The following is a 56,076-nucleotide window of genomic DNA, read 5'->3' on the forward strand; positions in this document are numbered from 1 at the left end:
TGGTAGGCTCGATTGGACTCGAACCAACGACCCCCACCATGTCAAGGTGGTGCTCTAACCAGCTGAGCTACGAGCCTACTGCCACACTACTGCCCTACTTCTTTTTCTGCTGCACCGTCGTGCCGCACCATGTCGTGCTTCACGCCAGCGCACTACCAGAATTGCTTACCACTGCGAATTCGTTGGTAGGCTCGATTGGACTCGAACCAACGACCCCCACCATGTCAAGGTGGTGCTCTAACCAGCTGAGCTACGAGCCTAGCGAAAGCGCGAGTATAGCATCACTTTCGTTTCGCCTGCAAGACCCCTGCCACGTCCTCGATCAGCCCGAGCGCGCGCTGCAATTGCGTCGCCTCGGACACCTCGGCGGTGAACTGCATGCGCGCCACGCCCTTGCTCGACAGCGTCTTCACGCCGGTGACGTTGATCTTCTCGCGCGACAGCACTTCGGAGATGTCGCGCAGCAGGCCCTGCCGGTCGACCGCCTCGACGTGGATGTCCACCGGGTAGACCGCGTCGCTCTTCTTGCCCCACTCGGTCTGGATCACGCGCTCCGGCGCGCGCGCCGACAACTGGCCGAAGGTCGGGCAGCTGCGCCGGTGGATCGACACGCCGCGCCCGCGCGTGACGAAGCCGACGATGTCGTCCGGCGGCGCCGGCTTGCAGCACCGGGACATCTGCGTCATCAGCGAGTCCACGCCCACCACCAGCACGCCGCTCTTGGCGCCGCGCGCCACGCTGGTGGCGCGGCTCTTCTTGGTGACGGCCTCTTCCTCGCTGACCGGCGCGGCGGCCTCGCCCTCCGGGTGGCGCAGCGCCTGCTCCACGTGGCGCAGGCTGAACTCTTCCTTGCCCACCGCCGAGAACAGCTCGTCCGGCGTCTTGAAGCCGAGCCGCGCGGCGAGGTCGTCCAGGCTGACCGCGGTCTTGCCCTCGCGCTGCAGCGTCTTGTCGATCAGCGCGCGGCCCTGCGCGATGGTTTCCTGCGAGTCGAGCGCGTTGAACCAGGCCCGCACCTTGGCGCGCGCGCGCGGCGCGGCGAGGTAGCCCAGCTCGGTGTTGAGCCAGTCGCGCGACGGGCCGCCCTGCTTGACGGCGATGATCTCCACCGTCTGCCCGTTCTTGAGCGGCGTGTTCAGCGGCACCATCGTGCCGTCCACGCGCGCGCCGCGGCAGCGGTGGCCCAGGTCGGTATGCAGGTAGTAGGCGAAGTCGACCGGCGTGGCGCCCTGCGGCAGCGCCACCACGCGCGCCTGCGGCGTGAGCACGTAGATGTGGTCGTCGATGGCGGCGTGCTTGAGCTGCTCCCACGACTCGTCGTGCGCCACCGAATGGTCGGCGTCGTCCTTCCACGCCAGCAGCTGGCGCAGCCACGCGATCTTCTCGTCGTAGCGCTCGCTGGCCGAGAACTGGCCGCTGTAGCCCTTGCTGCCGGCTTCCTTGTAGCGCCAGTGCGCGGCCACGCCGTACTCGGCGAAGTGATGCATTTCCTGGGTGCGGATCTGCACCTCGAAGGCGCGCCCGTCGTCGCCGATCACCACCGTGTGCAGCGACTTGTAGCCGTTGGCCTTGGGCCGCGAGATGTAGTCGTCGAACTCGCGCGGGATCGGCTGCCAGATATGGTGCACGATGCCCAGCACCGTGTAGCAGTCCTTGATGTCGTCCACGATCACGCGGAACGCGCGCACGTCGTAGAGGTCGGCAAAGTCCAGCTCCTTGCCGCGCATCTTCTTCCAGATGCTGTAGATATGCTTGGGCCGGCCCGTCACCTCGGCGCGGATGCCGGCGGTCTCGAGCTCGGACTGCAGCCGCGCGATGGCGCTGGCGATGTAGCCTTCGCGCTCGATGCGCTTCTCGTCGAGCAGCCTGGCGATGCGCTTGTAGGTATCGGGCTGCTCGAAGCGGAACGCCAGGTCCTCCAGCTCCCACTTCATCTGCCAGATGCCGAGCCGGTTGGCCAGCGGCGCGTAGATGTCCAGCGTCTCGCGCGCCACGCCGGGCAGCGGCTGCGCCTTGACCTGCGCCAGCCAGCGCAGCGTCTGCAGGCGCGAGGCCAGCCGCACCAGCACCACGCGGATGTCCTGCGCGAACGCCAGCAGCATCTTGCGCAGCGCCTCCACCTGCTCCTGGCGCGCGGCGATCTCGTCCTTGGTGGTTTCCGGCGCGCCGCTGTGGCCGACCGCGATCGCGCCGATGCGCAGCAGCTGCCGCACGCCCCTGACCAGCCGGGCGACCTCCTCGCCGAAGCGCGGCTCGATATCTTCCTCGCAGCCCGGCACGAACGCCGCCACCGCGAACAGGCAGGCCGCCGCGCGCGCGGCATCGTCGACGCGCAGGCCGTCGAGAATGCGCAGCATGCCCTCGGCATGCGTGAGCACCGGCTCGCCGGTAGGCAGCTGCGCGGCGCCGCCGCGCTCGCGCACGTAGGCCAGCGCGCGCTCCACCAGCCCGGCGTCGGGCGTGCCGGCAACCTGCCCGGCCAGGTCAGTCGACGTCACCATCTCGCTGCACCCGCCTCACTTGAGCGCGGCGGTCACCACCACTTCGATGCGGTACCCGGGATTGGCCAGGCGCGCCTCCACGGTGGCGCGCGGCGGCGTGGCGCCGGGCACCACCCAGGCGTCCCACACCTCGTTCATGATGCCGATCTCGTCCACGTTGGTGAGGAAGATCTGGCACGACAGGATGCGGCTCTTGTCGCTGCCGGCTTCCGCCAGCAGGCGCTCGACGTGGCCCAGCACCTCGCCGGTCTGGCCGCGCAGGTCGGCGGCGGGATCGGTTTCCGCCACCTGGCCGGCGAGGTAGACCACGCCGTTGTAGATCGCGTATTCGGACAGGCGCTTGCCCACGTGGGCGCGCTTCAGTTCACTGGTGCTCATGGCAAAAAACTCTGTTGCTCCGGTTCGCCCGGTTGGTCTGTTGGAAAAACTGCCGCCGCGCGTCAGGCCGCGCCCAGGAAAAACTGGCGGGCGATGGCGATCTGCGCCGGGTCGATGAAGGTCGGCGCATGCCCCACGTCCTGCACTTCCACCGCGCTGACATTGCGCCCGCGCGACACCATCTCGGCCACGGTCTCGCGCGTGAGCAGGTCGGACTGGGCGCCGCGCACCACCAGCGTGGGCGCCTGGATGGCCTCGAACATGTGCCACAGCGCGGCCTCGCCGGCGCTTATCTGCTCGGGCGTGGTCTCGCGGAACGGCAGCGCCATCGCCGGATCGTAATGCAAGCCCCATTCCAGGCCCTCGGCGCCCTGCATCGGCTTGAGGATGGCGCCGTTGAGCTCGCGCCACTGCTCGGGCGTGTGGCGGCCGAACGAGGCGCTGATGGTCTGCAGGTAGGCTAGGCCTTCCTCGAAGGTCTTGAAACGCACCGGCAGGCCGAGGTAGGCGCCGATGCGCTCCACCGCCGAGGCGGCCAGGCGCGGGCCCACGTCGTTGAGCAGCAGCTTGCGCACCGGCGCCTTGGGCAGGCCGGCCAGGCCCATGCCGATCAGGCCGCCCATCGAGGTGCCGAACCAGTCGACCTGCTCGACGTTGAGCCGCGCGATCAGCGTGACCATGTCGGACACGTACTGCGGCACGACGTAGCGGCGCGGGTCGGCCAGCCAGTCCGAGCGGCCGCGCCCGACCACGTCGGGGCAGACCACGCGGTACTCGCCGCACAGCGCGGCCGCCACGGTATCGAAATCGCGGCCGGTGCGCGTCAGGCCATGCACGCACATCAGGACACGGGGATTGGCGGGGTCGCCCCACTCGTGATACGCCATGCGGTGGAGCCCCGCCGGGCTGATGCACTGGACGAAGCCGAGGCGCGGACTGACTGACATCTGAACTCCCTGGCAAAGCGTTATCGAAGCGGCGCCGCCGGCTGGGCGGCACGCGGCTGGGCAAAGCTGGATTGTACGCCGCAGCAGTTACAATGCCACAGCATCCGGCCGCCACCGCCACACGCGCGCCATATGCGCGCCATACGCGCGCCGCGCACCCGCCACGCACGCGCCGCCAGGCGCGCGATCGCACAAGCCCGCGCGGGCACAGGCGGCCGCGCCACGAAGACCCGAACGCAAGGAACCGGTCATGCAAAGACGCATCTTCATCCAGACCCTGGCGGCCGGCGCCGCCGCCGCGCTCGCGCTCGGGCGCGCGCAGGCCGCGCCGGCGCCGGCCATCGAAGTCTTCAAGACGCCAACCTGCGGCTGCTGCGAAGGCTGGGTCGAGCACCTGCGCGCCAACGGCTTCGCCGTGACGGTGCGCAATGTGGACGATACGGGGCCGTACCGGGCGCGCGCCGGCATTCCGGAGCGCTTCGGCTCCTGCCACACCGGCATGATCGCGGGCTACGGCATCGAGGGACACGTGCCGGCCGCCGACATCAGGCGGCTGCTGGCCACCAGGCCCGCCGCCGCGGGGCTGGCGATGCCGGGCATGACGGTCGGCTCGCCGGGCATGGAGCAGGGTTCGCGCAAGGACCCGTTCGACGTCTTCCTGATCCGCCGGGACGGCGCGGCCTCGGTCTTCGCCAGCTACAACAAGCGCGGCGCATGAAGCGGAAATGGCCGCGATGCGGCCATTTCGGGTAGCGGGCGATCCTGGAACGGCGACGGCTGCCGATCTCCCCCGGCCCTCTCCCGCGTGGAAGAGGAGAGGCGACCGGCGGCATTGCCGCCGCCCGCAGTCCGGGCGGTCAGGCGGTCAGGCGGTCACAGCAGCGGCGCGCCGGTCTTGCTCTGGACCTCTTCGCGGCTCACGCCGGGCGCGGTCTCGACCAGCTTGAGGCCGGCCTCGGTCACGTCGAGCACGCCGAGGTCGGTGATGATGCGGTTGACCACGCCCACGCCGGTCAGCGGCAGGTTGCAGGCCTTGAGGATCTTGATGTCCTCGCTGCCGTCCTTCTTCTTGGCGGTGTGTTCCATCAGCACCACCACGCGGCCGACGCCGGCGACGAGGTCCATCGCGCCGCCCATGCCCTTGACCATCTTGCCCGGGATCATCCAGTTGGCCAGGTCGCCGCGCTCGCTGACCTGCATCGCGCCCAGGATGGCCAGGTTGATGTGGCCGCCGCGGATCATCGCGAACGAGTCCGCCGACGAGAAGATCGACGAGCCCGGCAGCGTGGTCACGGTCTGCTTGCCAGCGTTGATCATGTCGGGGTCGATTTCGTCCTCGGTCGGGAACGGGCCGATGCCGAGCAGGCCGTTCTCGGATTGCAGCCACACTTCCATGCCCGCCGGGACGTGGTTGGCCACCAGGGTCGGCAGGCCGATGCCCAGGTTGACGTAGAAGCCGTCCTGCAGCTCGGTCGCGGCGCGCGCCGCCATTTCCTCACGTGTCCATGCCATGATGTCGCTCCTTAGCTGGCCTGATTTTCTGAAACCCGCACGGTGCGCTGCTCGATGCGTTTCTCGGGGGTGGCGTTCACCACGATGCGCTGCACGAAGATGCCCGGCGTATGGATCTCGTCCGGGTCCAGCGTGCCGGTATCGACCAGGTGCTCGACCTCCACCACCGTGATCTTGCCCGCCATCGCGCACACCGGGTTGAAGTTGCGCGCGGTGCGGCGGAACACGAGGTTGCCCGCGCGGTCGGCCTTGTAGGCCTTGACCAGCGCCACGTCGGCGGTCAGCGCGCGTTCCATCACGTACTGGTGGCCGTCGAACTCGCGGATTTCCTTGCCCTCGGCGACGATGGTGCCCACGCCGGTCTTGGTGAAGAAAGCCGGGATGCCCGAGCCGCCGGCGCGCAGCTTCTCGGCCAGCGTGCCCTGCGGCGTGAATTCCAGCTCCAGCTCGCCGGCCAGGTACTGGCGCTCGAACTCCTTGTTCTCGCCCACGTAGGACGAGATCATCTTGCTGATCTGGCGCGTGGCCAGCAGCAGGCCGAGGCCGAAGCCGTCGACGCCGGCATTGTTGGAGATGCAGGTAAGCTGCTTGGCGCCGCTGTCGCGCAGCGCCGCGATCAGTGCCTCGGGAATGCCGCACAGACCGAATCCGCCGACCGCGATCGTCTGGCCGTCGCGGACGACGCCCGCGAGCGCCTCCGCGGCGCTGGCGTAGACCTTGTTCATCTTTATCTCCTTGCCTCGGTGATTTTCCTGTCGCTGTACGCGCCGTGCGGTGTGCCGCCGGCGAGCCACGCAGTGAAATTGTAACGGTACAATCGGGCGGACATCGCCCCGCTGCCGAACGTCCGACAGCATACGCATGTGCGGTATGCCGCGCCAATACGTAAAACTACATAAGCCAATGCCCGCCATCGACTACCAGACCGCCTTCCAGCTTGCTCCGGTCGGCCTCGTGCTGTCGCGCGAGCGCATGATCGAGGACTGCAACGACGAGGTGTGCCGCATCTTCGGCACCACGCGGCAGGCGCTGCTCGGCGAATCGTTCCAGGTACTCTACCCCACCGCCGACGAGTTCGAGCGCACCGGCGCGCGCATCGTGCCGATCATGAATGCCAGGGGGACCTATTCGGACGAGCGCATCATGAAGCGCGCCGGCGGCGAACTGTTCTGGTGCCATGTCACGGGACGCTCGCTGGACCGCTCGCAGCCGCTCGGCGCGGGCATCTGGACCTTCGAGGATCTGTCGCAGAAGCGCCCGGTCACGGCCGAGCTGACCGCGCGCGAGCGCGACATCGCCGCGCAACTGGTGGAAGGCAGGACCAGCAAGCAGATCGGCAAGCTGCTGTCGATCAGCCCGCGCACGGTGGACATCTACCGCGCGCGGCTGATGAAGAAATACGGCGCCCACACCGCGGTGGACCTGGTGCAGCGCCTGGTCAATCACTGAGCGGCACGGCCGCCGCCGGCGTCTACCCGATCAGCGCGCGGATCGCGTCCGGCACCGGCACCGATTTCTCCGCCTCGTAGTCGCACCACACCACCTTGGCGCCGCCCTCGGCGTAGACCACCTCGGGCTGGTCGGTGCGGCGGATCTCCAGGCGGGTCTCGAAGCTGGTGCGGCCCAGCCCGCCGGCGGACATGCGGCATTCGATGTCGCCGGGATAGCGCAGCTGCCGGATGAAGGTCATGTGCGCGTTGATGATGACCGGGCCGTGGCCGGCGGCGTCCTTGCCGCCGTGCCCGAGCGACTCGAACCAGGCGATGCGCGCCTGCTCCAGGTAGCGGAAATAGACCGTGTTGTTGACATGGCCCATCGCGTCCATGTCGCCCCACCGGATGGGCATGCGCAGAGTGAATACGGGTTTCATGGGCGCTAGCCTATCATTCGCCGCGCGCTCGTTCCATCCATCCGCCCTCCGCCTTCCCGCCCCCCCGCCGCTCCCCGGCCTCAGCCGTCGCTCAGGCGCGTGTGCGTGGGCAGTTCGAACGGCGTGTCGGGCGGCAGGTAGGCCGCCGCGCTGGGACGCGGCCAGCCGTCGAAGGCGCCGTCCCCGGGTGCTTCGTCGCCGGCGTCCTCGGCCACATCCCCGGCCGGCCGGAAGTCGCCGCGGCTGGCGATCAGCCGCGGCAGCGCCCGCCGCGCCGGGCGGGCAGCGGCCACGGCAGGTTTTTCCACGCCAGCCGCCGTGGGCCGCGGCGAGGCGTCGGCAAACGCGGGAACCGCCGGAGACGCCGCCGCGACCGCGGCGGGCATGCTCTGCGGCACCGCGGCCGGCTCGCTCCGGGCCGCCTCGGCAAGATGGACCGCCGGGGCGGCCGGCGGCGCGGCTTGCTCGGCCACGGCCGTCGCCGTCACGGCCGGCGCGCGCGCCACGGTGGCCGCCGGCGGCCCGTTGCCGCGCAGGGCGATGCTGGCGAGCCAGAGCGCCAGCATCGCCACACCGCCGCCCAGCAGCCCGGTCACGAGGCTGCGCTGCCGCGCCCGGCGCAGCGAGCGCGCCTGGCCGGGGCCGATGGTGGCGAGATGGCGCTTGACCGCGGCGGCGCGCATCGCGTCGAGCGATTCGCGCACGTCGAAGCTCGTGCCCCACGGCGGCGGCACGGCCGCGTCGGCCGGCAGCGGCGGCAGGCCCGTGGCGACATCGACCGGACCGGCACCACCGCCGCCACGGCGGCGGGAACCGGAATTGGGATTGGGACTGGAAACGGATCTGGACACGGCTCACCCCCGAGGCGCAATGGACGCGGCGGCGCCGGCCCGTCCGGGCGCCATCGGTCAGCGCAGGATCATAGGCGCGCGGCGGCGGCCTGCGACTCGGACGGAACGGATTCTGACGTGGGAAAAATCGGCAAATGCCGCCGGCACGCGCGGCCGGGGCAAACGCAACGCGGTGCCGGGCAGGATCGGGCGGGAAAGGCACTCGCGGCACTCGCGGCGCCAGCGGCGCCGGTGCATGCGGGGACGGCCCGGATCATGCCGGAGCCGCCGATCGCCAGCCGCTCAGCCGCTCAGCGGCGCGGACGGCTGCCCTGCGCGGGCGTGGCGAGGCCGGAATCGGCCAGCGAGGACTCCATGCGGCGGATCTGCTGCTGCAGCTGGTCCAGGCGGATGCGCGAGGCGCGGCTTTCGACCTCGGCGCTCTGCACCTCGGCATGCGCGGACTGCTGTTCCTCGGCGATGCGCTGGCGCTGGGCCTGCATCACGCGCAGGTCTTCGTTGAGCGCGTTGGCGCGCGCTTCGGTGTCCTGCAGCGCCTTGTCATACGCGCGTTTCTGCGACGCCAGCACCTGGCGCCGGATGTCGTCGCCGGCCCAGACGGCGCTCTGCCGCGTGACCTGGCGGTAGGCCTGCTCGGCCGGGACGATCGACTCGAAGCGGAACACGCGCCACAGGTTCTTCTGGTAGAACAGCGCCACGTAGCAGACCACCTGGTCGTCGGCCAGCATCAGCGTGGTGCCGTAGTCGCCGTTGTAGCTCGTGCGCAGCTCGCGCACGGTCCGGTCGCGCAGGCGCTGCTGCAGTTCGGCCACCAGCCCCAGCGAGGCGGGCGACGCCTGCGGGCTGCCGGCCGGGGCCGCGCTCAGCGGCGCCGGCGCTGCCGCCACCGGCACCGGATCGGCGGCAGCCAGCGCGCCAGCGGCGCACAGCGACGACGTCAGGCCGATCAGGCAGGCAAGCAAAGGGGCGCGGCGGGAATTGTTCAGCATAGCGTTCCGGCAGGGACAGAGCGAGGATTCGGGTTATCGGCAAGCCACGGCGGCATGGCCACGGCGGCGTCTCAAGTCTGCGGGGCGCCGCCGCGGCCGCAATGATGCGCCACGCGCACACGGCCAACGGCGGATTGTAACAAGCATGCCCTGGCATGCCTATTAACGGTCGCGTTTTGTCACCCTTGATAGCAGTTGCGGTATCAATCATGCAACAAAAGGAGAGTAAACCGCGCCGCCGCGGCGGCGCGTCCCCCTCCGGCGCCCGTCGGTTCAGCGCTTGGCGATCGACGCCTCGGCCTTGGTCACGAGATCGGCGCCGATCTGCTTCTTCCACTTGTCGTAGACCTTGGCGGTGGCCTTGCGGAAGGCGTCGTGCTCGGCCGGCGTCAGTTGCGTCACCTTCACGCCGTGGGCCTCCATCTCCTTCCAGGCCGGCGCGCCGGCCTCGACCAGCCCCTTGCGGGCCAGCGCGGTTTCCTGCTTGCCGGCATCGATGGCGGCCTGGCGCACGATCTCGCGGTCGGCCGGGGTCCAGCTTTCCCAGATCTGCTTGTTGACCACGAAGATCAGCGGATCGGCGACGTAGCCCCAGGCGGTGACGAACTTCTGGCCCACGGTGTACAGCTTGGCGGCGGCGAACACCGACTGCGGGTTCTCCTGGCCGTCCACCGCGCCCGAGGCCATCGCCGGCTGCGCGTCGGCCCAGCTCATCTGCGTGGGGTTGGCGCCCAGCGCGTTGAAGGTCTCGATGTACAGCGGCGAGCCCACCACGCGCAGCTTCAGGCCCTTGAGGTCTTCCGGCTTGCGGATCTCGTGCTTGGAGTTGGAGACCTCGCGGAAACCGTTCTCGCCCCACGCCAGCGGCACCACGCCGGACTTGTCCAGCGTGGCGAAGATCGACTTGCCGACCTCGCCCTGGGTGAGCGCGTCCAGCGCCTTGTAGTCGGGCATCAGGAACGGCAGCGAGAACAGGTTCAGCTCCTTGACCTGCGGCGACCAGTTGATGGTCGAGCCCACCGCCATGTCGATCACGCCCTGGCGGATCGCCGAGAACTCGCGGGTCTGGTCGCCGGCCACCAGCGAGGTGCCCGGATACAGCTTGATGTTGATGCGGCCACTGGTGCGCTGCTTCACCAGATCGGCCCAGATCTCGCCGCCCTTGCCCCACGGGAACGCGGGGCCGAGCACCAGCGACATCTTGTATTCGGACTTGTAGCTCTGCGCCTGGGCGCCGGCCGGCGCGAGGGCGGCGGCGGCGATGGTGGCAGCCAGCGACAGCATCAGGGCACGACGTTTCATCGGTTCTCTCCTCTCGGGATGTGTTGTGTGTTGTTCTGTTGCCGGCGGCACAGGGACAGCATCGCCCTCTCCCGCCGGCTTCCGGCCCGGGCCGGTTCAGCCCGGTTCAGCCTGGTTCGGATCAGTAGCCGAGCCGGTCCGGCAGCCACGTCGCCAGCGGCGGGTAGGCCAGCACCATCAGCATGGCGACGAACATCGCCAGCAGCATCCAGACCACCCACGGCACGGTCTCTTCCATGCGCACGCGCGCGATCCGGCACGACACCATCAGGTTCACCGCCAGCGGCGGCGTGAACTGCCCCAGCGCCACCTTGAGCGTGAGCACCACGCCGAACCACACCGGGTTCCAGTGGAACGCGTTGGCGATCGGCAGCAGCAGCGGCACGAAGATCAGGAAGATCGAGATGCCGTCGAGGAACATGCCGACCGTCATCAGCAGCGCCACGATCAGCGCCAGCACGCCGTACTCGCCCAGGCCCGAATGCGCGATCGCGTTGGCCAGCGGGTCGATCACGCCGAGCGTGGACAGCGCGTAGGCGAAGATGCCGGCCAGCGCCACCACCAGCAGGATCACCGCGGAAGTCTCCGCCGCTTCCTGGAAGATCACGAACAGGTCGCGCATGCCGATGCTGCGGTAGATCACCATGCCGACGAACAGGCCGTACACCACCGCCACCACGGCGGCCTCGGTCGGCGTGAACCAGCCCGCGCGCATGCCGCCCAGGATCAGGAACGGCGCCACCAGCCCCCAGGCCGCCTCGCGCAGGCTCTTCCAGAACGGCGGGCGCGGCAGCGCGGCCTCGATGGCGCCCATGTTGTGCTTGCGCGCCAGCCACACCGCCGGCACGATCAGCGCCACGCCGGCCAGGATGCCGGGAATCATGCCGGCGGCGAACAGCGCCGGCACCGACGCGCCGGGCACCAGCACGCTGTAGATGATGAACGCCACCGAAGGCGGGATCAGGATGTCCGTGGCCGCCGCCGCGCCGACCACCGCGGCGCTGTACGCGCCCGGATAGCCCGCGCGCGACATCGCCGCGATCATCACGCCGCCCACCGCGGCCGCGTTGGCCGGGCCGGAGCCGGAGATGCCGCCCAGGAACATCGCCACCAGGATGGCCACCAGCGGCAGCATGCCGGGCCCGCGCCCGACGATGGCGATGGCGAACGTGACCAGCCGCTGCGCCACGCCGGAGCGGTCGAAGATCGAGCCGACCAGCACGAACATCGGGATCGCCAGCAGCGGATACTTGGCCAGGCCGGCGTAGAAGTTCTGCGGCACGGCCAGCAGGCCGAACATCTGCGTGTCGAGGTTGGACAGGCCGATCGCCACCAGGCCGCCCAGGCCCAGCGACACGCCGATCGGCACGCCGAGCATCATCAGCCCGAGGAACACCACGAACAGGGTAATGGCGACCAGCGTCATGGCGCGGCCTCCGTCTTCGCCGCGCCCGTGCGCCCGGCATGCAGCGCCTTGAGCGCGCGCAGGTTGCGCGCCACCAGCCCGAAGGCGCGCAGCGCGATGCCCGCCGACAGCACCGGCAGCCACACCGAATACCACCAGCTCGGGATGCCGATGCCGGGCGAGGTCTCGCCGAAGGTGTATTCGTCCCATGCCACGCGCGCGCCCAGCACCGCCAGCGCGATGAACATCGCCGCCACCATCAGCGCCGAGAACACCGCCAAGCGCCGCTGCCGGGCCTCACTGCCGCGCTCGAAGAAGAACTCGATGCGGATGTTGCGGTCGCGCGCCACCGCCGCGCTGCCGGCCACCAGCGCCAGCACGATCATCAGGAAGACCGAGAATTCCTCGGTCCAGGCGAACGATTCGTCGGTGAAATAGCGGACCACGACGTTGGCGAAGGTGATGCACACCAGCAGCACCATCACGATCACGCCAATCCAGTCCTCGATGCGCGGCGACACCCTGAAACCGCCGTCCGCGCTGTCCACGTTCTCCACAAGCTGGCTGGCGCCAGCCTCGCCGGGCACGGCCGCGGCGTGTTGCGGGCCGGCATCGCGCCGCCCCTCCTGGTCTGCTTGCATCTCCCCGGCCTCCGGTCCGGTCCGCCCGGCACGCCGGCCGCTCGCGGATTTTCTTTGAATTATGTAAAGACTTAATCTCAAGACATGGCGGATTATGCCAAGTCTGCGCACGGCGGGGGAATTTTTACGCCTGCCCTACGCCTGCCTGCGGTGCCGGGCGGGCAGCCAGACCCCGCGCGCTTCACGCCCAAGGGGACCGGATCAGCCCTGGGCCGGGGGAAACGCGCGCCCCGCCCGCGCTTGTGGCGCGGCGCGGGGCCGGCATCGCCGGTTGCGGGCGGACCGATGCCGCCCGCAACCGCTCACACCATGCCGTCGTCGGCGGTAATGACCGCGCCGTTGATGAACTGCGACTGGTCGGACGCCAGCAGCAGCAGCAGGCCGTCGAGATCCTCGGGCTTGCCCACGCGCTTGCGCGGCAGCATCTGGATCAGCTTCTGGCCGGCATCGGTATCCCAGTGATGGTGGTTGATGTCGGTGTCGATGTAGCCCGGGCAGATCGCGTTGACGTTGATGCCGTGGCGCGCCCATTCGAGCGCCATCGCCTTGGTCATGTGCACCACCGCGGCCTTGCTCATGCAGTACACGCCGATCTGCGACAGCACCTTGAGCCCGGCCACCGAGGCGATGTTGACGATGCGCGACTGCGGCAGCGGATTGCCGTTCTTCTCCGAGCCCTTGGCGCGCGCGATCATGCGCTTGGCCACTTCCTGCGCCACGAAAAACGCCCCGCGCGTGTTGGTGTCGAAGACGAAATCGAAATCCTCGGGCGCCACCTCGGTCAGCTTCTGCGTGGTGGACACGCCCGAGTTGTTGACCAGGATATCGATCGCGCCGGCCTCGGTCTCGGCATGCGCCACCGCGGCGCGGATGCTGGCGGGGTCGGTCACGTCGAGCCGCACCACGTGGGCGCTGCCGCCGTCGGCCTCGATCGCGGCGCGCAGCTCCTTGAGCCGCTCGGTGCGCCGCGACGCCAGTATCACCTTGGCGCCAGCGGCCGCCAGGACGTGGGCAAAGCGCGTGCCCAGGCCGCTCGACGCGCCCGTCACCAGCGCGACCTTGCCTTCCAGATTGATCGACAAACCCATAATGCCCTCTGTATTCGGAGCCCCGTCCGCCGTCTGCCATGGTCCGCGCCGGCGGGCGCTCCTAGCGAAAACTGCCCGGCCAAAACGGAAGGCAGCATATCAAAAAAAAGAACGGTCGTTCCAAAAAATGTCTTGCCTGACCATGGCGAGTCCCGGACAATGCCGGAGATTCTAAGAACTCGGGCCACAAAGGGAAAGAGGAAAAACACGCAGGCCGCCGCCATCTCGTGCGCGCGCCGCCGCGTCCGTCCGCTTTCCCTGTCGCCTTCCTGCCGCTTTGCCGCCGCTTCGTGCGCGGCTTGCCCGGCCCGGCCCGAGGCATTCCCCGAATCACAGAACCACGCATTTCCCACAATTGCGCGCAAGTTGCCAAGAATAGAGGGTTAGAGACAATGAATCAGCAGCAGCTCCTGGAGCAGTTCGGTCCCCGCGAGGCCATGGAATACGACGTTGTCATCGTCGGCGGCGGCCCCGCCGGCCTGGCAACCGCCATCCGCCTGAAGCAGCTCGCCCAGGAGAAAGGCAACGACGTCAACGTCTGCGTGCTGGAAAAGGGCTCCGAGCCCGGCGCGCACATCCTGTCCGGCGCCATCATGGACCCGCGCGCGCTCGACGAACTGTTCCCCGACTGGAAGGCGCTGGGCGCGCCGCTGAACCAGCCCGTGACCGAGGACAAGTTCCTGTTCCTCGACGAAACCGGCGCCAAGGGCGCCCCGCTGCTGCCCGACTGCTTCCAGAACCACGGCAACTACATCGTCAGCCTGTCGAACTTCGTGCGCTGGCTCGGCCAGCAGGCCGAGGCGCTCGGCGTCGAGATCTTCCCCGGCTTCCCGGCCGCCGAGGTGCTCTACAACGAGGACGGCTCGGTCAAGGGCGTGGCCACCGGCAACATGGGCATCGACAAGGAAGGCGAGCCCACCGACAACTTCCAGCTCGGCATGGAGCTGCACGCCAAGTACACCATCTTCGCCGAAGGCGCGCGCGGCCACCTCGGCAAGCAGCTCATCGCGAAGTACAAGCTCGACGACGGCAAGGACCCGCAAAGCTACGGCATCGGCCTGAAGGAACTGTGGGAGATCGACCCCGCCAAGCACCAGCCCGGCCTCGTGGTGCACACCGCCGGCTGGCCGCTGGACCCGGCCACCTACGGCGGCTCCTTCCTCTACCACATGGAAGACAACAAGGTGGCGGTCGGCTTCGTGGTCGGCCTGGACTACACCAATCCGTGGCTGTCGCCGTTCGAGGAGTTCCAGCGTTTCAAGACGCATCCGGAGATCCGCAAGTATTTCGAAGGCGGCAAGCGCATCGGCTACGGCGCGCGCGCGATCACCGCCGGCGGCCTGCTGTCGCTGCCCAAGACCGTGTTCCCCGGCGGCGCGCTGGTCGGCTGCGACGCCGGCTACCTGAACGCCTCGCGCATCAAGGGCAGCCACGCCGCCATCAAGACCGGCATGATGGCCGCCGAGGCCGCCTACGACGCGCTGCAGGCCGGCCGCCAGCACGACGAACTGACGGCCTACCCGGCCGCGTTCGAGAACAGCTGGCTGCACAAGGAACTGCTGCAATCGAAGAACTTCAAGCAGTGGTTCAAGAAGGGCCGCACCACCGCCACGCTGATGACCGGCATCGAGCAATGGCTGCTGCCCAAGCTCGGCATCCGCAACCCGCCGTGGACCATCCACCGCACCAAGCCGGACCACGTCTACCTCAAGCCGGCCGCCGAGTGCCAGCAGATCGCCTATCCCAAGCCGGACGGCAAGCTGACCTTCGACCGTCTGTCCTCGGTGTTCATCAGCAACACCAACCACGAGGAAAACCAGCCGGCCCACCTGACGCTCAAGGACGCCAGCGTGCCGGTCAGCGTCAACTGGGACAAGTACGCCGGCCCCGAAAGCCGCTACTGCCCGGCCGGCGTGTACGAGTTCGTCAAGAACGACGACGGCAAGGAACGCCTGCAGATCAACGCGCAGAACTGCGTGCACTGCAAGACCTGCGACATCAAGGACCCCACGCAGAACATCGTGTGGGTGACGCCGGAAGGCGGCGGCGGCCCCAACTACGTGGGCATGTAAGCGTCCGGCGCGATGCGCGCAGCGGGCATCCGGGTCGCTCCCGGATGCCCGCTTTGTTTTTGCGCTACTCGATCTTCGCGCCCGACGCCTTCACCACGCCCTGCCAGCGCGCGTACTCGGAGCGGATGAACGCGCCATAGGCTTGCGCCGTGCCGCCGAGCACGTCGACGCCCTGCTCCGCCAGCACCTTGCGCACCGGCGCGCTGGCCAGCACCGCGTTGATCGCCTGGTTGAGCCTGGCGATCACCGGCGCGGGCGTCCCGGCCGGGGCGACGATGCCCTGCCACGCGGTCGAGGAAAAATCGGTGGACAGCGCCTCGGCCACCGTGGGCACGTCCGGCAGCGTGGCCGCGCGGGCGCGCGAAGTCACCGCCAGCGCCTTGAGCCGGCCGTCGCGGATGTAGGGCAAGGCGGTGTTCAGCGTGGTCGTCATGAACTGCGTCTGCCCCGCGAGCAGGTCGACCAGCGCCGGCGCCGTGCCCTTGTAGGGCACGTGGATGGCCTTCAGCTGCCACATCGACGTGAGCTGCGCCGACGACAGGTGCTCGATGGCGCCCGTGCCCGACGAGCCGTAGTTGAAATGGTCCGGCTGGCTCTTGATCAGCTGCATCAGCTCCTTGAGCGAATTCACCCGCACCTTGGGATTCACCATCAGCACCAGCGGCATCTCGGCGGTCAGCGCCACCGGCGCGAGGTCGCGCACCGGGTCGTACCCCACGCGCGCGTAGACCCACGGCGCGATGGTGATCGACGAGGTGTTGTAGAGCACCGTGTAGCCGTCCGGCACGGCCTTGGCGACCGTTTCGGCGGCAATGTTGGCGCCGGCGCCGGGCCGGTTCTCCACCACGATCGCCTGGCCGAGCTTGTCGCCGAGCGCCTGCCCGATGACGCGCGCGACGATGTCGGTCGGGCCGCCGGGCGCGAAGCCCACGATCATGCGGATCGGCTTGTTGGGATAGTCGCCCGGCTGGGCGCCCGCGAGGCCGGGCCATAGCGCCGCCGCCGCGCAGGCGAGCGCCGCCAGCCCCGCGCGCAAGGCTTGCTGGTTCATTGTTGTCTCCGTCGTTGTTATGGGAATGCGTGTCTGCGGGATGCGCGGGATGCGCGCCGCGCTACACGGTCGCCACCGGCGTCACCGGCGAGCCCACCGCGCCCGGCAGGTACAGCGGCGGCGCGGTCAGCAGGAACGCCGAGCGCCCGCGCGCCTGCAGCCAGTCCGCCAGGTCGGCCAGCCACCACAGCTCGGCCAGCGGCACACCCAGCTTGAACAGGCAATGCTGGTGCAGCGGCAGCGCGGGCCGCTGCCCGAGCGTGCTCTCCTGCGCGGGCAGTCCCTCCACCGCGTAGTTGTCCGCGCAGATCGCGGCCACGCCGCTGTCCGTGATCCATTGCAGCAGCGCGTCGTCGCGCCCGTCGAGCACGCTCGCGGTGCGGTCGAGCACCTCGATGTCCGGCTCGCGGTTCATGCCGACCAGCACCTCGGTGAAGCCGGTGCGCAGCACCAGCATGTCGCCGGGCGTGACCGTGATGCGGTCGGCGTCCAGCACGCGCATCAGGTCCTGGTAGCCCACGTAGCGGCGCTCCAGGCCGAAGTGCTTCTTGAGATCGACCAGCACCGCCCTGCCCTGGATCGCCTTGCGCGCCATGTTGGCCACGCCGAGCGCGCGCGCGCCGTACGGGCCGTCGACGTCCACGTCGCCGTCGGGACGGTAGTCGCGCGGGCCCACCACGTGCTCGTTGGCGCGATAGCCGTTGTAGTAGACCTTCTCCTTCACGCCGTTGCCCATCGCGTCGAAGAACGCGCCGACGTGGGCGAACGAGTCCCACTGCGTGGAGTACTGCAGCGCGAGCGTGACCTGGTCGTCGCTGAGCACGTCGGTGTTGCGCCCGTCGAGGCGCGCCAGCGGAAAGTTCAGGCACGGGCAGCCGTCCTGCAGCGTCGGCGACAGCCGCGGCGGATGGCGGCGCGGGTTCAGCACCGCGCCGCCGGGAAAATCGAGCGGCAGGCTCAGGCAGAACGACAGCCCCTCCGTGACCTCGCCGATGCCGGCCTTGAGCTTTGCCGGCGTCAGCAGGTTCAGCCGCCCCAGTTGGTCGTCCTCGCCGAAATCCCCCCATGTCGAGCCCTCGGGCCGACGTTTCCATCGCGTTGCCATTCCACTGTCCCCTATGTCGTTTTCGTGTGGCCGGCGTGCGGGCGGCGACATGCCGCCCGTGCCAAAACCGCTTCCGAATTCTAATCCCACACCTTACAATGTCAACCTGCTGATTAATTATTCAACCTGTTGAATTTATAAAGACCTGGAGACGAATGTGATTTCACGCCTGATGCGCCTCGCCGACGAGCGGCCCGACACCCCGTTCCTGCTGTTCGAAGACCAGCAGTGGAGCTTTGGCGCCGTGGCCGGCGTCGCGCGGCGCGGCGCCACCTGGCTCGACCAGCTCGGCGTGCAGCCGGGCGACCGCGTGGTGCTGGCGATCGGCAACCGGCCGCTGTTCCTGTTCGCGTGGTTCGCGCTGCTCGCGCGCGGCGCCGTGGCGGTGCCGGTCAGCCACGACATGTTCGGCGAGCCGCTGCGCTACGTGGTGCGGCAGAGCGAATCCCGCTTCCTGCTGTGCGAGGCCGGCGAGCGCGCGCGCTTCGAGGAAGACACCCGCGACTGCGCCGTCGGCGTGCTCGCCTTCGCCGACGAAGCCGCGTTCCTCGCCGCCACCGATGCCTGCGCGCCGGCGCCCGTCGCCGGCATGGCGGCCGCCGCGCCCGCCGCCATCCTCTACACCTCCGGCACCACCGGCCAGCCCAAGGGCGTGGTGATCCCGAACCGCTCGTACCTCGCCGCCGGCGAAAAGGTCACGCAGGCGATCGGCATCACGCAGGACGACCGCATCCTCACCTTCCTGCCGCTGCACCACGCCAACCCGCAGATGTACTCGGTCATGTCCGCGCTGACGGTGGGCTGCAGCATCGCCATCGTGGCGAAATTCTCGGCATCGCGGTTCCTGCAGCAGGCCGCGCGGTACCAGGCCACCGGCTTCACCTACGTCGGCACCGTGCTCAGCATCCTGGCCAAGGAATGGAGCGAGCCGGTGCGCAGCAGCCTGCGCTGGTGCGTGGGCGGCGGCGCGCCGCGCGCGGTGTGGGAACGCCTCGACGGCCTGCTGCCGGTGACGGTGCACGAGCTGTACGGCATGACCGAGACCGGCGGGCTCGTCACCATCAACGCGGGCGGGCGCTATCGCTTCGGCTCCGTGGGCGCCGCCCGCGACGACTTCGACGTGGCGGTGCTCGGCGACGACGACCGCGTGCTGCCGCCGGGGCGCACCGGCGAGATCGCGGTGCGCCCGCGCGAGCCGTTCGTGATGACCACCGGCTATTTCCGCAAGCCCGAGGAAACGCTCGCCGCGCTCGGCAACCTGTGGTTCCACACCGGCGACCTCGGCCGCTTCGACGACGACGGCTTCCTCTATTTCGAAGGCCGCAAGAAGGAGCTGATCCGCCGCGGCGGCGAGATGATCTCGCCGGTGGAGATCGAGCTCGCCGCGCTCAGGTTCGCCCACGTCGCCGACTGCGCGGCGGTGGGCGTGGCCGACGAGATCCTCGAGGAAGAGGTCAAGCTCGTGGTGGTGCGCCGCGACGGCTTCGATGCCGCCGAACTGCTGTCGCACCTGCGCGGCGCGCTGCCGCGCCACATGGTGCCGCGCTATCTCGACTTCGTCGCCGAGATCCCCAAGACGCCGACGCAGAAGGTGCAGCGCTTCCGCCTGCCGAAGAACTCCGCAGCGACCATCGACCTCAAGGCCGCGGGTTGAGGTCAAGGCAGCGGGCCGGCAGCGGGCTAACAAGCGCTATCATTCCGCCATCCCATTTCCGCCATATACGCCCATGACCGTACCCGCAGCCGGCCGCACCCTCGACATCATCGAAATCTTCGCGCGCGAGCGCCGCCCGATGTCGGTGTCGACGATCGCCAAGGCTACCGACATGCCGCTTTCGAGCTGCCACGGCCTGGTCAAGACGCTCGAGTCGCGCGGCTACCTGATGGAGAGCAAGACCCAGGGCGGGTACTACATGACCCGCCTGCTCGGCCACCTGGTGCGCGCGATCGAGGAGTTCGACCCGCTGCCGGGCTGGATCGTGCCGGGCCTGGCGGAGATGCGCGACCAGTGCCTGGAGACGGTGGTGCTGGCCAAGCTGACCGGCGACAACGCCTCCTACGTCGAAGTGCTGGAGAGCGAGCAGAGCATCCGCTTCATCGTGCGCGTGGGCGACACGCGCCCGCTCTATGCCAGCGCGGTCGGCAAGGCGCTGCTCGGCGCCATGCCCGACGACGAGCGCGACGCGATGATCGACGGCATCGCCTTCACCCGGCGCGGCAAGAAATCGATCACCTCGCGCGCGGCGCTGCTCAAGGATCTCGAAACCAGCCGCGCGCGCGGCTGGTACATGACCGCCGGCGAATACTTCGACGACGTGAGCGCCGTCGCCGACGCCATGCGCATCGGCAAGGAATACTACGCGGTGGCCATCGCCGGCCCGTCGGCGCGCATCGAGGCGGCGCTGGACAAGCACGTCAAGCTGATCACGGCATTCACCCGGAACTGGCGCGCGTCGTTCGATACCCGGGGCGGCTGAGGCGCCCCCCGCGCCTGCCTCCGAGGAAGAAGCAGGCTGGCGGCATCGCGCCGCCATTGCCCGAACCTTATCTGATCATTACTCGGCGGACGCCGGCGCCGCCTCGCGGCTGCCGCCCAGATCCGTCCCCCGCGTCTCGGGCAGCAGCGTCGCCGCGATCAGCACCAGCACGTAGGCGCCGCCCGCGAACGCGCCGATCGCCGCCGCCAGGCCGATGCGCTCGCTCAGGTGTCCCACCAGCGTCGGAAACAGCGCGCCCACGGCACGGCCGAAGCTGTAGGCGAAGCCCTGCCCGCTGGCCCGCACCGAGGCCGGGAACAGCTCGGTCAGGAACGAGCCGAGCCCGCTGTAGATGCCCGACGCGGCAAACCCCAGCGGAAAGCCCAGCACCAGCATCTGGCCGTTGGTGATGTCGTACTGGCTGTAGAACCAGATCGACAGCCCGGACAGCACCGTGAACACGTAGAGGTTGGCGCGTCGGCCCCACCAGTCGGTCAGGTAGGCGCCGACGATGTAGCCGGCGAACGAGCCCACGATCACCACCATCAGGTAGCCGCCCGTGTCGAGCACGGACAGGTGGTACTTGGTCCGCAGGAACGTCGGCAGCCAGATCGTGATCGCGTAGTAGCCGCCCTGCACGCCGGTGCACAGCAGCGAGGTCAGCAGCGTGGTGCGCAGCAGCGCCGGCGAGAAGATGCGGTGGAACGGCACCGACTCCCCGCGCGCCGCGGCCAGCGCGCGCGCGTTGGCCGATACGCGCGGCTCCGGCACGTGCTTGCGGATGTAGAACACCAGCAGCGCCGGCAGGATGCCGATCCAGAACAGGATGCGCCACGCCAGCGCCTCCGGCACCAGCGAGTAGACCACCGTATAGGCGATGGCCGAGATGCCCCAGCCCACCGCCCACGCGCTCTGCACCGTGCCCACCGCCTTGCCGCGGTGCTCGCCGCGCACGATCTCGCCCATCAGCACCGAGCCCACCGCCCACTCGCCGCCGAAGCCCAGGCCCTGCAGCGCGCGCAGCACGAACGCCTGCTCGAAGTTCTGCGCGAAGCCGAGCAGCAAGGTGCACACGGAAAACCACAGGATCGTCCACTGCATCACGCGCACGCGGCCGTAGCGGTCCGCCAGGATGCCGGCGACCCAGCCGCCCAGCGCCGACACCAGCAGCGTGACGGTGCCCAGCATGCCGGCCTGGGTGCGGTCGATGTGCCAGAGCGACATGAACGTGCCGAGCACGAAGGTAAACATCATGAAATCCACGCCGTCCAGCGCCCATCCGCCGAACGCCGCCACAAAGGTGCGCCGTTCGTCCTTGCCGAGTTCTCGGTACCACTTCATCGTTGTCTCCGGTCTTTCTTGTGAATTCTTCTGCCTTCTGGATTGCGCGCGGTGCCACGCCGGGCGCTTGCGCCAATTCTACGACCGGCCTGTATAATGTCAACCAGACGAATATAGTTTCAACATACTGAATACACAGAGAACAAGTACAGGAGGCAACGATGCAGGAAAACCGCAACAAGCTGTGGCAGGACATGGTCGAGCCGGCCTTCGTCGACGCGCTGCGCGCGCTGGTCGCGGCGCAAGTCGAACCGAATGCCGCCGCCATCGACGCGCAGGACGTCTACCCCGTGGCGGAGATCCGCGCGCTGGCGCGCGCGGGCTACAACAGCATCTGCCTGCCGGCCGAGTTCGGCGGGCGCGGCAGCTACCGGCACGCGCTGGCGGTGTTCGAGGAGGTGTCCTACGCCAGCGCGGCGGTCGGCATCAGCCTGATCACGATCCTGCAGGCGCAGACCATCCTGCACCTGTTCGGCAACGAAGCGCTCCGCCGGCGCTACCTGCCGCGCTTCGCCGAGGGGCTGATCTCGGCCTACGCGCTGACGGAGGCCAACCACGGCAGCGACATCCGCTCGCTCGACACCAAGGCGCGCCGCGTCGGCGACGAATGGCTGCTCACCGGCGAGAAATCGTTCATCACCTCGGGGTCCGCCGCCGAGTTCTTCATCATCCTGGCGCAGACCGAGACCGGCGTGTCGGCGTTCGCGCTGCCAGGCGACACCCGCGGGCTGTCCACCTACGTCGGCGCGAATTCGGCCACCTTCGGCCTGCGCAACGGCCCGCACGTCAACCTCGTGCTCGACGGCTGCCGCCTGCCGCTCGACCATCTCATCGGCACCGAAGGCAAGGGCGTGCGCGCGGCCGTGACCACGCTCAACTATTCGCGCACGATGGCCGCCGGCATCAGCCTCGGCATCGCCCGCGCCGCGTTCGACAAATCGCTCGCGCACGCGCGCCAGCGCAAGGTGTTCGACAGCACCGTGTTCGACAAGCAGGGCATCCAGTGGTATTTCGCCGACATGCTCACCCGCATCGACGCGGCGCGGCTGCTGACCTACCGCGCCGCGCAGGCGCTCGACACCGGCGCGGACGTGCCGCGCCTGTCGAGCGAGGCCAAGCTGATGGCCGCCGCGCTGGCCACCGAGGTGGCCGGCACCGCGATCCAGATCTGCGGCGCCTACGGCGTGATGGAAAACTCGCCCTACGGCCGCTACCTGCGCGACGCCAAGGCGTACGAGATCGCCGGCGGCGCGTCGGAGATCCTGCGCAACACGATCGGCAAGGCCCTGCTGGAATACTGACGCGGGACGGCGCGCGCATGCGCGGCGGCGCGTTGCCGCCGCCGCGTCACGGCGCGGCCGGCTGGTCCTGGCCCGCGCGGTCGTACACCTTGCCGTATACCGTGTCGTGCACGTAGGCGCGCAGGACCTCGCCGGGATCGGCGAACGACTGCGCCCGCAGCCGTTCCAGCTGCTGCTGCCGGTCGGCGTCCGCGAGGCCGAGGAACTGCTCGACCTGCGCGCGCTGGCGGGCATAGTCGCGATAGCGCTCCTGCCACGACTGGTCGGCCTGCGCCTGCTGCTGGTAGCGCTGCGCGACCTCGGCGCCGTGGGACTGCGCCAGCGCCGCGGCGATGTCCTGCGCGCCGCGCCCCTCGGCCTGCAGCCTGCCGATGGTCTCGCCGATCTGCTGCGGGCGGGCGCTGTCGGCGCGCACCGCGCGGGCGTCGTCGGGCAGCCGGCTGTCGAGCGCGGCCAGCCGCTGCCGGCGCTGCGCCGCGTCGAGGCCGGGCTGCGCGGCCACCTCCAGCCGCTCGAGCATGGCCGCGTCGTAGGCCTCCTCCGCGTCGAACCAGATCGCCGCCACGTCGGGCAGATGGCGCTGGCGCGCGGCGCGGCGCTCGTCCCACAGCCGGCGCAACCGGGCCACCTGGACCGCCGACAGCGCGTCGGCATCGTCGCCCGGCTGTCCCTGGCCCGCGTCCGCCGCGCCGGCATGGACCTCGGCGAGATAACCGCGATAGCGCTGCCACAGCTGCCATGCCTGCGTCGCGGCCGGCTCGGGCACGCGCGCGCGGATGTCGGCGCGCACGAGCGCATCGAGCGCGCCGGCGCTGCCGGCATCGTGGGCGGCGGACAGGAAATAGTCGAAATAGCCGCGCAGGGCGCGGCTTGCATGCAGGTTGCCGCGCGCGTCCGCCGCCAGGCCCGCGGGCACGTCCACGCCGGCCAGCGACGACAACTGCGCCGGCACGCCGGACGCCGCGCCGGATGCGGACATGGCATCGGGCGGCCCGCCCGGCGCCACGCCGGCGGCCACCGGCGCGGCGGCCGGCACTGGCGCCGGCGGCATCGTCATCCAGTAGATGGCGCCGCCCAGCGCGCAGCCGGGCAGCGCCATCCACCACCAGCCCGGCCAGCGCCGCTCAAAGGCGCGCATTGCGCAGGCGGTTGGCGTGGTTGAGGATGACCACGCGCGGGTCGGCGTCCTGGTAGAGGCCGGCAAGCTGGTTCACCTCGTCCAGGTGATTCCAGTAGTAGCCGGTCGCCAGCACCTGGCCCCACTTGCTGCTGCAGACCGACACCATGCCGTCGTTGGGGCCGGCGCCCTTCAGACTCATCAGGCCGGCGGCGCCGGCCATCAGCGCCGTGGTGGGGTCGAGCAGGTTGGAGCGCAGCAGGCTGACCGGGCCGCCGCGCCCGGTCCACGAATACGCGGCCTGCGCGTGGCTGACAAGGTTGCCGGCGGCATCGCGCGCCTGGCGCATCTCGACCGGCGCGCCGGGCGTGGCGCAGTCCGGGCCCAGCGCCGAGGGCGTGCCCGGCTTGAGCGTGGCATTCAGGCGCGCGTTCTGCGCGGCCACCCCGGCGGTGGTCAGGTTTTTGAGCGCGGCCAGCGCGTTCTGGTCCAGCTTCACGCCATTGCTCACGCCCTGGAACCAGCCGATCGCGTCGGCCACGCCCTGGATCACGCCGACCAGCAGCGGGCCGGCCAGCGGGATGCGGTTGATGCCGTTGACGACGTCGAGCACCAGGTCCGCCAGCTCGCTGCCGCGGTGCGGGCTGCCGATGGTGGTCACCGAAGCCACGTCCTGCGGCGACATCGCGGCCAGCATGCGCGAGGTCGGCCCGCCCTGGCTGTGCCCGATCAGGTTGACCTTGTCCGCGCCGCTGTCGAGCTTGACGCCGCGCACGTAGGCCTGCAGCGCCAGCGCGCGCTCCTCGTCGCTGTTGAAGGCCGGCACGGTGGCCACGTACACCCGCGCGCCGTTGGCCCGCAGAAGCTGGGGAATGCCGTACCAGTAGTCCAGCACGCCGCCCATGCGGGCCGCGCCGGTCAGGCCGTGGACCAGCACGATGGGGTAGCGGGTCCGGGCGTAATTGGCGTTGACGTTGGCGTTGGCGTCGGCCGCCGCCGTTCCGGGCCACGCCGCCGCCACGGCGGCCAGCAGCACGCCGGCCCTGCACGCGGCGCGCATCCTTGCCCGCGTCCACGCCGGCGCGGCCGGCATGGCAGTCTCTGTTGCGCCGCAGCGCTTGCCTTGATCCATCTTGTCTCCTCGACGACAGGGTTGTTCCCTTGTTTTTCCCCTTCTTTGTTCTTGTCGGGTAGGAGAGTAAAGACGGCGGCCCGGCCCAGGCAAGCCGGCGCGCTAGCAGGATTCCTCCAAACGGGGCGGCGCGAGGCGCCGCGTCAGCCCGGCACCGGCATGCTGGCGCTGGTCAGCAGCTGCTCGTAGATATAGCACTGCAACAGCGTCAACTCGCGCTCGCCCAGCAGGTCGAACGCCACGCCGAACACCGGAAAGCCGGAGGCGGCGGAAATCGGCGTCGCGCTGCGCGCCACGCCGTCGACCATGATCTCGCTGTCCAGCGCCGCGGTGCGCAGGTGAAAGCACAGCCGCACCGGCGTGCCCGGCGCGGGCACCGCGTCCGCGGTCTCGATCTGCGCGCCGCCGGTGCTCAGGTCCGTCAGCATCACCAGGCGCGACGGCTGGCGCCCGCGCGGCGGCTGGGCGCCCTCGCCAGCCTCGCCGGCGGCGTGGGCGGCAGCCCCCTCGCCCGCGCCGGCCGGGTCCACCAGGTACGCGGCCAGCCGGGTCGGCACCCGGGTCGCCTTGCGCACCGGCAACTGCTGCATCTGCGCCGGCGCGGACAGCACCAGGTAGCGGAACGGGCTGCGGCACACCGCGGTCACGGTGCATTCGAAGCTGAGGATGGCGTGGCCGGAAAAGCCGCGCAGCAGCACGGTCTCGCCCGCCTGCAACTGGAGTTCCTTGCCGCCGAGCTGGGGCCAGGTCACGAACATGCCCTGGTCGACGAAGCCGATCAGCCGGCTGGCCGCCGCGCGCCCGACGTGGCCCTGGTTCTTGATCTGCAGCAGCGTGCCGACCTGCAGGCCGAACGGCCCGGGGCTGGCCTGGCGCTCGTTCTCGGCGGCGTCGCCCGGCTCGCTGTCGGGGCGGCACACGACGCCGTGGCGGAACACCAGCGCGACGTCGCGGTCCTCGGGGATCACGCTGCCGCTGCCCAGCACGAGGTTTCCGCTTTCGTCCAGCAAGGACCAGGGCAAGGGCTGGCCAACCGGGAGATCGTCAGGAGTAAGTGCAATCATGGGAAGCAGCGGTGGATGCCCGACGGCGGGCATGGTGGATCGAACGGCGGCCGGACCTGACGCAGGTCCGCGGGCCGCCACCTGGCGGGGCACCCGGCACGCAATGTCGCCGCCCGGACCCGCCGGACGCGCCGGCCACGAGGTCCCGGGTGGATGGCGCGTCTCATCAGACTTGCTATCGGCCTCCCGCGAAAAACCTTGAGCGCCGCGTTGCGGGATGGCCATCGCGCGCCTTCCCACGCCTTGACGCCGCCCGCCTTTCCCCCGAAAATGCCGCAAAGCTGTCTGACAGCCTTACAGATCAAGATGACCATTCTCAGCCGCCCGGACTCGCTCGCCACCCGCATCGCCGACGCCCTGCGCGCCGACATCGCCGCCGGCCGCTTTGCCGCGGGCGCCCGCCTGCCGGCCGAAGCGGCGCTCGGCGAGACCTTCGGCGTGAGCCGGCCGATCGTGCGCGAGGCCATCGCGCAGCTGAAGGCGGACGGCGTGCTGGTGACGCGCAAGGGCTCCGGCGCCTATGTCTCGGAGACGCCGGGCGGCCAGGTATGGCGCATGCCGAGCGTGCCGCAGGGCGGGCCGACGCTGGCGCAACTGTTCGAGCTGCGCATGGTGGTGGAATGCGCCTGCGCCGAGATGGCCGCGCTGCGCCGCGGCGAGGACGACCTGCTGGCCATCCGCGCGGCGCTGGCCGCCATGCGCGAGCACGCGCAGGACTTTCCCGGCGCCGCCGCGGCCGACGTGGCCTTCCATCACGCCATCGCCCAGGCCGCGCACAACCCGTGCTTCACCGGCCTGACCGATTTCGTCGGCCAGCACCTGCTGGCGGCGCGGCAGACCGCCTGGGAAAACGCGGCGCGCTTTCGCGGCGGCTCGCGCGGCGCCGACGGCGAGCACGCGGCGCTGGTCGAGGCCATCGCCGCCGGCAATGCCGGCGCGGCGCGCCTTGCCGCGCGCCGCCACCTCGCGGCCGCGGCAAGGCGCATGGGGCTGGAACTGAAGCTGCCCTGAAGCGGCGCAGATGCCGCCGCCGCGCGGCACGAACCAACGAACGCACGTCACGAACGGACAAACGGACAAACGGAACGAGGAAGACGATGGAAAAAGTGGATTGCGTGGTGATCGGCGCCGGCGTGGTGGGCCTGGCGGTGGCGCGGGCGCTGGCCCTGCGGGGCCGCGAAGTGATCGTGCTGGAGGCCGAGAACGCCTTCGGCACCATCACCAGCGCGCGCAACAGCGAAGTCATCCACGCCGGCATCTACTACCCGGCCGGCTCGCTCAAGGCCGAGATGTGCGTGCGCGGCCGGGCCATGCTGTACGACTACTGCGCCAGCCATCACGTCAGCCACCAGCGCTGCGGCAAGCTGATCGTGGCCACCTCGCCGGCCCAGGTCGCCACGCTGGAAGGCATCCGCGCCAAGGCCGCCGCCAACGGCGTGCACGACCTGCGGCTGATCGGCCAGGCCGAGGCGCAGGCGCTCGAGCCCAACCTGCACTGCCTCGCCGCCCTGCTCTCGCCATCCACCGGCATCGTCGACAGCCACGGCCTGATGCTGGCGCTGCTGGGCGACGCGGAAAACGCCGGCGCCATGCTGGCGGTGCAGTCGCCGGTGGCCGGCGGCGCGGTCACGCCGGACGGCATCCGCCTCGACGTCGGCGGCGCGGATGGCGGCGCGGACGGCACCACGCTGCTGGCCCGCACCGTCATCAACTCGGCCGGGCTCACCGCGCCGGCGCTGGCGCGCCGCATCGAGGGCGTGCCCGCCGCGCACGTTCCGCCGCAGTTCTACGCCAAGGGCTGCTATTTCACGCTGGCCGGGCGCGCGCCGTTCTCGCGGCTGATCTACCCGGTGCCCGAAGCGGCCGGCCTCGGCGTGCACCTGACCATCGACCTGGGCGGCCAGGCGCGCTTCGGCCCCAATGTGCGCTGGATCGACGAGATCGAGTACGGCGTCGACCCGTCCGACGCCGACAGCTTCTACGACGAGGTGCGCCGCTACTGGCCCGCGCTGGCCGACGGCGCGCTGCAGCCCGGCTACGCCGGCATCCGCCCCAAGATCAGCGGCCCGCGCGAGGCCGCCGCCGACTTCCGCATCGACGGCCCGGCCACCCACGGCGTGCCGGGGCTGGTCAACCTGTTCGGCATCGAGTCGCCGGGGCTGACCTCCTCGCTGGCGCTGGCCGAGCGCGTGGCCAGCCTGGTGTGAGCGCCTGAGCGCCTAGCCGTCGGCGCGAGCCTGCGCGGCTTCGGCGCGGAACGTCATCAGCGCGCACGCGGCGCCGGCCGCCGCCGCCAGCGCGGCCAGCCCGAAGGTATGGGCCGGCCCCAGCGCCTTCCAGGTCCAGCCCATCGCCAGCCCGCCCAGCGTGCCGCCCAGGCCGTAGGAAATGCCGGTGTAGAGCGCCTGGCCGCGCCCTTGCAGCGGCCCGGCGAACCAGCGCTGCAGCCGCTTGAGGCTGGCGCTGTGGTGCGCGCCGAAGGTGGCCGCGTGCAGCACCTGCACCAGCGCCATCAGCCACGCCAGCTGCGCCAGGTAGCCGGTCAGGCCGAAGCGCAGCGCCGCCAGCACGAAGGTGCCGGCCAGGATGGCGCGCAGCGGCACGGCGTCGAACAGCCGGCCCTGGTAGAAGAAGAACACGATCTCCGCCACCACGCCGATGGTCCACATCACGCCGATGGCGAACTTGCTGTAGCCGAGCTGCTCCAGGTAGAGCGAATAGAACACGTACAGCGCGGCGTGCGCGAACATCATCAGGAAGGCCGAGGCCATGAACCAGCGCACGTCGGCGCGCCGCAGCAGCGGCAGCGCCGGCGGCGGCTTCACGCGCGGGCCTTCCTCGGGCGCGTCGCGCAGGCCGAACACCACCACCAGGAACAGCGCCAGCATGGCGCTGGCCAGCCACGGAAAAGCCTCCATGCCGAGCCGCCCGAACAGCGCGCCGCCCAGCAGCACGGCGGCGATGAAGCCGGCCGAGCCGAACATGCGGATGCGCCCGTAGCGGTGATCGAAGGCGCCGTAGCGGCGCAGCGTGGAAATGGTGAGCGCGTCGCCCAGCGGCGACATCGCGCTGGTGATCAGGTTCAGCCCGATCATCATCGCCATCATGCCGCCGTAGCTGGTGATGCCCGGCACCGCCAGGAAGGCCAGCAAGGCGCTCACGCCGGCCAGGCGCAGCAGGCGCACCCGGGTATGCATCACGTCCGACAGCCAGCCCCAGAAATACGGGCCGACGATGCGGCTGACCTGGAAGCACGCCATCAGCACGCCGATCTGCACCGGGTTGAAGCCGCGCCCGGCGAAGAACAGGCTCACATAGGGCGAGATGACGCCGACATAACCGTAGTAGCCGAGATAGAACAGGCCGAAGCGCGTCTCGGACAGGCGCCCGGCCGGCCCGGCGCCGGCCGCTTGCGTGGCCGTCTCGCCGGCCCGCGGCTGGACCCGCGCCAACTCAGCGCGGCTGGCCGGACTGCGGCGCCCGCGCGGGGATGCGCGGCGTGTCGACCTTGACGTCGCCGCACTGGGCGCGCTGGCGCAGCGCGTGGTCGATCAGCACCAGCGCCAGCATGGCCTCGGCGATCGGCGTGGCGCGGATGCCCACGCACGGGTCGTGGCGGCCGAAGGTCTCCACGGTGGCCGTCTGGCCGGTCTTGTCGATCGATTCGCGCGGCGTGCGGATGCTGGAAGTGGGCTTGATCGCCAGCGAGACGGTCACGTCCTGGCCGGTCGAGATGCCGCCCAGCACGCCGCCCGCATTGTTGGTGCGAAAGCCCTCCGGCGTCAGCTCGTCGCCATGCACGCTGCCGCGCTGGCCGACGCTGTCGAAGCCGGCGCCGATCTCCACGCCCTTGACCGCGTTGATGCCCATCATGGCGTGCGCGATGTCGGCGTCGAGCCGGTCGAACAGCGGCTCGCCCAGGCCCACCGGCACGCCGCTGGCCACCACCTCGATGCGCGCGCCGACCGAGTCGCCGTCGCGGCGCAGCGCGTCCATGTAGGTTTCCAGCTCCGGCACGATCTCCGCGTTGGCGGCGAAGAACGGGTTCTGCGGCACCTCGGCCCAGTCCATGAACGGCACCTGGATCTCGCCCAGCTGCGACATGTAGCCCCGGATCTCGGTGCCGTACTGCTCGCGCAGCCACTTCTTGGCCACCGCGCCGGCCGCCACCACCGGCGCGGTCAGGCGCGCCGACGAGCGGCCGCCGCCGCGGTGATCGCGGATGCCGTACTTCTGCCAGTAGGTGTAGTCGGCGTGGCCCGGGCGGAAGGTCTCGACGATGTTGCCGTAGTCCTTGCTGCGCTGGTCGGTGTTGCGGATCAGCAGGCAGATCGGCGTGCCGGTGGTCTTGCCTTCGAACACGCCGGACAGGATCTCGACCTGGTCGGCCTCCTGGCGCTGGGTGACGTGGCGCGAGGTGCCGGGCCGGCGGCGGTCCAGGTCGCCCTGGATGTCGGCCTCGCTCAGGGCCATGCCCGGCGGGCAGCCGTCCACCACCGCGCCGATGGCCGGGCCGTGCGATTCGCCGAACGTGGTGACTGTGAAGAGCAGGCCGAGGGTATTGCCGGACATGATGGAGAACCGCGACAGCGCGTGGAAATTGGGGAACGGGCTACATTGTAAGGCTTTTGCCGCCCGCCCGGCCCCGCGCCGGCGTGCGGCGAAGCCGCCGCATGCCGGCCGCGGGGACGCCTCAGCGCCACTCGCCGCGCAGGCCCTGCACCACCTGCTGCAGGCTCTCCGGCGTGGCCAGCTCCGGCGCGATCGGGTCGCCCACCACCAGCTCCAGCCGGTTCAGGATGCCGCGCCGGAACGGCCGCGACATGGCCGCGCCGCCCTGGCGCGAGAAGAAGCTGCCCCACAGCCCGCGCAGCGCCATCGGCACCACCGGCACCGGCGTGCGGCGGATGATCTGCTGCACGCCCTGCTTGAACGGATTGATCTCGCCGTTGGCGGTGATCTTGCCCTCGGGGAAGATGCAGACCAGGTCGCCCTCGGCAAGCGCGCGCGCCACCTCGTCATAGGCGCGCTCGAGCATCTGCGGGTCTTCGTGCGCGGGCGCGATCGGGATCGCCTTGGCCTGGCGGAAGAACCACGACAGCAGCGGCACCTTGAAGATGCGGTGATCCATGACGAAGCGCACCGGACGCGGGCTGCCCGCCATCAGCACCACCGCGTCGGCGAAGCTGACGTGGTTGCAGACCAGCACCGCCGGGCCCTCGGCCGGGATGCGCTCGGCGTTCACGCGCCGCAGCCGGTACACGGTGTGCACCAGGATCCAGGCAATGAAGCGCAGCAGGAATTCGGGCACCAGGCTGTAGATGTAGATCGCCACCACCGCGTTGAGCACGCCCACCGCCAGGAACAGCTCGGGGATGGTGAAGCCGGCCTGGGTCATGACCATCGCCATCAGCGACGAAGCGATCATGAAAAAGCTGTTGAGAATGTTGTTGGCGGCGATGATGCGGGCCCGGTGCGTGGGCGCGCAGCGGCTCTGGATCAGCGCGTACAGCGGCACGCTGTAGAAGCCGCCGAACATCGCCAGCAGGAACAGGTCGGCCAGCACGCGCCAGTGGCGCGGCTCGGCGAGGAAGCCGGCCAGCCCCGACAGTTGGGCGTGATGCTCGCCGTGGCTGCCGAAGAACAGGTCGAGCGCGAACACCGTCATGCCGATCGAGCCGAACGGCACCAGCCCGATCTCCACGTGCCGCCCCGACAGCCGCTCGCACAGCAGCGAGCCGGTGCCGATGCCGAGCGAGAACACCGCCAGCAGCAGCGTCACCACGTTCTGGTCGCCGCCGAGCACGTCCTTGGCGAAGCTGAAGAACGAGGTCAGGAAGGTCGCGCCGAGGAACCACAGCCAGGAAATGCCGAGCAGGCTCAGGAACACCGTGCGGTTGGTGCGCGCCAGCGCCAGGTTGCGCCAGGTCTCGGTAAACGGGTTCCAGTTGATGCGCAGGTCCGGCTGCGGCGCCGGCGAGTCCGGCACGCGCGCCGACACCACGCGCCCGGCCAGCGCCAGCAGCACGCAGGCCGCGCCCACGTAGAGCGGCCCCGTCATGCGCCCGCCGTGCGCGATGCCGGCCAGCTCGCCGCCCAGCAGCGTGCCGAGCAGGATGGCGACGAAGGTGCCCATCTCCACCAGCCCGTTGCCGCCGACCAGCTCGGTTTCATCGAGATGCTGCGGCAGGTAGGCGAACTTGACCGGGCCGAACAGCGTCGAGTGCAGGCCCATCAGGAACGTGCCGAGGTAGAGCAAGGCCGCGCTGTGCAGGGCGAAGCCGGCCAGGCCCAGCAGCATGATGCCGATCTCCAGCGTCTTGACCATGCGGATCAGCCGGGACTTCTCGATCTTGTCGGCGATCTGCCCGCTGGTGGCCGAGAACAGCACGAACGGCGCGATGAAGATGGCCGAGATCAGGAACGCCGCGCTGCGGGCGTCGACGCCCTCGAACAGGGCCGTGTGGTAGGTGACGAGGGAGGTAAAGGCAACCTTGAACAGGTTGTCGTTCATGGCCCCGAGGAACTGGGTCCAGAAGAACGGGGCGAAACGGCGCGAGCGGAGCAGTCGGAATTGGTTTTGTTGGCTCATGTAGACAGGAAAGAGATGACCCCGGCAAGCCGGATGCCCGTGGCGGGCGCCCGGCGCGACATTGCTGGCAACGTGGCTGCCGCCGCGGGCGCGCCCGCGGCGCGCGCACCCGATGCACACCCGATGCGCGCCCGCGGCGCTTGATTCCGTTCACATCGCCGCGGCGCCGCCCGTCCGGCACCCGCGGCGCGCCGCCGGCCTCAGTCGGTCTTTTCTTCCGGCCAGTCGCGGATATAGGCCTTGAGCATGCGGTTCTCGAAGCTCTGCTCCTCCACCACCGCCTTGGCCACGTCGTAGAAGGAAATCACGCCCATCAGGGTGCGGTTGTCCATCACCGGCAGGTAGCGCGTGTGGCGTTCCAGCATCATGCGGCGCACTTCGTTGACGTCGGTTTCCATCGTGCAGGTCAGCGGCGCGTCGTCCATCACCTTGCGCAGGCTGAAGGTGCCCACCGAGCCGTTGTTGGCGGCCAGCGTGTTGATGATCTCGCGGAAGGTCAGCATGCCGACCAGCTCGCCGTACTCCATCACCACCAGCGAGCCGATGTCGTGCTCGGCCATCGTCCTGACCGCCAGCTGCAGCGAGGTGTCGGGCGTCACGGTAAAGAGCGTGTTGCCCTTGATCTGCAGGATGTCGCTGACTTTCATGGTGGTCTCCGCTTGCTGAATCTGCTTGTATGTATCTGCTGATGTACTGCCGCTGCCGGCCGGCGATACCGCGGGTTCGAATCCTACCCTTTCCGCCATTATTATGGAGAAGAGAGGGGAATTCGAACCCCCGATAGGCTATTAACCTATGCATGCTTCCAGGCGTGCGACTTGAACAACCCCGGCACCGCCGGATGGGCCGATCCTAGCCGAAACCGCCCGCCCAAGTAAAGCGCGGCGGCCCCGCGAGCCGCCCCGGCGCGCGCTTTGCCGTGCCCCGGCGCCGTCGCCGGATGCTACGATGCGCACCGGAGACAACTCTTGCCCTGGAAGCCATGTCCGGTACCCGATTCGACACCCTGGCGCTGCATGCCGGCGCCGCCCCCGACCCCGCCACCGGCGCGCGGGCCACGCCCATCCACCTGACCACGTCCTTCGTCTTCCGCGACAGCGAGCACGCCGCCTCGCTGTTCAACATGGAACGCGCCGGCCACGTCTACTCGCGCATCTCCAACCCCACCGTGGCGGTGTTCGAGGAGCGCGTCGCCGCGCTGGAGAACGGCGCCGGCGCGATCGGCGTGGCCTCCGGCCAGGCCGCGCTGCACCTCGCCGTGGCCACGCTGATGGGCGCCGGCTCGCACATCGTGGCGTCCAGCGCGCTGTACGGCGGCTCGCACAACCTGCTGCACTACACGCTGCGCCGCTTCGGCATCGAGACCACCTTCGTGCAGGCGCGCGACATCGACGCCTGGCGCGCCGCCATCCGGCCCGAGACCCGGCTGCTGTTCGGCGAATCGCTCGGCAACCCCGGCCTGGACGTGCTCGACATCCCCACGCTGGCCCAGCTCGGCCGCGACCACGGCATCCCGCTGCTGGTCGACTCCACCTTCACCACGCCCTACCTGCTCAGGCCGTTCGACCACGGCGCCGGCCTGCTCTACCACTCGGCCACCAAGTTCCTGGGCGGGCACGGCACCACCATCGGCGGCGTGCTGGCCGAGGGCGGCACCTTCGATTTCGAGGCCTCCGGCCGCTTCCCCGAGCTGTCGGAGCCGTATGCCGGCTTCCACAACATGGTGTTTACCGAGGAAAGCACGGTGGCGCCGTTCCTGCTGCGCGCGCGCCGCGAAGGCCTGCGCGATTTCGGCGCCTGCCTCAACCCGATGGCCGCCTGGCAACTGCTGCAAGGCATCGAGACCCTGCCGCTGCGCATGGCCCGGCACGTGGACAACGCGCGCCGCGTGGTGCAGTTCCTGGTCTCGCACCCGATGGTGGAGTCGGTGGCCTACCCCGAGCTCGAATCCCACCCCGACTACGAACTCGCCAAGCGCCTGCTGCCGCGCGGCGCCGGCGCCGTGTTCAGCTTCAACCTCAAGGGCGACCGCGCCGCCGGCCAGCGCTTCATCGAAAGCCTGGCGCTGTTCTCTCACCTGGCCAACGTCGGCGACGCGCGCTCGCTGGTGATCCACCCCGCCTCCACCACGCACTTCCGCATGGACGCGGCGGCGCTGCAGGCCGCCGGCATCGGCGAAGGCACCATCCGCCTGTCGGTCGGCCTGGAAGACGCGGACGACCTGATCGACGATCTCAAGCGCGGCCTCAAGGCCGCCGAGCGCGCCATGAGCGGCAAGGGAGGGCAAGCCTGATGGAACTGACGATCGCGGGCCGCAAGGCCTACGCCTACACCGGCGGCAAACCCTTCAACCCGGCCCTGCCGTGCGCCGTGTTCGTGCACGGCGCGCAGAACGACCACAGCGTGTGGGCCCTGCAGACGCGCTGGTTCGCCAACCACGGCTTCGGCGTGCTGGCGGTGGACCTGCCCGGCCACAACCGCAGCGAAGGCGCGCCGCTCAAGACCATCGAGGCGATGGCCGACTGGGTGGCCGAACTGCTGCGCGCCGCCGGCGTCGCCGCGCCGGCGCTGGTGTTCGGCCACAGCATGGGATCGCTGATCGCGCTGGAAACCGCCGCGCGCCACCCCGATGCGGTGCGCGCCATCGCGCTGCTGGCCACGGCCTACCCGATGAAGGTCTCCGACGCCCTGCTCGAGGCCTCGCTCAAGCAGGTGGACCAGGCCATCGCGATGGTCAATGCGTGGTCGCACTCCAGCCTCGCCAACAAGCCGTCCTCGCCGGGACCCGGCTCGTGGATGCAGGGCGGCAGCCAGCGCCTGATGGAGCGCGTGGCGCAGCGCAACCCGCAGGGCCACGTCTTCCACAACGACTTCTCGGCCTGCAACGCCTACGCCAACGGCGAAGCCGCCGCCGCCGCGGTGCGCTGCCCGGCGCTGTTCATCAGCGGTAGCAAGGACATGATGACCTCGCCCAAGGCCGCGCTGGCGCTGGCGGCAAGAATGGCTTCGGCCAGCACCGTCTCCGTGCCCTGCGGCCACGCGCTGATGGGCGAAAAACCCGACGAAGTGCTCGACGCGCTGGCCGCATTCGCGCGCAAGGCGGTGGCGGCGGGTTGAGCGAGGCTTCGGCCCAAAGGCACGCCGCCCCTCTCCCCCGACCCCTCTCCCGCAAGCGGGAGAGGGGAGCAAACCCAGGGCGATTGACGAAGCCCGCGAATGGGCCCAAGCCGCCAGAGCTAGCCCAAGCAAGGTGTCCTCCCTCTCCCCTCACGGGGAGAGGGGCGGTTCGGCTAGGAGCCGCATCAAGCGGGGCCAACGGTGTTGTCCGGCATCGCAGCCCCGTGAAGACCCCTCTGGACACCCGCCCCACGCCGGCTAGACTGAAACATGCCGCACCCCCACAGGAGTACGACATGCCCCAGGCACGCACCCGCGAATTCCGGAATTTCGCCGCCTTCTACCCGTTCTACCTGAACGAGCACCGCAACCTCACCTGCCGCCGGCTCCATTTCGCCGGCTCCACGGTGGCGCTGCTGTGCCTGCTGGCGCTGCTCGTCAGCGGCAACTGGTGGTGGCTGGCGGCGGCCGCGGTGTCGGGCTACGCCTTCGCCTGGGTCGGCCATTTCGGGTTCGAGAAGAACCGCCCGGCCACGTTCCGCCACCCGTTCTACAGCCTGATGGGCGACTGGGTCATGTACGCCGACATCTGGCGCGGCAGGATTCCGTTCTAGCCGCGCGCGCGGCTCAGATCTGGCCGTGCCAGCCCGGCGGCACCACTTCCAGCGCGCGGCGCGCGCCCTCGGCCGGACGGCCGGGCGCCGCCGCTTCCTCTTCCGCCAAGACCTGGGCCTGCGCCTGCCGCTGCGCGAACACCGCTTCCAGCGGCTGGTCCAGGCGCGGGTTGTCCAGCACCTGCCGCAGCGCGTCGGCGCCCTGCAACTGCTGCGCCAGCGCAGTGCGCGGCAGGCGCGGCAGGTTCAGCACCAGGCGGTCGTGCAGCGTGCGCAGCGTCACGTGGGCGGGGTCGCACAGCAGCGCCCAGTGGGCCTGGCCGCGGTCCTGCGCCAGCTTGCCGATCAGGTGCATCGCCTTGAGCCGGCCGAGCAGGCCGGACAGGTAGTCCGCTTCCACCCGCAGCTTGCGCCCGAGGTCGAGCTCGCCGATGCTGCGCGGCACTTCGTCGCGCGCGCGATAGAGCAGGTAGAGCACGCCGAGCGCGTCGAAGAACTCGCTGCCGGCGAACGTGCGGCGGCGCCAGTAGCCCTGGCGGATCACCGGCAGGTTGGCGGCGATGGTGGCGCCCAGCAGCGTCACCAGCCAGCTCAGGTAGATCCACAGCAGGAAGATCGGCAGCGCGGCGAAGGTGCCGTAGACCGCGGTGTAGGTCGGGATGTGCGTGACGAAGTAGCCGAAGCCGCGCTTGGCGAACTCGAACGCCAGCGCCGCCACCAGCCCCGCGGTGATGGCGTCGCGCCACTCCACGCTGGCATTGGGCACGGCGATGTAGAGGAAGGCGAAGGCCAGCGCCGACAGCACCACCGGCGTCAGGCTCACCAGCAGACCCAGCCCCAGCGGCATGGTGCCCGCGTAGCCGGCCGAGACCGAGATCAGGTAGGAGCTGATCGACAGGCTGGCGCCGATCAGCACCGGCCCCAGCGTCAGCACCGCCCAGAACACCAGCACGCGCTGCGCCAGCGGGCGGCGCTGCTTGACGCGCCAGATCGCGTTGAGCGCGTCCTCCACCGTCAGCATGGTCAGCACCGAAGTCACCATCAGGCCGCCCAGGCCGGCCGCGGTCAGGCCCCTGGCGTTCTTGGAAAACTGCCCGAGATAGCTGGTGATGGAATCGCTGACGTTGCCGGGAATCAGGTTCTGGAACAGGAAGGTCTCGATGGAGCTGCGGAACTCGCGGAACACCGGGAACGCGGCCAGCAGCGCGAACGCCACGGTCAGCACCGGCACCACCGCCAGCACGGTGGTGAAGGTCAGGCTGGCCGACACCTGCGGCAGGCGGTCCTCGGCCGCGCGGCGCAGCGCGTAGCGGGTCAGCGCGCGCAGCTTCTGCAGGTTCCATTCCCTGCGCAGGCGGACGATGCGGGCGGCGAACATGCGGGGGCGGGCTCCTGGCGTGATGCGGTGATGATGGGTGGTGATGACGGGCGGCAATGATCGGCAGCAATCGATAGCAATCGACAGCAATCGGCGCCGGCGACGCCGCCATGACGGCTCCGGCGGGCCGCGCCGGGGCCACAACTATAATACGCGCATTGCCCGGCGCGCCGCGCCCGGCGCCAACCAGCCTGCCCTTGCTGCCTGCCACCCGGCGCGGCCAGCCGCGGCCCCGTCCATGACCGACATCCTCGTCCTCTACTACAGCCGCCACGGCAGCACCCGCAAGCTCGCGGAACTGATCGCCCACGGCATCGACAGCGTGCCCGGCGCCCATGCCCGCCTGCGCACGGTGCCGCCGGTATCCACCGTCAGCGAGGCCACCGCGCCGGACATCCCCGCCGACGGCCCGCCCTATGCCGAGCTGCGCGACCTGGAGGAATGCCAGGGCCTGGCGCTGGGCAGCCCGACCCGCTTCGGCAACATGGCCGCGCCGATGAAATACTTCCTCGACGGCACCGTGGCGCAGTGGCTGTCGGGCGCGCTCAGCGGCAAGCCGGCCTGCGTGTTCACCGCCACCGGCAGCCTGCACGGCGGCCAGGAAACCACGCTGCTGTCGATGATGCTGCCGCTGCTCCACCACGGCATGCTGCTGGTCGGCCTGCCCTACTCGGAAAGCGCGCTGATGACCACCGCCGGCGGCGGCACGCCCTACGGCCCCAGCCACCACGCGCGCGTGGACAACAGCGCGCCGGTGTCCGAGGACGAAGCCGCGCTGGCGCGCGCGATGGGCCGCCGCCTGGCCGAGACCGCGCTGCGGCTGGCCGCCGGGAGCCGCGCATGAGCGCCGCGCCGGCCGGCGCCGCGGCCACCGACGGCGCGCTGCACAGCGCCGCGCTGTACCGCCTGAGCGCCGGCAGCCTGCTCGCGCTGATCGTGCTGTGCATCGCCTGGGAATGGTTCCTCGCGCCGCTGCGCCCGGGCGGCTCGTGGCTGGTCCTCAAGTTCCTGCCGCTGCTGCTGCCGCTGCGCGGCGTGCTGACGCGCAACCGCTACACCATGCAGTGGTCGTCGATGCTGATCCTGCTGTTCTTCACCGAAGGCATCGTGCGCGCCACCAGCGACCGCCCGCCCTCCTCCGCGCTGGCGTGGCTCGAGGTGGCGCTGACGCTGCTGTTCTTCTTCGCCACCATCCTCTACCTGCGCCCGTACAAGCGCCGCGCCCGGGCGCTGCAGCCGGCCCGCCGCAAGTAGCCGCGCCGGCAACCACGCCCGCCACACCAGAAGCCGCACCGGACCTCACCATGACCGCCACGCAGTTCGAATCCTTCCTCGCCCTCTGCCGCGCCGCGCTGGGCAGCCAGCACGTGCTGACCGACGACGCCGACAAGGCGCCCTACCTGACCGACTGGCGCAAGCGCTACACCGGCGAGGCCATCGCCGTGCTGCGCCCCGGCACCACCGAGGAAGTCGCCGCCGCCGTGCATGCCTGCCACGCGCACCAGATCGCGATGGTGCCGCAGGGCGGCAACACCGGGCTGTGCGGCGGCGCCACGCCGGCGGCCGGCACCGGGTCCGTGGTGATCTCGCTGCAGCGGCTCAACCGCGTGCGGCAGGTCGACCCGCTCAACAACACCGTCACCGTGGAAGCCGGCGTGATCCTGCAGCAGCTGCAGGACACCGCGCGCGAGCACGGCCGCCTGTTCCCGCTGAGCCTGGCGGCCGAAGGCAGCTGCACCATCGGCGGCAACCTCGGCACCAACGCGGGCGGCACCGGCGTGCTGCGCTACGGCAACACGCGCGAGCTGTGCCTGGGGCTGGAAGTGGTCACGCCGTCCGGCGAGGTCTGGGACGGCCTGCGCGGCCTGCGCAAGGACAATACCGGCTACGACCTGCGCGACCTGTTCATCGGCGCCGAAGGCACGCTCGGCATCATCACCGCCGCCGTCATGAAGCTCTACCCGCTGCCGCGCGCGCGCGTGACCGCGCTGGCCGCGGTGGCCAGCCCGCGCGCCGCGCTGGCGCTGCTGGCCATCGCCCAGCAGCGCGCCGGGGCGCTGCTGACCGGTTTCGAGCTGATGTCGCAGATGTGCCTGTCGCTCGTCACCACGCACTACCCGCAACTGCGCTATCCGTTCGACCGCCCGCATCCGCAGGTGGTGCTGCTGGAACTGTCCGACAACGAAAGCGAGGAACACGCGCGCGCCATCTTCGAGGCCATGATGGAAACCGCGTTCGAGACCGGCGTGGTGGAAGACGCCGTGGTGGCCGAGTCCGTGCAGCAATCGCGCGACTTCTGGAACCTGCGCGAGCACATCCCGCTGGCGCAGGTGGAGGAAGGCAAGAACATCAAGCACGACATCGCCGTGCCGATCTCGCGCGTTGCCGACTTCATCGACACCACCGACGCGCTCATCCAGCAGGCCTTCCCCGGCGCGCGCATGGTCACGTTCGGCCATCTCGGCGACGGCAACCTGCACTACAACGTGTCGCCGCCGGCGGGCCAGAACCACGACGCCTTCCTCGACAACAGCCCCGCCGTCAACGCCATCGTGCACGACAGCGTGCACGCCCACCGCGGCTCGATCTCGGCCGAGCACGGCCTGGGCCAGCTCAAGCGCGAGGAAAACCGCCGCTACAAGAGCGAGGTCGAGCTGGCCATGATGCGCGCGGTCAAGCAGGCGCTGGACCCGCGGGGGCTGATGAATCCCGGCAAGGTGGTCTAGCGTCCGGCGCCCGGAGAACGCCTGCCCTAGCCGGGCAGGCAGCTTTCGATGCCGCGGATGACCACGTTCACGTACAGGTCGAAGCTCGTGTCCATCGGCGCGTCGGTGCCGTTCTGCCACCTGACGATGAACGCCTTGTTGGCCATGTCCGGCAGGTATCGGGCCAGCGTGGGATAGTCCATCGCGCGGATCGAACGGGTCCGCTCCTGCAGCTGCCGCGCCCAGGCTTCCGTGTCGTCCTTCGGCACCGATGCGTATTCCAGGGTCGGAAAGCCCACCATCGTGGAGACCACGACGTTGTACATCTCCAGCATGCGGTCGTCCGGGCAGCCCGCGGCGCGCAGCACCGAGAGAATGCGGTCGATCAGCGTCGGGCTCAGGCTCGCGTTCGCCACCAGCTGGGCGCCCACCAGCTGGGCGATGTTCGGATGCCGGCGCATGACGTCGCGGCAGCGGACGAACAATTCCCTCAGCCAGTCCTGCCATGCCAGCTCGCCCGGCTCGGGCGCGACGTCGACCATCGTGGTCTCGACCACGGACGCCAGGAGGTCGTCGCGCGTGGCCACGTGCCAGTACAGGGCGGCGGGATAGACGCCCAGCGAGCGGGCAACGTCGCGCAGGCTGAACGCCATCACACCGTTGCGGTCGATCTGCTCGAGGGCGGCCGCGACGATCTTCTCCCGGGTCAGGGCCGGTCCCGAAGCCCTCCCCCGCGGCGCGCGCGCCGCCTCCTTCCTGGCGGCGGGCGGCGCGGCCGGCACCGCCCGCTTGCGAACGCCCTGGGCGGAGGCGCTCTTCTTCGCCCCGGCGCCGGCTGCGGCTTTGACCGCGACTTTGACCGCGGTCTTGACCGTGCCCTTGTCGCCTGCCCTGGTCCTCGTGGTCCCCGCGCCGCTGGTGCTCCTGGTGCCCCTGGTCCCTGTAGCCATCATGTCTCTTACTTGGTGTTCAGTAAGATCATTGTACGCCAACCGACACCCCGGGCCGATGAGCGCGGGCCGGGAGGGTCAGGCTATCGTGAGCAGGCGCCGGGGATTTTCCACCAGGATGGCGTCGACGTCCGCCTGGCTGAATCCGCGCTGGCGCATGCGCGGCGCGATGTTGGCGAACATGTGCTGATAGCCATGTCCGCCATACCGGCCCAGCCGGGTGCGCGTGCAGATGTCCTGGCTCATCAGGACCTGGTCGCGATGGCCCCGCTCCACCAGCAGCCGGACCATCTTCAGCCTGGCGCCGTCGTTCGGCATGTCGATCTCGCTGGACATCGGATAGTAGCTCTGCTCCCAGCCGAAGAGATCGAACTCGATCACGCATCCGGTATCCGCCAGGCGCAGCAGGCGGTCGTCGTCGAAGATGGTGCGATCCACGTGGCTGATGATCACGCGCCCGACGCCGTGCCCGGCCGCCTCGATGAACGACACGATCTCCGCGGGCTGGTCCGGATGCCGGCCCGGATGCACGTTGATGGCGGCGCCGGTCTCGGCCTGCGCGATCAGGGCGCCGCGCATCACGCGCTGCTCGAGCTCGGTCCACGGCGACTGGCAGCCGATCTCGCCGATGATGCCGGCACGGATCCCGGTGCCCCACGCGCCCTGCGTCAGCTGCGCGATCATCTCGGCGGCAAAGCTGTCGACGGTCCTTTCGTGATTCGCGGGGTCCTGGTAGGCATGCACGTAGTGGCCGCAGCCCATCACGATGTGGGCGCCGGTGGTGCGCGCGATCCGCGCCAGCCCCTCCGGGTCGGGCTTGAGCCCGCCATTCGTCAGGTCGACGATGGTGCGCCCGCCCGCGCCCATCATCTCGCGCACCTCCTCGACGGCCACGTCGATCTGGTCGAGCTGGTAGTTCTTCAGGTACGACTTCTGGCCATTGCTGATGCCCCAGCAATTGCACAGCGTGATCTCCGCCTCCTGCGCGGCCGGGCCGCCGGCGAGCAGCGCCGGCGGCGGCGTCAGGTCGATGAGCAGGTGCTCGTGCATCAGCGTCGGGCCGAGCTCGCCCGGATCGACCGGCCCGAGCACGGTCTGGACGATTCCTCTTGTTTTTCCCGGCGTCTGGTCAGGGTTCGCATTCATGGCAATTTCGAACATGCGTGTGCAGTTTCACAAGGGCCGCTCGAACGATAGCTGGAGCGGTCGCGCGGCCCGGGGGGATCCGGAGCGGTTCAGTCCAGGCGCGCATGCGCCGCGTCCCGGATCGTCAGGACGGCGGGCAGCGAGACCAGCGCGACCAAGGCGAGGAACGTGCCCGCCGCGGTCGCCGCGCCGGTGCCCTGGATGATCCACGTCACCGTCAGCGGCGCAAACCCGCCGAACAGCCCGGCGCAGGCCCCGGCAACCGAGATGCCCGTGGTGCGGATGTAGGTCGGGAAGGCTTCGGTGAGGTAGGCCGGGCCGGCGCCGGCCAGCAGCGAGTAGAGCGCCACCAGCGAACACTGCACGGCCAGGAACACCGGCACCGATCCGGGGTGCGACAGGACCGCGCCGTAGAGCGGATACGACAGCACCAGGAAACCGGCGCATCCGGCCAGCAATACCGGCTTGCGGCCGATGCGGTCGGATACGTGGCCGAACGCCGGCGCCAGCACCGCCGTCAGCGCCAGCGCGATGGTCACCGACCACAGCGTTTCGCTGCGCGTGAGGCCGCCGTAGGTCTGGCCGAAGGTCGGCATGTACACGGTCACCATGTAGGAGGCCACGCCCCAGATGGCCACGAAGACGATGGCGTGCAGGATGCGCCGGAAAAAATCCGCCCGCGACAGCCGGCCCGACGGCGACGCGGACCGATAGACCGGCGGCTCCGCGATGTTGCGGCGCATGTACGCGCCGACCGGCCCGAGCACCGCGCCCAGCAGGAACGGAATCCGCCAGCCCCAGCCTTCGAGGTCCGCGGCGCCGAGCGAGGACGCCAGGATCGCCGTCACGCCCGACCCCAGCAGCAGCCCGATCGCGATGCTGGATTGCTGGAACGCGCCGACGAAGCCGCGCCGGCCCTCGCCCGCCCACTCGGTGATGAACGCGGTCGCGCTGCCCCATTCGCCGCCGGCGGCAAAGCCCTGCACCAGCCGCGCCAGCACCAGCAGGACCGGCGCCAGCACGCCGGCCGTGGCGTAGGTCGGCAGGATGCCGATGGCGACCGTGCTCCCGGCCATGAGGAAGATGGTCAGCGTGAGCACCGTCTTGCGGCCGCGCCGGTCCGCGAGATGGCCCAGGACGATGCTGCCCACCGGCCGCGCCACGAAGCCGACGCCCAGCGTGGCGAAGGCGATCAGCAGCGAGCCCACCCCGCTTGCCGACGGAAAGAAGCTCCTGGCGATGATGGCCGCCAGGAAACCATAGACGCCGAAGTCATACCACTCGAGGATGTTCCCCGCGACGCCGGCGACGACCGCCTTGCGCCTCGCCTTCGCGCCGCCTCGCGGCGCGGCGCCGGACTGCGCCGCAGGCGGCCCGCTGGTTGAATCCGTGCCTGAGTCCGTTCTTGAATCGGTCATTGCGTTCATGGCCAAGCCCTGCCTGTTCGTTCGGTTTCGGAATCGGGATGCGGCATCAGAATTTGTGCCGGATGCCCACGCGCAATCCCAGCTGACGGTCGTTGCCCGAGGCCGGGTTTGTCGTCAGGATCGCGTGGGTCTGCGCGCTGGCGTCCTGGAAGTTCGCCATGAAATACACGTCGGTGCGCTTCGAGAGCAGGTAGTCCACGGCGCCGTTGTACGTGTTCCACCGGTAGTCGCCCAGCTTCGAGTACGTATAGGCCGAGACCAGGATCCAGCTCGGCGTCAGCCAGTACGCCACGGTGAGCGACGCGTTGTGCAGCGTCTCCGACGGCGCGCTCTTCGGCTCCAGCCGGGTGTTGGTGTACAGCCCGCTGACCGCCACCTTGTCGAACTTGTACGCCGCGCCCGCGCCGACGGTGCGGTAGTCGTCGAGAACGATCGTCTGGGCCGCGTTCGCGGCCGCGCCGAACAGGAAAGGCACGCCGAGCGCGCTGGCCGACTTGGCCGCGTACTGCTTGATCCCCGTGGCCGCCACCACCGCGTTGAACGGGCCCGCGGCATAGGCCGCGCTGAAGCTGTATGCGCGCCCGCCGTTGGTGGTGCTGGTGCCGTCCTCGGCAAAACTGTACTGCCCGTTCAGGGTCAGGCCGCCGATGCTGGGACTGCTGTAGACGACCGTGTTGTTCAGCCACGCGCCGGAGATGCGGTCCATGTCGCCCGGCGTGAACGAATAGATGCCGGTGTAGTAGCCCGGGTGATAGCGGATCAGGCTCACCATCTGGTCGAAGCGCCGGCCCAGCGTCAGCGTGCCGAAGCGCTCGGAGGCCAGGCCGACATAGGCCTGCCGCCCGAACAGCAGGCCGCCCTGCCGGCTCGCGCCGGTGTCCGACATGAAGCCGCCTTCGAGGTTGAAGATGGCCGACAGGTCGCCCGAGATGCTTTCGCTGCCGCGGAAACCGAAGCGGTTCCCCTGGCTGATGCTGTCGTCCATCTTCACCTGGTTGTGGCCGCCCACATTGCTGAGGTAGGTCACGCCGGCGTCGATCGAGCCGTAAACCGTCACGCCCGAGGTCTGGGCCTGCGCCCCGCCCGCCAGGCCGAACAGGGCTGCACCGGCCGCCCATGCCTTGCTCCATGTATTCAAGTCTTGCTCCCCTTGTGTCGTGTGCGTCCGTCTTCATTCAACTCGCCGTGCCTCGCGCCGCGCCGCGGCGGAAAAAATCGAGGCATGGCACCGGCTACGCAATGTGCATGCCAGACCTGTACGACGTTCTATGATTGTCGATACCTAGGTCAGTTTATTTATTGTTCGGTGTACAATTAATAGGTGATTATGCGTATTACGACCGCGCGCGGCGCGCCGGCCGGGATCGCGCGGCGCCGCCGGGGACGAGCCGGGGGCAGCCCGGGGACGAACCAGGATGAAGCGCGGCGCCTCGATTCCGTGCATCGGCGCGCCGGCCGGCACAAGATCAGTGCCGCCAGACTGTAAATTTATTGTACGATGAACAATGTATTGAAAAACGACGAACAATGATCCAATATCGGCGGCGCCGGGCACGCGAACGCGGGCGGCCGGCTCCCTCGAAGATTGAATTGGAGTGCTTCATGCGTAGTTTCCTTTCGGCGATCGCCACTGCCGGCGCCGCCCTTGCCGGCATCGTCGTTTCCCAGCCGTCCTTCGCGCAGCCCTACCCCTCGCGGCCCGTGACGGTCGTCGCGCCGGTGCCGGCCGGTGGCACGGGGGACACGATCGCCCGGCTCATGGCCACGAAGCTGCAGGAGCGGCTGCACCAGCCGTTCGTCGTGGACAACCGCCCCGGCGCCAACACGACCATCGGCGCCGGCTTCGTGGCGAAGGCGAAGGCCGACGGCTATACGCTGCTCATCACGGGCGCCCCGACGTTTACGATCAATCCGCTGCTCTATCCGAACGCGCGCTACGGCGCCGCCAGCTTCGACTACCTGGGCATCGTCGCGGCGATGCCGATGGTCATGCTGACCTATCCCGGATCGCCGCTGAAGACCGTCGCGGACGTGGTCGCGGCGGCGCGCAAGGAGCCCGGCAGCCTGGCCTACGGCTCCTTCGGCAACGGCTCCATGCCGAACATCATTGCCGAGAGCTTCGCCATGAAGGCCGGCGTGTCGCTGCTGCACGTGCCGTTCCAGGGCAGCGCGCCTTCGCTGACCTCGCTGATGGGCAAGCAGACCGCGCTGGCAATCGACAGCGTGGTGGCCGCGGCGCCCTTCATCCAGTCCGGCGCGCTGGTCCCGATCGCGGTGGCGTCCCGGACCCGCGCCGCGCTGCTGCCGCAGGTGCCCACGTTCATCGAGCAGGGCGTGCCGGAATTCGTGTTCGACAACTGGGTCGGCGTCGTCGCGCCCAGGGGGCTTGCGCCCGAGGTATCGGCGCGCCTCGAAGCCGAACTCAAGGCCGTGGTGCAGGACCCGGAGGTGCAGAAGAAGCTCGGCGCGCTGGGCTTCTCGGCAAGCTGGCAGGACGGCGCGGCGTTCCGGCGGCGCGCCGCCGCCGAGATGGCGCAGAACGTCACGGTGGTCGAGAAGGCGAAGCTGAAGTGATGCCCGCGCCGACCCGCCCGCCATTTCCCGCGGCGCCGGACACGGCCCGCGCCACCACAAGAGAGACCCATGACCGCCGAGCTTGCTGAACTCACCGCCCCCGTGCTGCGATCGCTGATCCGGTCCCGCGAAATATCGCCCGTCGAGCTGCTGCAGTCGTGCATCCGCCGCATCGAAGCCGTCAATCCCTACGTGAACGCCGTCACCGCGACGTGCTACGAGCGCGCGGAGGCGGAAGCGCGCGCCGCCGAGCGCGCGCTTGCCCGGGGCGAGCCCGTGGGCATCCTTCACGGGCTGCCGATGGGCGTCAAGGACCTGGAGGAGACCGCCGGCCTGCTGACCACCTATGGCTCGCCGCTATACCGCGGCAACGTCCCCGCGCGCGACAACGTGCTGGTCGGCCGCCTGCGCGCCGCCGGCGCCATCCTCGTGGGCAAGACCAACGTGCCCGAGTTCGGCGCCGGCGCCAACACGCGCAATCCGGTGTGGGGCGCCACCGGCAACCCCTTCGATGCGCACCTGAACGCGGGCGGCTCGTCCGGCGGCTCGGCCGCGGCGCTGGCCTGCGACATGCTGCCGGTCTGCACGGGGTCCGATACGGGAGGCTCGCTGCGCATCCCGGCGGCCAAGTGCGGCGTGGTCGGCATGCGCCCGTCCCCGGGACTGGTGCCGAGCGAGCGGCGGCTGCTGGGCTGGTCGCCGCTGTCGGTGGTGGGGCCGATGGGCCGCACCGTGGCCGAGACCGCGCTGCAGCTCGCGGCGACGGCGGGCCTGTGCGACGCGGAGCCCCTGAGCCAGGACGCCAATCCGCACGACTTCCTGGACCTGCGCGGCACCGACCTCGGCGCGCTGCGCGTCGGCTTCACCGAGGATTTCGGCGCGTGCGAGGTCGACGAAGAGATCCGCGCCACGTTCCGGGAGCGCATCGCCCGGATCTCCGGCTTCTTCGCCGCGTGCGAACCGGTCGACTTCGCCCGCGAGCCGCTCGGCGACGTGCACCGCTGCTTCGACGTCATGCGCGCCCAGGCCTTCGTCGCCGCGATGCGCGGGGCCTACGAGCGGGACCCCGGCTCGATCGGCCCGAACGCGCGCGCCAACTACGAGATCGGCGCCGCGCTCTCCCTGGCCGACACGGCGTGGGCGCATGCGGAGCAGACCAGGATCTTCCGCGCGTTCCAGCGGCTGTATTCGCGCTTCGACGTGATACTGGCCCCGACCACGCCGGTGTCGCCCTTCCCGTGGACCCGGCCCCATGCCGAAGCCATCAACGGCCGGCCGCTGCCCAACTACTACCGCTGGCTCGACCTGACCTACGTCGTCACGCTAGCCACCAACCCGGCGCTGTCGCTGCCGTGCGGGCGCGACCGGCAAGGGCTGCCCTTCGGCCTGCAGGTGATCGCGCCCTTCCGGCGCGACCGGCGCCTGCTGGAGATCGGCGCGGCGCTCGAAGCCGCGTTCGACGCGCACGCGGCGCTGCGCCGCCCGCGCCCGGACCTCGACGCATTGCGCGCGGGCACGGCCTCGCTGCGGTCCATCGTCACCCATCCGCCGCTGGCGGCGGGAACCGCGGGCAGCGCCCCGATCTCCGTCGTCTGAGCCGGCGCCCGCATCGCTTGCGCCGATTAATTGTACGGTGTACAGTAATTGCACAGTACACATTTCAATAACCTTCGGAACCGCATCATCATGGATCCACATCTCTTCGCGGTCGACACCGCCCCGATCGCCACCGCGGTGGCCGAGGCGGCCGACCGCTATGCCAGGCGCAACCCCGCCAGCCAGAAGCAGTTCGACCTGGCCTCGCGCTACATGCCTGGCGGCAACACGCGCTCGGTCCTGTTCTACGCCCCGTTCCCGCTGGCGATGGCGCGCGGCGACGGGTGCCGCCTGTGGGACGCCGACGGCCATGCCTACGTGGATTTCATCGCGGAATTCACGGCCGGCATCTACGGCCACTCCAACCCCGTGATCCGCCGCGCCATCGACGACGCGCTGGACGCCGGGATCAACCTGAGCGGGCACAACGTGCTGGAGGCAAGGCTGGCCAGCCTCATCTGCGAGCGCTTCCCCTCGGTCGACGTGGTGCGCTTCACCAACTCGGGCACCGAGGCCAACCTCATGGCCATCTCGGCGGCGAAGATCCACACCGGCCGCGCCAAGGTCGTCGTCTTCGGCGGCGGGTATCACGGCGGCGTGCTCACGTTCGCCAGGGGCAACACCCCGGTCAACGTGCCGCACGATTTCCTGATCGCCTCGTACAACGATCTCGACAGCGTCCGCGCGCTGTTCGCGGCCAACCCGCGGGACATCGCCGCGGTGGTGGTCGAGCCCATGCAGGGCGCTTCCGGATGCATCGAAGCCAAGGTGGAATTCCTGCGCGGCCTGCGGGAGCTGGTGTCCCGGCAGGGCGCGCTGCTGGTCTTCGACGAAGTCATGACCTCGCGCCTGGCTCCGGGCGGCCTGCAGGAAAAGCTGGGCATCCACGCCGACCTGACCACGCTGGGCAAGTACATCGGCGGCGGCATGTCGTTCGGGGCCTTCGGCGGCCGCGCCGACATCATGTCCCAGTTCGACCCGCGCCGCACCGACGCGACGCCGCATGCCGGCACCTTCAACAACAACGTGCTGACGATGGCCGCCGGCGCCGCGGGCCTGTCCCGGATCTACACCGCGGAGGCCGCGGTGCGCCTGAACGCGCTTGGCGACACCTTGCGCGACCGGCTGAACCGGATCTGCGGGGACAACGGCGCGGCCCTGCAGTTCACCGGCGTGGGCTCGCTGATGAACCTCCAGGCCGGCGCGCACGAGATCCGCTCGACCGCCGACATCCTGCCCGGCGGCAACGCCATCAAGGATCTCTTCTTCTTCCACATGATCGAGAACGGCGTGTACCTCGCGCGCCGCGGCTTCGTCGTGCTCAGCGTTCCCGTCGGCCAGGAGGAAATCGACCGGTTCGTCGATGCGTTCACGAGCTTCGTGCGCCAGTACGGGCATTTCTTCCCCGCCTGAAGCACGGGCGCGCCGGTCCCGCAGGCGCCGCCAGGCGGGCGCCTGCGGGACCGGCCGGCAGCGTTTTCCCCGCCGACATCGAGACCAGCGACACCGGAAAGACCGGCAACGACTGGCGCAGCGGCATTCATCAACCCGGAGACAAAAAAATGACTGCATCGAACAAGGTGGTGGTCCTGGTGGCCCCGACGGGCGGCATGGCCTTCAAGTCCCAGAACCCGCACCTGCCCACGCAGCCCGACGAGATCGCGCGCGACGTCCTCGACTGCTACAACGCCGGCGCCAGCGTGGCCGCCATCCATGCCCGCCTGCCCGACGACCAGGCCACGTGCAACGCGGACATCTACCGCGACATCAACGAACGGATCCGCGCCGGATGCGACATCGTCATCAACAACTCGACCGGCGGCGGCGTCCACGGCGACATGATCCGGCCAATGGCCGGCGGGATGTGGGACACCGTCTGGGAAGAGCGGCTCAAGGGCATGGACGCCGGCGCGGAGATGTGCACGCTTGACGCGTGCACCTTCGTCGGCAGCTTCGGCGGCAAGGAAATCCTGTTCAACACCTCGCCCTCGCGCTGCCGGACGCTGGCCGAGGAAATGAAGCGGCGCGGCATCAAGCCCGAGTGGGAGGTCTTCAGCCCCGCGCACATCGTCCAGGATGCGGCGACGCTGATCCGGATGGGACTGGACGAGCCGCCCTACGTCTTCAACCTGGTGATGAACGCGCATCGCGGCTTCCAGAACGCCATGCCCTACGACCCGAAGACGCTGCAGTTCATGGTCGACCTGCTGCCGCGGCAGAGCGTCTTCTGCGTCAGCGGCATCGGGCCGTCCCAGTTGCAGGCGGGCATCAACTCGCTGCTGCTCGGCGGCCAGGTGATCCGCGTCGGCCTGGAAGACAACCTGTACTATCGCCACGCGGAACTGGCCCGCAACGTGGAGCTGGTCGAGCGCACGGTCCGCATTCTCAGGGAAATGGACTACGAGATCGCCACGCCGGAGGAAGCCCGCCGGATTCTCGGCCTGCCTCGCGGCGACGCACCGGCGCGTCCCGCCCATGCGGCCGGCGACCCGGCTTGAGCCAGGCGGCGGCGCCCTCAGCCGCCGCCCTGCTCCGCCAGGTACTGGTCCTTGAGCTTCACGTAGTTGCCCGCCGTATAGCGGAAGAAACCGCGCTCCTTCTCCGTGAGCGCCCGCGCCTGCCGCGCCGGGCTGCCGACGTAGAGATGCCCGCCTTCGAGCACCTTGCCCGGCGGCACCAGGCTGCCGGCGCCGAGGATCACCTCATCGCCGATCACCGCGCCGTCCATGACGATGGCGCCCATGCCGATCAGGATGCGGCTGCCGACCGTGCAGCCATGCAGCAGCGCCTTGTGGCCGATGGTCACGTCGTCGCCGATGGTCAGCGGGAAGCCGTCGGGATTGAACGGCCCCGCGTGCGTGATGTGCAGCACGCTGCCGTCCTGCACGCTGGTGCGCGCGCCGATGCGGATGCGGTGCATGTCGCCGCGGATCGTCACCATCGGCCAGACGGAACTGTCGGCGCCGATCTCGATGTCGCCGATCAGCACGGCACTGGCATCGACGAACACTCGGTCGCCGAGCCGGGGGGCATTGCCCTGGAAACTGCGGATGCTCACGTTGGAATCCTGAAAACGCGGGAAAAAGGATTGCTCTAAAGAAAAGGAATCGCCAAGGAAAAGAAAGGGGAAGCCTACGCGGCCACGGCGGCAAGCGCCTGGCCGACGGTCTCCAGCGTCAGCGGCTTGATCAGCACGCGGTCCATGCCGGCCGCCAGGCAGCGCTGCACCTCGGCCGGCTCGGCGCTGGCCGTGACCGCCAGGATCAGGCAGCGGCGGCGCCCGCCGCGCCCTTCCTCCTCGCGGATGCGGCGGGCCAGCTCCAGGCCGTCCATGCGCGGCATCTGGCAATCGGTCAGCACCACGTCGAACGCGCCGGCCTGCCACAGCTCCAGCGCCTCCAGGCCGTCCGAGGCCAGCGTGACGCGGTGGCCGAGATGCTTGAGCTGCTGCCGGAAGGTGATGCGGTTGGCCGGATGGTCGTCCACCGCGAGCACGTCCAGGTTGCGCGCGGCCGCGTCCGGCGCCAGCGCCGGCGCTTCCGCCGCGGCAGGCGCCGCGCTCAGCGGCAGGTCCAGGTCGACGCTGAAGCACGAGCCGCGGCCCGGCTCGCTGCTCAGGCTGATGCTGCCGCCCAGCAGCTTGATCAGGCGCAGGCTGATGCTCAGGCCCAGCCCGCTGCCGAAGGCCTGCCCGGCCTGCGCCGCCTCGACCTGCGAGAACGGCTGGAACAGCTTGGCCTGGTCCTGCTCCGAGATGCCGATGCCGGTGTCGATGACCTCCAGCAGCAGGCGCAGGCGCCCGTCCACGCGGCGCCCGGTGGCGCGCAGCGTGACGCCGCCGCGCTCGGTGAACTTGATGGCGTTGCTCAGCAGGTTGAACAGCACCTGCTTGAAGTGCAGCGGGTCCATCATCACCCACTGGTCGACCTCGCCCTCGAAGCGCAGGTCCAGCGACAGGTGCTTCTGCCGCGCCATGCCGAGCACCAGCGTGACGATGCCTTCGATCTGCGCCTTGAGCGCCACCGGCTCGGGCGAGGAATCGAGCTTGCCGGTCTCGATGCGGGTCAGGTCGAGCACGTTGCCGAGCAGCAGCAGCAAGCCCCGCGCGGCCTCCTGCGCGACCGCCAGCGAAGTGGTGTCGAGCGCGCCTTGCTCGGCCTTCTGCAGCACCAGTTCCTGCAGGCCGATGATGGCGTTCATCGGCGTGCGGATCTCGTGGCTCATGGTGGACAGGAAGATGCTCTTGGCCTGGTTGGCCGACTCCGCCTTCTCGCGCGCCACCTGCAACTGCTCGATCAGGCTCTGGCGCTCGGTCAGGTCGACCCAGCCGCCGATCATGCCTTCGACCTCGCCGTCGACGTTGCGGTACGGCACCGTCCAGTGCTGGATGTAGCGCACCTGGCCGTTGATGTCGAGCAGGTGCTCCTCGACCGCCGGCGTGCCCTGCGCCATGCGCTGGCGCTGCTCGCGCAGCAGCCGCTGCGCGAGCTCGGCGGGGAACCAGTGCAGTTCGAGGATGGTCTTGCCCAGGCTCTGCTCCGAGCCGGCGCAGAACAGCCGCAGCAGCGCCGGGTTGCAGGCGCTCAGGCAGCCCTCGCGGTCGAGCAGGTAGACCGGGTTGGGAATGGCGTTGATCAGCGTGTTCTTGAGCGCGAGCTGGTTGGTCAGGCGCTTTTCCGCGCGCCGCGTCTTGCGCACCTGCCGGGTCAGGTAGAAGGCCCACACCAGCGACAGCGCGACCGGCAGCGCGAACACCCCGCCGAGCTGGACGATGCGGCCGCGGTGGTCGCGCCAGAAGCTGGCGCCCACCGCGGGAAAGCGCGGCTCCCACTGGCGCACGATGTCGGCCACCTCGTCCGGGCCGATCGACATCTGCGCCTTCTCCAGGATGTTCTGCAGCTCCGGCTCGCTCTTGAGCACGCCGATGCTGACCGGCACGGTGCGGTCCTCCAGGATGCCGCTGACCACCAGCCTGCCGTTGAAATTGTGCGCGGCGAGAAAGCGCCCGGAGAACAGGTTGGAGATGCAGGCGTCGCTCTTGCCCTCGTCGACGCTGCGCATGGCGTCGAGCAGGTTGTCGTAGACCTGCAGGTCGATCGCCGGGTAGTTGCGCCGGATGGTCTCGTTGAGGTAGTAGCCGGCGCCGGTCGCCAGCCGCTTGCCGGCCAGGTGGGCGAGGTCGCTCACGCCTTCGCGGTCCTGGCTGGTCATCAGGATCACCGAGCTGCGCAGGTACGGCGACAGGATCTCGAGCTTGCCGTCGGCCGGGTTGTCCGGCGGCAGCACCGGCGTCACCATCGCCGCGCCGTCATTCATGCGCTTGCTCAACTCCGCGAAGTTGTCCACGCTGCTGTAGGTGAATTTCAGCCCGCTGCGCTTGGCGATCAGCTCCAGGTAGTCGTGGCCGATGCCCGACACCCGGCCGCGCGCGTCGAGCTGGGTCAGCGAGCCCAGGTAGCGGTTGACGATCACCGGCACCTCCGCGTGCGCGGCCAGCCAGCGGTTCTCGGCCGGCGTCAGCGCCAGGCGCTGCTCGTCGAGCCGGAAGCGCCGCCCGGCGCTCCAGCTGCGCAGGATCTCGTCGCCGAACTGCACGTTGACCTGCACCAGCGCGCGGTCGAGCAGCGCGCGCAGCCGGTTGTCCTCGGAGCGCACCAGGAAGCCGAAGCCGTGGCTGTCGATCGGCGCGAAGTTCTCGATGCGCAGGTTCAGCAGGTAATTCATGTTGATCAGGTAATGCGTGGACAACGCATCGCCGACCATCGCATCCACGTGCCCCAGGCTCAGCGCCTCGAGCGCGCGCTGCGGCGAGGTAAACAGCAGGATGCGGCTCCTGGGATAGCGCGCGGCCAGTTGCCGCTCGGCCAGGTAGCCGGCCACCAGCGCCAGCGTGGCGCCCTCGCGCTGGTCGTCGAAGCGCCTGCCGTCGGCGGAGATCAGCACCGGCTGGTCGGCCAGGTAGATGTGGGAGACGCGCAGGTCGTAGTCGGCGGCCTCGGCGGCGCTGCCGCGCCCGAGCAGGTCGATCTCGCCGCGCCGCAGCGCCTCCAGCGCCGCCTGCCGCGAGGTGAAGGCGCGCACGCGCGGCAACTGGTCGAACATCAGCGCCAGATAGTCCGCCGTGACGCCCTCGAAGCGGTCGGCATTGAGCATCTCCAGCGGCGGATAGTCGGGCGTCACCACGCCCACCGTCAGCGGCGCGCGGTGCGCCAGCCACTGGCGGTCGTCCGGGCTCAGCCACGGCTTGGGCGCCGAGGTCAGGCGCCCGAACACCTCGATGTGCGCCGGCGCCGCCGCGGGGGCGGACACGCTGGCTCCCCGGGCGACGGAAACCAGGAACAGGACAAGAAGGCAGAACAATGCTGCGGCCCGGGGCGATTTGTGCATGGCGCTCCAATGCGGCAACCGATCGGGGCCCCTCGCTCGGCCCCGGGCGCAGGCATCGGGCCGCCGGTCGTCGCGGCGCCGGCCGGATCGACACGGCAGGCGCGGGGAAAGCGCGGCCTCCGGGGGCCGCAGGTGGAAATACTATAGCCGAAGCGGCGCGCGCGGCGCATCCGGGACATCGGGCACCGCCCCGCGGCGGCGGATGGAGGCGCGATGCGCAAAAAAAAGCCCGGGCCAGGGCCCGGGCGGCGCGGATTCTACCAGCGCCGTTCCGGCAACGGCAATAGCGCCGCGCGCGCATGTTGCCGAATCCCGACGCGGGCGCGCGCGGCGCCCGGCAAGGGCCAGCGCCCGCGCGCGCGGGCGCGGCGCCTTGCCCGGCGCCGCCTGGCGGGCCGCGCGGCGGCATCCCGCCACGGCGCCGCGCCCGCCGCCCGCCATGCTATTGACTATGGTCAAGCGGCATGCCGGCGTGCTGCCTATAGTGGCTGGCGCGCGCCTGCGGGCCGCGCGTTCCCGGCCCGCGCGTTTCCATCCCGCGATCCCCACCCGAGCCCTGTTCCAGTTTGTCCCAACCTGTCCCAACCTGCCGGCAGAACACCATGACCGACGACTTCCGCTCCGAGCTGTCCGCGCACCGCGCCACGCTGACGCGCGACATCGAGACCCTGCTGGCCGACCTGCACGCCCTGCTGCGCGAGGCGACCACCGACGCCGGCGGGCACGCCGGCCCGGCCCGCGGGCAGTTCCGGGCGCGGCTCGACGCCCTGCAACTGCGCCTGCGGGAACTGGAGACGCAGGCACGCGGACAGGTCCGGCACGGCATGGAGGCCGGCGACGCATTCGTGCACGAGCACCCGTGGCGCGTGCTCGGCGCGGCCGCGGCCTTTGCCGCCGCCTGCGGCGCGCTGTGCGCGCTGGCGCTCGACCGGCGCGGCTGATCCCCGGCGCCGGTTCTCAGCACCGGGGATCAGCGCCAGGCGTCCAGCGCGAGCGCGACGCTCCAGGTCGACGCGGCGGCCAGCACCAGCCCCGCCGCGACACGCCAGGCGAAGGCGCCGCCGCCGGCCGCGGCCGCCACGATCTTGGTCAGGGTATTGGCGGAAAACGCCGCCAGCACGGGCCAGACCGCGTCCGCGGCCGACACGCGCCCGGCCGCCACCTGCGCGGAGACCGAGACCGTCGCCGCGTGCGCGTCGGCAAACCCGCCGACCGCGGCGACGCCGAGCAGCACCCCGGTCCCCGGCCACGCGCGCACGGCGGCGTTGACCAGCATCAGCAGCGCCATCAGCGCCACGAACCCCACCGCCACCCGCCAGTCCATGCGCTGGCCGGCCGCCTGCGCGCCCGCGCGCGCATCGTCGCGCCCGGTCTTCCGGCGCACCGCCCGCCATAGCCAGAAGCCGGCGCAGGCCGCCATCACGGCGAGTCCGGCCGCCAGCGGCA

Annotated in this window: 49 protein-coding genes and 2 tRNA genes (1 of these 51 only partly in view); 19 read left to right on the forward strand and 32 right to left on the reverse strand. The window is 70.0% G+C overall.

Annotated features, from left to right (window positions below):
* The 5 genes from AC3WXD_RS10395 to phaZc form a co-directional block, all read right to left on the reverse strand.
* A tRNA-Val gene (locus tag AC3WXD_RS10395) sits at positions 1–77 on the reverse strand.
* A 106-nt stretch (positions 78–183) separates the two neighbouring features.
* A tRNA-Val gene (locus AC3WXD_RS10400) sits at positions 184–260 on the reverse strand.
* A 21-nt stretch (positions 261–281) separates the two neighbouring features.
* Positions 282–2,501: a RelA/SpoT family protein gene (locus AC3WXD_RS10405; protein ID WP_020202608.1), complete on the reverse strand. Its 2,220-nt coding sequence runs from the start codon at positions 2,499–2,501 to the stop codon at positions 282–284.
* 15 nt (positions 2,502–2,516) lie between these two features.
* The gene (locus tag AC3WXD_RS10410) at positions 2,517–2,879 is read right to left on the reverse strand and encodes a RidA family protein (RefSeq protein ID WP_020202607.1); all 363 of its coding nucleotides are present in this window, start codon (positions 2,877–2,879) and stop codon (positions 2,517–2,519) included.
* A 62-nt stretch (positions 2,880–2,941) separates the two neighbouring features.
* A complete protein-coding gene (gene phaZc / locus AC3WXD_RS10415; protein WP_059413124.1) occupies positions 2,942–3,826 on the reverse strand; it encodes a 3-hydroxybutyrate-oligomer hydrolase PhaZc in 885 nt (294 codons plus the stop codon).
* Positions 3,827–4,076: 250 nt separating this feature from the next.
* Here phaZc and AC3WXD_RS10420 point away from each other — a divergent pair, with 250 nt between their 5' ends.
* A complete protein-coding gene (locus tag AC3WXD_RS10420) occupies positions 4,077–4,544 on the forward strand; it encodes a DUF411 domain-containing protein (RefSeq protein WP_492323637.1) in 468 nt (155 codons plus the stop codon).
* A 155-nt stretch (positions 4,545–4,699) separates the two neighbouring features.
* On the opposite strand, the gene AC3WXD_RS10425 is transcribed toward AC3WXD_RS10420, so the two are convergent.
* Complete coding sequence (locus tag AC3WXD_RS10425) at positions 4,700–5,338, reverse strand: CoA transferase subunit B (protein ID WP_043366320.1); 639 nt, start codon at positions 5,336–5,338, stop codon at positions 4,700–4,702.
* Between the two features lie 11 nt (positions 5,339–5,349).
* The gene (locus AC3WXD_RS10430) at positions 5,350–6,063 is read right to left on the reverse strand and encodes a CoA transferase subunit A (RefSeq protein WP_020202602.1); all 714 of its coding nucleotides are present in this window, start codon (positions 6,061–6,063) and stop codon (positions 5,350–5,352) included.
* A 178-nt stretch (positions 6,064–6,241) separates the two neighbouring features.
* On the opposite strand from AC3WXD_RS10430, the gene AC3WXD_RS10435 reads away from it, so the two are divergent.
* Positions 6,242–6,787: a PAS and helix-turn-helix domain-containing protein gene (locus tag AC3WXD_RS10435; RefSeq protein WP_020202601.1), complete on the forward strand. Its 546-nt coding sequence runs from the start codon at positions 6,242–6,244 to the stop codon at positions 6,785–6,787.
* Between the two features lie 22 nt (positions 6,788–6,809).
* On the opposite strand, the gene AC3WXD_RS10440 is transcribed toward AC3WXD_RS10435, so the two are convergent.
* The 7 genes from AC3WXD_RS10440 to AC3WXD_RS10470 form a co-directional block, all read right to left on the reverse strand.
* Positions 6,810–7,208 carry an acyl-CoA thioesterase gene (locus AC3WXD_RS10440; RefSeq protein ID WP_029043515.1) on the reverse strand — a complete coding sequence of 133 codons (399 nt, stop codon included), beginning with the start codon at positions 7,206–7,208 and terminating at the stop codon, positions 6,810–6,812.
* A gap of 80 nt (positions 7,209–7,288) precedes the next feature.
* On the reverse strand, positions 7,289–8,059 hold the full coding sequence (locus AC3WXD_RS10445) for a hypothetical protein (RefSeq protein WP_492323638.1): 771 nt from the start codon (positions 8,057–8,059) through the stop codon (positions 7,289–7,291).
* 290 nt (positions 8,060–8,349) lie between these two features.
* Positions 8,350–9,048 carry a DUF2968 domain-containing protein gene (locus AC3WXD_RS10450; protein WP_059413129.1) on the reverse strand — a complete coding sequence of 233 codons (699 nt, stop codon included), beginning with the start codon at positions 9,046–9,048 and terminating at the stop codon, positions 8,350–8,352.
* 273 nt (positions 9,049–9,321) lie between these two features.
* Complete coding sequence (locus AC3WXD_RS10455) at positions 9,322–10,350, reverse strand: DctP family TRAP transporter solute-binding subunit (RefSeq protein ID WP_029043513.1); 1,029 nt, start codon at positions 10,348–10,350, stop codon at positions 9,322–9,324.
* Positions 10,351–10,471: 121 nt separating this feature from the next.
* Positions 10,472–11,776, reverse strand: coding sequence for a TRAP transporter large permease (locus AC3WXD_RS10460; protein ID WP_020202597.1), 1,305 nt, complete (start codon positions 11,774–11,776; stop codon positions 10,472–10,474).
* Positions 11,773–12,396, reverse strand: coding sequence for a TRAP transporter small permease (locus tag AC3WXD_RS10465; protein ID WP_059413130.1), 624 nt, complete (start codon positions 12,394–12,396; stop codon positions 11,773–11,775). The genes AC3WXD_RS10460 and AC3WXD_RS10465 overlap by 4 nt, the downstream gene beginning before the upstream one ends.
* Before the next feature lie 302 nt (positions 12,397–12,698).
* The gene (locus tag AC3WXD_RS10470; RefSeq protein ID WP_029043511.1) at positions 12,699–13,484 is read right to left on the reverse strand and encodes an SDR family oxidoreductase; all 786 of its coding nucleotides are present in this window, start codon (positions 13,482–13,484) and stop codon (positions 12,699–12,701) included.
* A gap of 392 nt (positions 13,485–13,876) precedes the next feature.
* Between AC3WXD_RS10470 and AC3WXD_RS10475 the strand changes: the two genes are divergently transcribed.
* On the forward strand, positions 13,877–15,556 hold the full coding sequence (locus tag AC3WXD_RS10475) for an electron transfer flavoprotein-ubiquinone oxidoreductase (protein ID WP_454731384.1): 1,680 nt from the start codon (positions 13,877–13,879) through the stop codon (positions 15,554–15,556).
* 64 nt (positions 15,557–15,620) lie between these two features.
* Here AC3WXD_RS10475 and AC3WXD_RS10480 read toward each other — a convergent pair whose 3' ends face one another.
* Both AC3WXD_RS10480 and AC3WXD_RS10485 read right to left on the reverse strand, forming a co-directional pair.
* Complete coding sequence (locus AC3WXD_RS10480) at positions 15,621–16,607, reverse strand: Bug family tripartite tricarboxylate transporter substrate binding protein (RefSeq protein WP_059413131.1); 987 nt, start codon at positions 16,605–16,607, stop codon at positions 15,621–15,623.
* A 61-nt stretch (positions 16,608–16,668) separates the two neighbouring features.
* On the reverse strand, positions 16,669–17,712 hold the full coding sequence (locus AC3WXD_RS10485) for a cyclase family protein (protein ID WP_492323639.1): 1,044 nt from the start codon (positions 17,710–17,712) through the stop codon (positions 16,669–16,671).
* Between the two features lie 157 nt (positions 17,713–17,869).
* Between AC3WXD_RS10485 and AC3WXD_RS10490 the strand changes: the two genes are divergently transcribed.
* Complete coding sequence (locus AC3WXD_RS10490; protein ID WP_156173896.1) at positions 17,870–19,366, forward strand: class I adenylate-forming enzyme family protein; 1,497 nt, start codon at positions 17,870–17,872, stop codon at positions 19,364–19,366.
* Between the two features lie 73 nt (positions 19,367–19,439).
* On the forward strand, positions 19,440–20,189 hold the full coding sequence (locus tag AC3WXD_RS10495) for an IclR family transcriptional regulator (protein WP_020202590.1): 750 nt from the start codon (positions 19,440–19,442) through the stop codon (positions 20,187–20,189).
* A 78-nt stretch (positions 20,190–20,267) separates the two neighbouring features.
* On the opposite strand, the gene AC3WXD_RS10500 is transcribed toward AC3WXD_RS10495, so the two are convergent.
* The gene (locus AC3WXD_RS10500; protein ID WP_020202589.1) at positions 20,268–21,530 is read right to left on the reverse strand and encodes an MFS transporter; all 1,263 of its coding nucleotides are present in this window, start codon (positions 21,528–21,530) and stop codon (positions 20,268–20,270) included.
* Between the two features lie 161 nt (positions 21,531–21,691).
* On the opposite strand from AC3WXD_RS10500, the gene AC3WXD_RS10505 reads away from it, so the two are divergent.
* Complete coding sequence (locus AC3WXD_RS10505) at positions 21,692–22,831, forward strand: acyl-CoA dehydrogenase family protein (RefSeq protein WP_492323640.1); 1,140 nt, start codon at positions 21,692–21,694, stop codon at positions 22,829–22,831.
* Between the two features lie 46 nt (positions 22,832–22,877).
* On the opposite strand, the gene AC3WXD_RS10510 is transcribed toward AC3WXD_RS10505, so the two are convergent.
* The 3 genes from AC3WXD_RS10510 to AC3WXD_RS10520 all read right to left on the reverse strand — a co-directional run bounded on the left by AC3WXD_RS10510 (position 22,878) and on the right by AC3WXD_RS10520 (position 26,144).
* On the reverse strand, positions 22,878–23,969 hold the full coding sequence (locus tag AC3WXD_RS10510) for a lipase secretion chaperone (RefSeq protein ID WP_492323641.1): 1,092 nt from the start codon (positions 23,967–23,969) through the stop codon (positions 22,878–22,880).
* A complete protein-coding gene (locus tag AC3WXD_RS10515; RefSeq protein WP_492323791.1) occupies positions 23,956–25,041 on the reverse strand; it encodes an esterase/lipase family protein in 1,086 nt (361 codons plus the stop codon). Before AC3WXD_RS10515 ends, AC3WXD_RS10510 begins: the two co-directional genes overlap by 14 nt.
* Positions 25,042–25,223: 182 nt before the next feature.
* Positions 25,224–26,144 (reverse strand): flagellar brake protein, encoded by a 921-nt coding sequence (locus AC3WXD_RS10520; protein ID WP_454731379.1) that lies wholly within the window; start codon positions 26,142–26,144, stop codon positions 25,224–25,226.
* 306 nt (positions 26,145–26,450) lie between these two features.
* Here AC3WXD_RS10520 and AC3WXD_RS10525 point away from each other — a divergent pair, with 306 nt between their 5' ends.
* Positions 26,451–27,155 carry a FadR/GntR family transcriptional regulator gene (locus tag AC3WXD_RS10525; RefSeq protein WP_020202584.1) on the forward strand — a complete coding sequence of 235 codons (705 nt, stop codon included), beginning with the start codon at positions 26,451–26,453 and terminating at the stop codon, positions 27,153–27,155.
* An 86-nt stretch (positions 27,156–27,241) separates the two neighbouring features.
* On the forward strand, positions 27,242–28,351 hold the full coding sequence (locus tag AC3WXD_RS10530; protein ID WP_492323642.1) for an NAD(P)/FAD-dependent oxidoreductase: 1,110 nt from the start codon (positions 27,242–27,244) through the stop codon (positions 28,349–28,351).
* A 12-nt stretch (positions 28,352–28,363) separates the two neighbouring features.
* On the opposite strand, the gene AC3WXD_RS10535 is transcribed toward AC3WXD_RS10530, so the two are convergent.
* From AC3WXD_RS10535 to AC3WXD_RS10550, 4 genes are all read right to left on the reverse strand, one after another.
* Positions 28,364–29,596, reverse strand: coding sequence for an MFS transporter (locus AC3WXD_RS10535; RefSeq protein ID WP_020202582.1), 1,233 nt, complete (start codon positions 29,594–29,596; stop codon positions 28,364–28,366).
* A 1-nt stretch (position 29,597) separates the two neighbouring features.
* The gene (aroC, locus tag AC3WXD_RS10540) at positions 29,598–30,716 is read right to left on the reverse strand and encodes a chorismate synthase (protein ID WP_492323643.1); all 1,119 of its coding nucleotides are present in this window, start codon (positions 30,714–30,716) and stop codon (positions 29,598–29,600) included.
* Between the two features lie 121 nt (positions 30,717–30,837).
* Complete coding sequence (locus AC3WXD_RS10545; protein WP_492323644.1) at positions 30,838–32,736, reverse strand: MFS transporter; 1,899 nt, start codon at positions 32,734–32,736, stop codon at positions 30,838–30,840.
* A 200-nt stretch (positions 32,737–32,936) separates the two neighbouring features.
* Positions 32,937–33,383, reverse strand: a complete 447-nt coding sequence (locus AC3WXD_RS10550; RefSeq protein ID WP_020202579.1) for a CBS domain-containing protein — start codon at positions 33,381–33,383, stop codon at positions 32,937–32,939.
* A 335-nt stretch (positions 33,384–33,718) separates the two neighbouring features.
* Here AC3WXD_RS10550 and AC3WXD_RS10555 point away from each other — a divergent pair, with 335 nt between their 5' ends.
* The 3 genes from AC3WXD_RS10555 (at position 33,719) to AC3WXD_RS10565 (ending at position 36,467) form a co-directional block, all read left to right on the forward strand.
* The gene (locus AC3WXD_RS10555; RefSeq protein ID WP_020202578.1) at positions 33,719–35,029 is read left to right on the forward strand and encodes an O-acetylhomoserine aminocarboxypropyltransferase; all 1,311 of its coding nucleotides are present in this window, start codon (positions 33,719–33,721) and stop codon (positions 35,027–35,029) included.
* Positions 35,029–35,853, forward strand: a complete 825-nt coding sequence (locus tag AC3WXD_RS10560) for an alpha/beta fold hydrolase (RefSeq protein ID WP_059413140.1) — start codon at positions 35,029–35,031, stop codon at positions 35,851–35,853. Before AC3WXD_RS10555 ends, AC3WXD_RS10560 begins: the two co-directional genes overlap by 1 nt.
* 296 nt (positions 35,854–36,149) lie before the next feature.
* The gene (locus tag AC3WXD_RS10565; protein ID WP_492323645.1) at positions 36,150–36,467 is read left to right on the forward strand and encodes an Mpo1-like protein; all 318 of its coding nucleotides are present in this window, start codon (positions 36,150–36,152) and stop codon (positions 36,465–36,467) included.
* Between the two features lie 13 nt (positions 36,468–36,480).
* Here the strand turns inward: AC3WXD_RS10565 and AC3WXD_RS10570 are convergent, their stop codons facing one another.
* Positions 36,481–37,845 carry a YihY family inner membrane protein gene (locus tag AC3WXD_RS10570; protein ID WP_020202575.1) on the reverse strand — a complete coding sequence of 455 codons (1,365 nt, stop codon included), beginning with the start codon at positions 37,843–37,845 and terminating at the stop codon, positions 36,481–36,483.
* A 238-nt stretch (positions 37,846–38,083) separates the two neighbouring features.
* On the opposite strand from AC3WXD_RS10570, the gene wrbA reads away from it, so the two are divergent.
* The 3 genes from wrbA to AC3WXD_RS10585 are packed head-to-tail and all read left to right on the forward strand — an operon-like array spanning position 38,084 to position 40,571.
* Complete coding sequence (wrbA, locus tag AC3WXD_RS10575; protein WP_492323646.1) at positions 38,084–38,689, forward strand: NAD(P)H:quinone oxidoreductase; 606 nt, start codon at positions 38,084–38,086, stop codon at positions 38,687–38,689.
* Positions 38,686–39,099, forward strand: a complete 414-nt coding sequence (locus tag AC3WXD_RS10580; RefSeq protein ID WP_059413143.1) for a DUF2069 domain-containing protein — start codon at positions 38,686–38,688, stop codon at positions 39,097–39,099. Before wrbA ends, AC3WXD_RS10580 begins: the two co-directional genes overlap by 4 nt.
* Before the next feature lie 50 nt (positions 39,100–39,149).
* Positions 39,150–40,571 (forward strand): FAD-binding oxidoreductase, encoded by a 1,422-nt coding sequence (locus AC3WXD_RS10585; RefSeq protein ID WP_492323647.1) that lies wholly within the window; start codon positions 39,150–39,152, stop codon positions 40,569–40,571.
* A 26-nt stretch (positions 40,572–40,597) separates the two neighbouring features.
* On the opposite strand, the gene AC3WXD_RS10590 is transcribed toward AC3WXD_RS10585, so the two are convergent.
* From AC3WXD_RS10590 to AC3WXD_RS10605, 4 genes are all read right to left on the reverse strand, one after another.
* Positions 40,598–41,503: a TetR/AcrR family transcriptional regulator gene (locus AC3WXD_RS10590; protein ID WP_059413145.1), complete on the reverse strand. Its 906-nt coding sequence runs from the start codon at positions 41,501–41,503 to the stop codon at positions 40,598–40,600.
* Positions 41,504–41,578: 75 nt separating this feature from the next.
* On the reverse strand, positions 41,579–42,646 hold the full coding sequence (locus AC3WXD_RS10595; protein WP_492323648.1) for a phosphotriesterase family protein: 1,068 nt from the start codon (positions 42,644–42,646) through the stop codon (positions 41,579–41,581).
* A gap of 89 nt (positions 42,647–42,735) precedes the next feature.
* Entirely contained in the window at positions 42,736–44,073 is a 1,338-nt protein-coding gene (locus tag AC3WXD_RS10600; protein ID WP_231586545.1) for an MFS transporter, read from the reverse strand.
* A gap of 46 nt (positions 44,074–44,119) precedes the next feature.
* Complete coding sequence (locus AC3WXD_RS10605; protein ID WP_492323649.1) at positions 44,120–45,211, reverse strand: porin; 1,092 nt, start codon at positions 45,209–45,211, stop codon at positions 44,120–44,122.
* Positions 45,212–45,675: 464 nt separating this feature from the next.
* On the opposite strand from AC3WXD_RS10605, the gene AC3WXD_RS10610 reads away from it, so the two are divergent.
* The 4 genes from AC3WXD_RS10610 (at position 45,676) to AC3WXD_RS10625 (ending at position 50,741) form a co-directional block, all read left to right on the forward strand.
* Entirely contained in the window at positions 45,676–46,647 is a 972-nt protein-coding gene (locus AC3WXD_RS10610) for a Bug family tripartite tricarboxylate transporter substrate binding protein (protein WP_059413147.1), read from the forward strand.
* 69 nt (positions 46,648–46,716) lie between these two features.
* On the forward strand, positions 46,717–48,243 hold the full coding sequence (locus tag AC3WXD_RS10615) for an amidase (RefSeq protein ID WP_492323650.1): 1,527 nt from the start codon (positions 46,717–46,719) through the stop codon (positions 48,241–48,243).
* Between the two features lie 90 nt (positions 48,244–48,333).
* On the forward strand, positions 48,334–49,656 hold the full coding sequence (locus AC3WXD_RS10620) for an aspartate aminotransferase family protein (protein WP_492323651.1): 1,323 nt from the start codon (positions 48,334–48,336) through the stop codon (positions 49,654–49,656).
* A gap of 149 nt (positions 49,657–49,805) precedes the next feature.
* Entirely contained in the window at positions 49,806–50,741 is a 936-nt protein-coding gene (locus tag AC3WXD_RS10625) for a beta-keto acid cleavage family enzyme (RefSeq protein ID WP_492323652.1), read from the forward strand.
* A 17-nt stretch (positions 50,742–50,758) separates the two neighbouring features.
* On the opposite strand, the gene AC3WXD_RS10630 is transcribed toward AC3WXD_RS10625, so the two are convergent.
* Positions 50,759–51,301, reverse strand: coding sequence for a gamma carbonic anhydrase family protein (locus AC3WXD_RS10630; protein WP_059413151.1), 543 nt, complete (start codon positions 51,299–51,301; stop codon positions 50,759–50,761).
* A 74-nt stretch (positions 51,302–51,375) separates the two neighbouring features.
* On the reverse strand, positions 51,376–54,552 hold the full coding sequence (locus AC3WXD_RS10635) for a response regulator (protein WP_492323653.1): 3,177 nt from the start codon (positions 54,550–54,552) through the stop codon (positions 51,376–51,378).
* Between the two features lie 680 nt (positions 54,553–55,232).
* Between AC3WXD_RS10635 and AC3WXD_RS10640 the strand changes: the two genes are divergently transcribed.
* Positions 55,233–55,571, forward strand: a complete 339-nt coding sequence (locus AC3WXD_RS10640) for an ElaB/YgaM/YqjD family protein (protein WP_492323654.1) — start codon at positions 55,233–55,235, stop codon at positions 55,569–55,571.
* 29 nt (positions 55,572–55,600) lie between these two features.
* Here AC3WXD_RS10640 and AC3WXD_RS10645 read toward each other — a convergent pair whose 3' ends face one another.
* Positions 55,601–56,076, reverse strand: the final stretch of a protein-coding gene (locus AC3WXD_RS10645) for an MgtC/SapB family protein (protein ID WP_492323655.1). Its footprint extends 793 nt past the window's final position; the window shows 476 of its 1,269 coding nt (coding positions 794–1,269); its start codon lies off the right edge, out of view; its stop codon occupies positions 55,601–55,603.

This window comes from Cupriavidus sp. FW216-B1, assembly GCF_058789195.1.

What these genes read in the sequence shown, in the direction of transcription:
- AC3WXD_RS10405 (WP_020202608.1), bottom strand. Translation starts at nt 2,501, where the DNA reads ATGGTGACGTCGACTGACCTGGCCGGGCAGGTTGCCGGCACGCCCGAC.
- AC3WXD_RS10410 (WP_020202607.1), bottom strand. Translation starts at nt 2,879, where the DNA reads ATGAGCACCAGTGAACTGAAGCGCGCCCACGTGGGCAAGCGCCTGTCC.
- phaZc (WP_059413124.1), bottom strand. Translation starts at nt 3,826, where the DNA reads ATGTCAGTCAGTCCGCGCCTCGGCTTCGTCCAGTGCATCAGCCCGGCG.
- AC3WXD_RS10420 (WP_492323637.1), top strand. Translation starts at nt 4,077, where the DNA reads ATGCAAAGACGCATCTTCATCCAGACCCTGGCGGCCGGCGCCGCCGCC.
- AC3WXD_RS10425 (WP_043366320.1), bottom strand. Translation starts at nt 5,338, where the DNA reads ATGGCATGGACACGTGAGGAAATGGCGGCGCGCGCCGCGACCGAGCTG.
- AC3WXD_RS10430 (WP_020202602.1), bottom strand. Translation starts at nt 6,063, where the DNA reads ATGAACAAGGTCTACGCCAGCGCCGCGGAGGCGCTCGCGGGCGTCGTC.
- AC3WXD_RS10435 (WP_020202601.1), top strand. Translation starts at nt 6,242, where the DNA reads ATGCCCGCCATCGACTACCAGACCGCCTTCCAGCTTGCTCCGGTCGGC.
- AC3WXD_RS10440 (WP_029043515.1), bottom strand. Translation starts at nt 7,208, where the DNA reads ATGAAACCCGTATTCACTCTGCGCATGCCCATCCGGTGGGGCGACATG.
- AC3WXD_RS10450 (WP_059413129.1), bottom strand. Translation starts at nt 9,048, where the DNA reads ATGCTGAACAATTCCCGCCGCGCCCCTTTGCTTGCCTGCCTGATCGGC.
- AC3WXD_RS10455 (WP_029043513.1), bottom strand. Translation starts at nt 10,350, where the DNA reads ATGAAACGTCGTGCCCTGATGCTGTCGCTGGCTGCCACCATCGCCGCC.
- AC3WXD_RS10460 (WP_020202597.1), bottom strand. Translation starts at nt 11,776, where the DNA reads ATGACGCTGGTCGCCATTACCCTGTTCGTGGTGTTCCTCGGGCTGATG.
- AC3WXD_RS10465 (WP_059413130.1), bottom strand. Translation starts at nt 12,396, where the DNA reads ATGCAAGCAGACCAGGAGGGGCGGCGCGATGCCGGCCCGCAACACGCC.
- AC3WXD_RS10470 (WP_029043511.1), bottom strand. Translation starts at nt 13,484, where the DNA reads ATGGGTTTGTCGATCAATCTGGAAGGCAAGGTCGCGCTGGTGACGGGC.
- AC3WXD_RS10475 (WP_454731384.1), top strand. Translation starts at nt 13,877, where the DNA reads ATGAATCAGCAGCAGCTCCTGGAGCAGTTCGGTCCCCGCGAGGCCATG.
- AC3WXD_RS10480 (WP_059413131.1), bottom strand. Translation starts at nt 16,607, where the DNA reads ATGAACCAGCAAGCCTTGCGCGCGGGGCTGGCGGCGCTCGCCTGCGCG.
- AC3WXD_RS10485 (WP_492323639.1), bottom strand. Translation starts at nt 17,712, where the DNA reads ATGGCAACGCGATGGAAACGTCGGCCCGAGGGCTCGACATGGGGGGAT.
- AC3WXD_RS10495 (WP_020202590.1), top strand. Translation starts at nt 19,440, where the DNA reads ATGACCGTACCCGCAGCCGGCCGCACCCTCGACATCATCGAAATCTTC.
- AC3WXD_RS10500 (WP_020202589.1), bottom strand. Translation starts at nt 21,530, where the DNA reads ATGAAGTGGTACCGAGAACTCGGCAAGGACGAACGGCGCACCTTTGTG.
- AC3WXD_RS10505 (WP_492323640.1), top strand. Translation starts at nt 21,692, where the DNA reads ATGCAGGAAAACCGCAACAAGCTGTGGCAGGACATGGTCGAGCCGGCC.
- AC3WXD_RS10510 (WP_492323641.1), bottom strand. Translation starts at nt 23,969, where the DNA reads ATGCGCGCCTTTGAGCGGCGCTGGCCGGGCTGGTGGTGGATGGCGCTG.
- AC3WXD_RS10515 (WP_492323791.1), bottom strand. Translation starts at nt 25,041, where the DNA reads ATGCCGGCCGCGCCGGCGTGGACGCGGGCAAGGATGCGCGCCGCGTGC.
- AC3WXD_RS10520 (WP_454731379.1), bottom strand. Translation starts at nt 26,144, where the DNA reads ATGATTGCACTTACTCCTGACGATCTCCCGGTTGGCCAGCCCTTGCCC.
- AC3WXD_RS10525 (WP_020202584.1), top strand. Translation starts at nt 26,451, where the DNA reads ATGACCATTCTCAGCCGCCCGGACTCGCTCGCCACCCGCATCGCCGAC.
- AC3WXD_RS10530 (WP_492323642.1), top strand. Translation starts at nt 27,242, where the DNA reads ATGGAAAAAGTGGATTGCGTGGTGATCGGCGCCGGCGTGGTGGGCCTG.
- aroC (WP_492323643.1), bottom strand. Translation starts at nt 30,716, where the DNA reads ATGTCCGGCAATACCCTCGGCCTGCTCTTCACAGTCACCACGTTCGGC.
- AC3WXD_RS10545 (WP_492323644.1), bottom strand. Translation starts at nt 32,736, where the DNA reads ATGAGCCAACAAAACCAATTCCGACTGCTCCGCTCGCGCCGTTTCGCC.
- AC3WXD_RS10550 (WP_020202579.1), bottom strand. Translation starts at nt 33,383, where the DNA reads ATGAAAGTCAGCGACATCCTGCAGATCAAGGGCAACACGCTCTTTACC.
- AC3WXD_RS10555 (WP_020202578.1), top strand. Translation starts at nt 33,719, where the DNA reads ATGTCCGGTACCCGATTCGACACCCTGGCGCTGCATGCCGGCGCCGCC.
- AC3WXD_RS10560 (WP_059413140.1), top strand. Translation starts at nt 35,029, where the DNA reads ATGGAACTGACGATCGCGGGCCGCAAGGCCTACGCCTACACCGGCGGC.
- AC3WXD_RS10565 (WP_492323645.1), top strand. Translation starts at nt 36,150, where the DNA reads ATGCCCCAGGCACGCACCCGCGAATTCCGGAATTTCGCCGCCTTCTAC.
- AC3WXD_RS10570 (WP_020202575.1), bottom strand. Translation starts at nt 37,845, where the DNA reads ATGTTCGCCGCCCGCATCGTCCGCCTGCGCAGGGAATGGAACCTGCAG.
- wrbA (WP_492323646.1), top strand. Translation starts at nt 38,084, where the DNA reads ATGACCGACATCCTCGTCCTCTACTACAGCCGCCACGGCAGCACCCGC.
- AC3WXD_RS10580 (WP_059413143.1), top strand. Translation starts at nt 38,686, where the DNA reads ATGAGCGCCGCGCCGGCCGGCGCCGCGGCCACCGACGGCGCGCTGCAC.
- AC3WXD_RS10585 (WP_492323647.1), top strand. Translation starts at nt 39,150, where the DNA reads ATGACCGCCACGCAGTTCGAATCCTTCCTCGCCCTCTGCCGCGCCGCG.
- AC3WXD_RS10590 (WP_059413145.1), bottom strand. Translation starts at nt 41,503, where the DNA reads ATGATGGCTACAGGGACCAGGGGCACCAGGAGCACCAGCGGCGCGGGG.
- AC3WXD_RS10595 (WP_492323648.1), bottom strand. Translation starts at nt 42,646, where the DNA reads ATGAATGCGAACCCTGACCAGACGCCGGGAAAAACAAGAGGAATCGTC.
- AC3WXD_RS10600 (WP_231586545.1), bottom strand. Translation starts at nt 44,073, where the DNA reads ATGAACGCAATGACCGATTCAAGAACGGACTCAGGCACGGATTCAACC.
- AC3WXD_RS10610 (WP_059413147.1), top strand. Translation starts at nt 45,676, where the DNA reads ATGCGTAGTTTCCTTTCGGCGATCGCCACTGCCGGCGCCGCCCTTGCC.
- AC3WXD_RS10615 (WP_492323650.1), top strand. Translation starts at nt 46,717, where the DNA reads ATGACCGCCGAGCTTGCTGAACTCACCGCCCCCGTGCTGCGATCGCTG.
- AC3WXD_RS10620 (WP_492323651.1), top strand. Translation starts at nt 48,334, where the DNA reads ATGGATCCACATCTCTTCGCGGTCGACACCGCCCCGATCGCCACCGCG.
- AC3WXD_RS10625 (WP_492323652.1), top strand. Translation starts at nt 49,806, where the DNA reads ATGACTGCATCGAACAAGGTGGTGGTCCTGGTGGCCCCGACGGGCGGC.
- AC3WXD_RS10640 (WP_492323654.1), top strand. Translation starts at nt 55,233, where the DNA reads ATGACCGACGACTTCCGCTCCGAGCTGTCCGCGCACCGCGCCACGCTG.